This is a genomic window from Bradyrhizobium sp. CCBAU 11434, assembly GCF_028128895.1.
In the GTDB taxonomy this organism is placed as follows: Bacteria; Pseudomonadota; Alphaproteobacteria; order Rhizobiales; family Xanthobacteraceae; genus Bradyrhizobium; species Bradyrhizobium zhengyangense.
The window spans coordinates 170,214-227,884 of sequence record NZ_LBJX01000097.1 but is presented as its reverse complement, the minus strand read 5'-3'; the positions used below and the strand labels follow the sequence as shown (position 1 = coordinate 227,884).

Annotated in this window: 46 protein-coding genes (2 of these 46 cut by a window edge); 28 read left to right on the top strand and 18 right to left on the bottom strand. The window is 63.4% G+C overall.

Annotation, left to right across the window (positions count from 1 at the left end; all coding sequences use genetic code 11):
- Positions 1 to 1,123: the 5' portion of an aspartate:alanine exchanger family transporter gene (locus tag XI06_RS29035; RefSeq protein ID WP_237862367.1), read on the bottom strand. 566 nt of this gene lie to the left of the window's left edge; 1,123 of the gene's 1,689 nt are visible here — the first part of the coding sequence; it begins with the start codon at positions 1,121 to 1,123; the stop codon falls past the left edge of the window.
- Between the two features lie 134 nt (positions 1,124 to 1,257).
- Here XI06_RS29035 and XI06_RS29030 point away from each other — a divergent pair, with 134 nt between their 5' ends.
- The 5 genes from XI06_RS29030 to XI06_RS29010 all read left to right on the top strand — a co-directional run bounded on the left by XI06_RS29030 (position 1,258) and on the right by XI06_RS29010 (position 8,704).
- Positions 1,258 to 1,938 carry a YoaK family protein gene (locus tag XI06_RS29030; RefSeq protein WP_237862574.1) on the top strand — a complete coding sequence of 227 codons (681 nt, stop codon included), beginning with the start codon at positions 1,258 to 1,260 and terminating at the stop codon, positions 1,936 to 1,938.
- Entirely contained in the window at positions 1,935 to 3,638 is a 1,704-nt protein-coding gene (locus tag XI06_RS29025; RefSeq protein ID WP_237868891.1) for a SulP family inorganic anion transporter, read from the top strand. Before XI06_RS29030 ends, XI06_RS29025 begins: the two co-directional genes overlap by 4 nt.
- A gap of 138 nt (positions 3,639 to 3,776) precedes the next feature.
- Complete coding sequence (locus XI06_RS29020; protein ID WP_237868892.1) at positions 3,777 to 6,530, top strand: decarboxylase; 2,754 nt, start codon at positions 3,777 to 3,779, stop codon at positions 6,528 to 6,530.
- An 18-nt stretch (positions 6,531 to 6,548) separates the two neighbouring features.
- Positions 6,549 to 8,249: an aspartate:alanine exchanger family transporter gene (locus tag XI06_RS29015; protein WP_237868894.1), complete on the top strand. Its 1,701-nt coding sequence runs from the start codon at positions 6,549 to 6,551 to the stop codon at positions 8,247 to 8,249.
- A 20-nt stretch (positions 8,250 to 8,269) separates the two neighbouring features.
- Positions 8,270 to 8,704 (top strand): hypothetical protein, encoded by a 435-nt coding sequence (locus XI06_RS29010; protein WP_237868896.1) that lies wholly within the window; start codon positions 8,270 to 8,272, stop codon positions 8,702 to 8,704.
- Between the two features lie 70 nt (positions 8,705 to 8,774).
- Here XI06_RS29010 and ppk2 read toward each other — a convergent pair whose 3' ends face one another.
- The gene (ppk2, locus tag XI06_RS29005; RefSeq protein WP_237862372.1) at positions 8,775 to 9,575 is read right to left on the bottom strand and encodes a polyphosphate kinase 2; all 801 of its coding nucleotides are present in this window, start codon (positions 9,573 to 9,575) and stop codon (positions 8,775 to 8,777) included.
- 127 nt (positions 9,576 to 9,702) lie between these two features.
- The gene (locus XI06_RS29000) at positions 9,703 to 10,158 is read right to left on the bottom strand and encodes a hypothetical protein (protein ID WP_237862373.1); all 456 of its coding nucleotides are present in this window, start codon (positions 10,156 to 10,158) and stop codon (positions 9,703 to 9,705) included.
- 164 nt (positions 10,159 to 10,322) lie between these two features.
- Between XI06_RS29000 and XI06_RS28995 the strand changes: the two genes are divergently transcribed.
- The 7 genes from XI06_RS28995 to XI06_RS28965 all read left to right on the top strand — a co-directional run bounded on the left by XI06_RS28995 (position 10,323) and on the right by XI06_RS28965 (position 17,569).
- A complete protein-coding gene (locus tag XI06_RS28995) occupies positions 10,323 to 10,733 on the top strand; it encodes a hypothetical protein (protein ID WP_237862575.1) in 411 nt (136 codons plus the stop codon).
- Positions 10,726 to 11,961, top strand: coding sequence for an HlyD family secretion protein (locus XI06_RS28990; protein WP_237862374.1), 1,236 nt, complete (start codon positions 10,726 to 10,728; stop codon positions 11,959 to 11,961). Before XI06_RS28995 ends, XI06_RS28990 begins: the two co-directional genes overlap by 8 nt.
- A gap of 18 nt (positions 11,962 to 11,979) precedes the next feature.
- Positions 11,980 to 12,402, top strand: a complete 423-nt coding sequence (locus XI06_RS28985; protein ID WP_237868897.1) for a hypothetical protein — start codon at positions 11,980 to 11,982, stop codon at positions 12,400 to 12,402.
- An 85-nt stretch (positions 12,403 to 12,487) separates the two neighbouring features.
- The gene (locus XI06_RS28980; RefSeq protein ID WP_237890089.1) at positions 12,488 to 14,383 is read left to right on the top strand and encodes a sensor histidine kinase; all 1,896 of its coding nucleotides are present in this window, start codon (positions 12,488 to 12,490) and stop codon (positions 14,381 to 14,383) included.
- A gap of 105 nt (positions 14,384 to 14,488) precedes the next feature.
- Complete coding sequence (locus XI06_RS28975; RefSeq protein WP_237869986.1) at positions 14,489 to 16,201, top strand: DUF3300 domain-containing protein; 1,713 nt, start codon at positions 14,489 to 14,491, stop codon at positions 16,199 to 16,201.
- Entirely contained in the window at positions 16,198 to 17,115 is a 918-nt protein-coding gene (locus XI06_RS28970) for a DUF2950 domain-containing protein (protein ID WP_237862377.1), read from the top strand. The genes XI06_RS28975 and XI06_RS28970 overlap by 4 nt, the downstream gene beginning before the upstream one ends.
- Positions 17,099 to 17,569, top strand: a complete 471-nt coding sequence (locus tag XI06_RS28965; protein WP_237862378.1) for a hypothetical protein — start codon at positions 17,099 to 17,101, stop codon at positions 17,567 to 17,569. The genes XI06_RS28970 and XI06_RS28965 overlap by 17 nt, the downstream gene beginning before the upstream one ends.
- 21 nt (positions 17,570 to 17,590) lie before the next feature.
- Here the strand turns inward: XI06_RS28965 and XI06_RS28960 are convergent, their stop codons facing one another.
- The 4 genes from XI06_RS28960 to XI06_RS28945 all read right to left on the bottom strand — a co-directional run bounded on the left by XI06_RS28960 (position 17,591) and on the right by XI06_RS28945 (position 21,366).
- Positions 17,591 to 18,796 carry an MFS transporter gene (locus XI06_RS28960; protein WP_271607058.1) on the bottom strand — a complete coding sequence of 402 codons (1,206 nt, stop codon included), beginning with the start codon at positions 18,794 to 18,796 and terminating at the stop codon, positions 17,591 to 17,593.
- A gap of 106 nt (positions 18,797 to 18,902) precedes the next feature.
- Positions 18,903 to 19,385 carry a cupin domain-containing protein gene (locus XI06_RS28955; RefSeq protein WP_237868903.1) on the bottom strand — a complete coding sequence of 161 codons (483 nt, stop codon included), beginning with the start codon at positions 19,383 to 19,385 and terminating at the stop codon, positions 18,903 to 18,905.
- Positions 19,386 to 19,498: 113 nt separating this feature from the next.
- Positions 19,499 to 20,860: a dihydrolipoyl dehydrogenase family protein gene (locus tag XI06_RS28950; protein ID WP_237890088.1), complete on the bottom strand. Its 1,362-nt coding sequence runs from the start codon at positions 20,858 to 20,860 to the stop codon at positions 19,499 to 19,501.
- A gap of 11 nt (positions 20,861 to 20,871) precedes the next feature.
- Complete coding sequence (locus XI06_RS28945) at positions 20,872 to 21,366, bottom strand: DUF302 domain-containing protein (RefSeq protein ID WP_237868906.1); 495 nt, start codon at positions 21,364 to 21,366, stop codon at positions 20,872 to 20,874.
- Between the two features lie 269 nt (positions 21,367 to 21,635).
- On the opposite strand from XI06_RS28945, the gene XI06_RS28940 reads away from it, so the two are divergent.
- Positions 21,636 to 22,352 carry a peroxiredoxin-like family protein gene (locus XI06_RS28940; protein WP_237862383.1) on the top strand — a complete coding sequence of 239 codons (717 nt, stop codon included), beginning with the start codon at positions 21,636 to 21,638 and terminating at the stop codon, positions 22,350 to 22,352.
- 38 nt (positions 22,353 to 22,390) lie between these two features.
- On the opposite strand, the gene XI06_RS28935 is transcribed toward XI06_RS28940, so the two are convergent.
- On the bottom strand, positions 22,391 to 23,278 hold the full coding sequence (locus XI06_RS28935; RefSeq protein ID WP_237862384.1) for a LysR family transcriptional regulator: 888 nt from the start codon (positions 23,276 to 23,278) through the stop codon (positions 22,391 to 22,393).
- 190 nt (positions 23,279 to 23,468) lie between these two features.
- On the opposite strand from XI06_RS28935, the gene XI06_RS28930 reads away from it, so the two are divergent.
- Together XI06_RS28930 and XI06_RS28925 are read left to right on the top strand one after the other, a co-directional pair.
- Positions 23,469 to 24,293, top strand: coding sequence for a 3-hydroxybutyrate dehydrogenase (locus XI06_RS28930; protein ID WP_237868907.1), 825 nt, complete (start codon positions 23,469 to 23,471; stop codon positions 24,291 to 24,293).
- Between the two features lie 70 nt (positions 24,294 to 24,363).
- Complete coding sequence (locus XI06_RS28925) at positions 24,364 to 25,506, top strand: patatin-like phospholipase family protein (protein WP_237862386.1); 1,143 nt, start codon at positions 24,364 to 24,366, stop codon at positions 25,504 to 25,506.
- Positions 25,507 to 25,615: 109 nt separating this feature from the next.
- On the opposite strand, the gene XI06_RS28920 is transcribed toward XI06_RS28925, so the two are convergent.
- The 5 genes from XI06_RS28920 to XI06_RS28900 all read right to left on the bottom strand — a co-directional run bounded on the left by XI06_RS28920 (position 25,616) and on the right by XI06_RS28900 (position 29,277).
- Positions 25,616 to 26,674, bottom strand: coding sequence for a class I SAM-dependent methyltransferase (locus XI06_RS28920; RefSeq protein ID WP_237868908.1), 1,059 nt, complete (start codon positions 26,672 to 26,674; stop codon positions 25,616 to 25,618).
- Between the two features lie 69 nt (positions 26,675 to 26,743).
- Positions 26,744 to 27,256: a DoxX family protein gene (locus XI06_RS28915; RefSeq protein ID WP_237862388.1), complete on the bottom strand. Its 513-nt coding sequence runs from the start codon at positions 27,254 to 27,256 to the stop codon at positions 26,744 to 26,746.
- Positions 27,253 to 28,035, bottom strand: coding sequence for an HvfC/BufC N-terminal domain-containing protein (locus XI06_RS28910; RefSeq protein WP_237862389.1), 783 nt, complete (start codon positions 28,033 to 28,035; stop codon positions 27,253 to 27,255). Before XI06_RS28910 ends, XI06_RS28915 begins: the two co-directional genes overlap by 4 nt.
- Positions 28,025 to 28,930: an MNIO family bufferin maturase gene (bufB, locus tag XI06_RS28905; RefSeq protein WP_237862390.1), complete on the bottom strand. Its 906-nt coding sequence runs from the start codon at positions 28,928 to 28,930 to the stop codon at positions 28,025 to 28,027. Before bufB ends, XI06_RS28910 begins: the two co-directional genes overlap by 11 nt.
- Positions 28,931 to 28,971: 41 nt before the next feature.
- Positions 28,972 to 29,277 (bottom strand): BufA1 family periplasmic bufferin-type metallophore, encoded by a 306-nt coding sequence (locus XI06_RS28900; protein WP_237862391.1) that lies wholly within the window; start codon positions 29,275 to 29,277, stop codon positions 28,972 to 28,974.
- Between the two features lie 297 nt (positions 29,278 to 29,574).
- On the opposite strand from XI06_RS28900, the gene XI06_RS28895 reads away from it, so the two are divergent.
- Positions 29,575 to 31,668 (top strand): adenylate/guanylate cyclase domain-containing protein, encoded by a 2,094-nt coding sequence (locus tag XI06_RS28895; protein WP_237890087.1) that lies wholly within the window; start codon positions 29,575 to 29,577, stop codon positions 31,666 to 31,668.
- Between the two features lie 47 nt (positions 31,669 to 31,715).
- Here the strand turns inward: XI06_RS28895 and XI06_RS28890 are convergent, their stop codons facing one another.
- Positions 31,716 to 32,498 carry a helix-turn-helix transcriptional regulator gene (locus XI06_RS28890; RefSeq protein WP_271607057.1) on the bottom strand — a complete coding sequence of 261 codons (783 nt, stop codon included), beginning with the start codon at positions 32,496 to 32,498 and terminating at the stop codon, positions 31,716 to 31,718.
- Positions 32,499 to 32,510: 12 nt separating this feature from the next.
- On the opposite strand from XI06_RS28890, the gene XI06_RS28885 reads away from it, so the two are divergent.
- From XI06_RS28885 to XI06_RS28875, 3 genes are all read left to right on the top strand, one after another.
- Positions 32,511 to 32,711, top strand: coding sequence for a hypothetical protein (locus XI06_RS28885; RefSeq protein ID WP_237868911.1), 201 nt, complete (start codon positions 32,511 to 32,513; stop codon positions 32,709 to 32,711).
- Complete coding sequence (locus tag XI06_RS28880) at positions 32,668 to 43,890, top strand: Ig-like domain-containing protein (RefSeq protein ID WP_271607056.1); 11,223 nt, start codon at positions 32,668 to 32,670, stop codon at positions 43,888 to 43,890. The genes XI06_RS28885 and XI06_RS28880 overlap by 44 nt, the downstream gene beginning before the upstream one ends.
- A 324-nt stretch (positions 43,891 to 44,214) precedes the next feature.
- Positions 44,215 to 44,406, top strand: coding sequence for a hypothetical protein (locus XI06_RS28875; protein ID WP_237862395.1), 192 nt, complete (start codon positions 44,215 to 44,217; stop codon positions 44,404 to 44,406).
- Between the two features lie 4 nt (positions 44,407 to 44,410).
- Here XI06_RS28875 and XI06_RS28870 read toward each other — a convergent pair whose 3' ends face one another.
- Positions 44,411 to 44,638, bottom strand: a complete 228-nt coding sequence (locus XI06_RS28870; protein ID WP_237868914.1) for a hypothetical protein — start codon at positions 44,636 to 44,638, stop codon at positions 44,411 to 44,413.
- A 211-nt stretch (positions 44,639 to 44,849) separates the two neighbouring features.
- Between XI06_RS28870 and XI06_RS28865 the strand changes: the two genes are divergently transcribed.
- The gene (locus XI06_RS28865; protein ID WP_237868916.1) at positions 44,850 to 45,176 is read left to right on the top strand and encodes a DUF1476 domain-containing protein; all 327 of its coding nucleotides are present in this window, start codon (positions 44,850 to 44,852) and stop codon (positions 45,174 to 45,176) included.
- Positions 45,177 to 45,190: 14 nt separating this feature from the next.
- Here the strand turns inward: XI06_RS28865 and XI06_RS28860 are convergent, their stop codons facing one another.
- Complete coding sequence (locus XI06_RS28860) at positions 45,191 to 45,769, bottom strand: TIGR00645 family protein (protein WP_237868918.1); 579 nt, start codon at positions 45,767 to 45,769, stop codon at positions 45,191 to 45,193.
- A 148-nt stretch (positions 45,770 to 45,917) separates the two neighbouring features.
- On the opposite strand from XI06_RS28860, the gene XI06_RS28855 reads away from it, so the two are divergent.
- Positions 45,918 to 46,211: a hypothetical protein gene (locus XI06_RS28855; RefSeq protein WP_237862577.1), complete on the top strand. Its 294-nt coding sequence runs from the start codon at positions 45,918 to 45,920 to the stop codon at positions 46,209 to 46,211.
- A 30-nt stretch (positions 46,212 to 46,241) separates the two neighbouring features.
- Here the strand turns inward: XI06_RS28855 and XI06_RS28850 are convergent, their stop codons facing one another.
- A complete protein-coding gene (locus tag XI06_RS28850; protein ID WP_271597404.1) occupies positions 46,242 to 46,370 on the bottom strand; it encodes a hypothetical protein in 129 nt (42 codons plus the stop codon).
- A gap of 802 nt (positions 46,371 to 47,172) precedes the next feature.
- Between XI06_RS28850 and XI06_RS28845 the strand changes: the two genes are divergently transcribed.
- Positions 47,173 to 48,102 (top strand): septal ring lytic transglycosylase RlpA family protein, encoded by a 930-nt coding sequence (locus XI06_RS28845; protein WP_237869988.1) that lies wholly within the window; start codon positions 47,173 to 47,175, stop codon positions 48,100 to 48,102.
- A 17-nt stretch (positions 48,103 to 48,119) separates the two neighbouring features.
- On the opposite strand, the gene XI06_RS28840 is transcribed toward XI06_RS28845, so the two are convergent.
- The gene (locus XI06_RS28840; RefSeq protein WP_237868922.1) at positions 48,120 to 49,079 is read right to left on the bottom strand and encodes an alpha/beta fold hydrolase; all 960 of its coding nucleotides are present in this window, start codon (positions 49,077 to 49,079) and stop codon (positions 48,120 to 48,122) included.
- Positions 49,080 to 49,231: 152 nt separating this feature from the next.
- Between XI06_RS28840 and XI06_RS28835 the strand changes: the two genes are divergently transcribed.
- From XI06_RS28835 to XI06_RS28810, 6 genes are all read left to right on the top strand, one after another.
- The gene (locus XI06_RS28835; RefSeq protein WP_237868923.1) at positions 49,232 to 50,494 is read left to right on the top strand and encodes a D-alanyl-D-alanine carboxypeptidase family protein; all 1,263 of its coding nucleotides are present in this window, start codon (positions 49,232 to 49,234) and stop codon (positions 50,492 to 50,494) included.
- A 2-nt stretch (positions 50,495 to 50,496) separates the two neighbouring features.
- The gene (tmk, locus tag XI06_RS28830; protein WP_237868924.1) at positions 50,497 to 51,183 is read left to right on the top strand and encodes a dTMP kinase; all 687 of its coding nucleotides are present in this window, start codon (positions 50,497 to 50,499) and stop codon (positions 51,181 to 51,183) included.
- Positions 51,180 to 52,226 carry a DNA polymerase III subunit delta' gene (locus XI06_RS28825; RefSeq protein ID WP_237862403.1) on the top strand — a complete coding sequence of 349 codons (1,047 nt, stop codon included), beginning with the start codon at positions 51,180 to 51,182 and terminating at the stop codon, positions 52,224 to 52,226. The genes tmk and XI06_RS28825 overlap by 4 nt, the downstream gene beginning before the upstream one ends.
- A gap of 109 nt (positions 52,227 to 52,335) precedes the next feature.
- On the top strand, positions 52,336 to 54,288 hold the full coding sequence (gene metG / locus XI06_RS28820; RefSeq protein ID WP_237868925.1) for a methionine--tRNA ligase: 1,953 nt from the start codon (positions 52,336 to 52,338) through the stop codon (positions 54,286 to 54,288).
- 426 nt (positions 54,289 to 54,714) lie between these two features.
- Positions 54,715 to 56,772: a hybrid sensor histidine kinase/response regulator gene (locus XI06_RS28815; protein WP_237868926.1), complete on the top strand. Its 2,058-nt coding sequence runs from the start codon at positions 54,715 to 54,717 to the stop codon at positions 56,770 to 56,772.
- Positions 56,773 to 56,933: 161 nt separating this feature from the next.
- On the top strand, positions 56,934 to 57,671 hold the 5' portion of the coding sequence (locus tag XI06_RS28810) for a TatD family hydrolase (RefSeq protein ID WP_237868927.1). It continues 39 nt past the right edge of the window; only the first 738 of its 777 coding nucleotides appear in the window; it begins with the start codon at positions 56,934 to 56,936; its stop codon lies beyond the right edge, outside the window.

Genomic DNA, 57,671 nt, shown 5'->3' with positions numbered 1-57,671 from the left:
AGCCAACCTGCGCCGTCGCGCGCGCGATATTGGGGGTGCTGCCGACCAGCGTCATAACGTCCCCGACATAGACGCGTGTATCGGGCCCGAGCGGCACCTCGCGGCCCATTCGGGTCAGTGCGCGCAGGAAGACGCCGCGGGCGCTATCGCCGACGATCTCGGCGACTTCCCGGATCGAGCGGCCATGCAGCTTGCGGTTCTCCACCAGCACGTCGATGACATTGCCGGGCAGGCTGCGCAACAATTCGTCGGCGTCGATTTCCGCACCGATGACCGGCTTGGCGGCGACGATCGCCGCGGTCGGACCGGTCAGGACGATGTCGTCACCATTTTCGAGCACGACATCGCGATGCGGTCCGACGTCGGCGCCCTGGCGGACGATCCGCTCGACGACGGTGCGCCCGCCGATCTCGGCTTCAATGGCTTCGACGGTGCGGCCGGCGGCCGCCGAGACGCGATAGGCCCGAGCCTGGAATTTGCGGTAGGAGAGATTGTCCGACTTCGCGGGGACGCCGCCGGCAAGCTCGGCCTCGAGTTTCTTGGCCTCCGCCTTGAGATCGACCCGCATCAGCCGCGGCGCGACGAACGGGACGAACAGCAGCGTCAGGATGTAGCCGAGCACGTAGGTGACAGCATAGCCGGCGGCGATATTGGCTTCCTGTTGTTTCAGGATGTCCGGCGCGAGGCCGAGTTGCGCCAGCGCGCCTGATGCGGTGCCGATCACCGAGGACTGGGTCAGCGCACCGGCGGTGAGGCCCGCGGCGGTGCCGGTATCGAGCTTGAACAGGCGGGCAAAGATCAGCACGAGCACGAGGCCCGTCGCGCCGATCACCAGCGACAGCACGACCTGGGCCAGCGTCCGGATGCTCAAGGAGGCGAAGAATTCCGGGCCGGAGCGGTAGCCGATCGTGAAGACGAACAGGCTGAACAGGATGGCCCGCAGGATCGGTGGAAAGGTGAAGCTGCCGAGCTGTCCGATCAACACTGCGACGATCAAGATGCAGGCGGTGGTGCCGATCGAGAAACCGCGGACCTTGATACGGCCGAGAATGGTGCCGATCGCGATCGCCAGCAGCAGGAAGATTTCCGGTGCGGCGGCGATGATCCACCTGACGGTTTCCATGGTCGACGTTCCCCGGCGCTTTTCCCGCGATTTGATTTGCCGCGGGGGGAGATTGCTTGATCCAGATCAAGCCTCGGCGAGGACGCGGCGGCGCCTATGAACCAAATGAAGAATTTAGGCTCCGTATTGTCGACATGAGCACCTTGGACGTTGCCGCCGGCGCAATCCGCCGCGATGAGACGGTCGAGATTGTCCTGCTGCTGGCGTTCGCCGGCGGCTATATTGACGCCTATACTTGGATCATCCACGGCGTCATGGCGAATGCCCAGACGGCCAATGTGATCTTTCTCTGGGTCTACGCCATGGCGGGCAATTGGACCAAGGCATTGCATTTCGTGCCGCCCATCCTGGCCTTCACCGCCGGCATCGTCATAGCCGCCTGGCTGCGCCGTGTGGCCGGAGAGCGGGCCAGCGCGCTCAGCGTCCTGGTCGAGATTGTCTTCTTGATCGTGATCGGCATCTTGCACAACCGGATGCCGGATATTGCAGGAACGCTTGGCATTTCCATGGTCGCGGCGATGCAGTCGGCCATATTTATCAAAGTCGAGGGCGTGGCTTGCAGCACGGTCATGATCACCGGCAACATGCGTCAGACCGTCGAGAATATCTTCGCGGTCGCCTACGGAGGTGCGCCGCTTGGGACCCTGCGCAGGTCCGCCATCTTCTTCGCGCTGTGCGCGGTGTTCGGCTGCGGCGCGGCCGCTGGTGCCTTCGCCACCGAGACCATTCCCAACCTCGCGCTCGGCATTCCCGTCGTCGCGCTGCTGATTGTCCTGCTGCGCTGCGAAGCGACACCGCGTGAGGTGATCACATGAATACGCCACCCGAATCGAGCTGGACGCGGTTCTTTCCACCGGCTGGCTGGCTTGCCGCCTATCGTCGCGAATGGCTTCCTTCCGACGCCGTCGCCGGCGTCACGCTCGCCGCGTACGCCATTCCGGTTTCGCTGGCCTACGCCGCGCTCGCCGGCCTGCAGCCGCAGATCGGTGTCTATGGCTACATGCTCGGCGGCATCGGTTATGCGTTGCTTGGGGCTTCGCGGCAGTTGGCGATCGGCCCAACGTCGGCGATCTCGCTGATGATCGCCGCGACCGTCGGCGTGCTCGCCGGCGGCGATGCCGTGAAATACGCGCAGATCGCAAGTCTCGCGGCTTTCGGCGTTGCCGTGCTCTGCTTCATCGCCTGGCTGTTCAAGCTCAGCGTGCTGGTTCGGCTCGTTAGCGACAGCATCCTTGTCGGATTCAAGGCGGGGGCGGGGCTCACGATCATCATGAGCCAGTTGCCGAGCCTATTCGGCGTTGCCGGCGGCGGACACAATTTCTTTGACCGTGCCCTCAAGCTGGTCGGACAGCTCGGTCATCTCGATCTCCTGGTGCTGGCGATCGGTGCTGTAGCACTCCTGCTGCTTCTGCTCGGCGAACGGCTCTTGCCTGGCAAGCCGGTCGGCATCACGGTCGTGGCGCTTGCGATTGTAGTGGCGACGATATCAGGCTTTCCCGGCCTCGGTGTGCCCGTTACCGGGAAGATCCCGGAGGGGCTCCCGGCGCTGGGCATGCCAACCTTCGGCCTGCTTGAGTTCGACGATCTGTTTCCGCTCGCAGCCGGCTGCGTGCTGCTGGCCTATATCGAGGGTGTATCGGCGGCGCGGAGCTTTGCCGTCAAGCACGGCTATGCGCTCGACGTCCGCCAGGAGTTCTTGGGGCTGGGCGCTGCGAACCTCGCAGCCGCCTTCGGCCATGGCTATCCCGTCGCCGGCGGCTTGTCGCAATCGGCGGTCAACGACAGCGCCGGTGCGCGAACGCCTCTGGCGCTCGTCATCTGTTCGGTGACGCTAGGGCTCTGTCTCCTGTTCTTCACGGGGCTGCTGACCAACCTGCCAAAGGCGGTGCTCGCGGCTATCGTCTTTGCCGCGGTCTACAAGCTGGTCGATATCCGCGCGCTGGTGCGGATGTGGCAGGTGAGCCGGATCGACTTCTATGCTGCGTCGATCGCTCTGATTGCCGTGCTGTTGCTCGGCATCCTCCAGGGTGTCCTGCTGGCCTCGATCGCGTCGATCGTCCTGCTGCTGGCGCGCGCTTCGCGGCCGAACGTCGCATTCCTCGGCCGCTTGCCGGGCAGCGGCCGCTATTCGGACAGCGCGCGGCACGCGGACGTCGAGCCACTCGTTGGCATCATCGCGTTTCGCCCCGAAGGGTCGCTGCTCTACATCAATGCCGAAACGATTCTGGATACAGTGCTGACCGCGCTCCGAACCGCGCCGGGCGTCCATCTGGTCGCCTGCGACCTTTCGGCGTCGCCCTATATCGATCTGGCGGGCGCGCGCATGCTGCACGATCTCTACGACGAGCTCGCCTCGCGCCACGTGACCCTCTGCATCGTCGGCGCGCATGCGCAGCTTCGCGACCTCCTGCGCGCCGAGGGGCTCGGGGAGAAGACCGACAGCGGTCAGTGGCTGCGCTCGCTCGACAGCGTGCTCGGCGAAAACACCGGCGGTCCGGCTCAGCGAACGGCATGACGAGCTTGTTGCGATGCGAATGGCATCGCGCCCGGCCTGCCGAGAATGCGTGTGACCGTTGACTTGGATCAATGGAGCGACGGGCGCCCAAAGCACGATCCCGCATCACCTTTCGCCTGTAAGGATCGGGAGAGATATATGTCCAAGGACACCAAGGCCGCGCAGAAGCGCATCGACCAGTTCTTCTCCGGTCCCGGCGCGCGGGCGGACGATTGGCGTGATCTGGTCGAGGCTGCCAAGGTTTGGGCGCGCGGCGGCGATCGCGCGGCTTATGACGAGGCGCTGGCCAGTCTGTCGGTGACGGAAGAATTCCACGGCTATCCCGGCCTGCAATTGATGGCGGCCCTGCGCGAGGCAGCCTCGTCGGGCGATGCGGCCGCCTCGCGGTCGCTTGCGACGCGGATCACCCAGGCCTTGGCCACGCGATCCTTCCGCCAGCATGCCGGCGATTGGAATGCGAAGGAAGATGGCAATGGCGATGCGCCCGAACTGGTGTCGCCCACCTTCGGTGGTCATAAGGCACGCCGACCCTATTTCGAGACTTTGATCGTCACCGGCATGTCGTCCAGCCAATGGCCGGCTCTCGCGGCCGAATGGCGCAAGCTGCGCCGCCCCGAGGATGGCTTCATCTACGAACCGGTCATCGTCGGCAGCCTCGAAGACGCCTTCTGCGCGACCATGCTCAATCCGAATCTGGGCGCCGTCATCATCAACGAGGGCTTTGGCCTTCGTTCGCGGCACGATGCGCCGGTCCTCCGTTCGTTGACGGCTACGGCCGGTCTCAAGGATGAATCCGACGCGTCCGCGCTGCGGCTTGCCCAGATCATCAAGCGGGTCAGGCCCGAGCTCGACCTCTACATGATCTCGAACCGCGACGTCGAGGAACTCGCCGGTAATCCCGAGGCCAGCGTCGTTCGCCGCATCTTCTATTCGGTGGAAGAGCTGTTGGAGCTGCATCTGTCGATCCTCGAGGGCATCCAGGATCGCTACGACACGCCGTTCTTCGACAATCTCAAGAAATACGCCCAGCGTCCGATCGGCACCTTCCACGCGCTGCCGATCGCCCGCGGCAAGTCGATCTTCAAATCCGACTGGATCCGCGACATGGGCGAGTTTTACGGCCCCAACCTGTTCCTGGCCGAAAGCAGCGCGACCACTGGCGGTCTCGACAGCATGCTGGAGCCGACCGGGAACATCAAGAAGGCCCAGGAAAAGGCGGCGAGGGCGCTTGGTGCCGACCGCGTCTTCTTTGTCACCAACGGCACCTCGACCTCGAACAAGATGGCGGTGCAGGCGCTGCTTGCCCCGGGCGACATCGCGATCGTCGATCGCAACTGCCACAAGTCGCACCATTACGGCATGGTGCTCGCCGGTGCGCAGCCGCTCTATGTCGAAGCGTTCCCGATGACGGAATATTCGATGTATGGCGCAGTGCCGCTCAAGACGATCAAGCAGGCGCTGCTGAGCGCCAAGGCCGAGGGCCGGCTCGACCGCGTCAAGATGCTGGACCTGACCAACTGCACCTTCGACGGCCACATCTACAACACCCGCAGGGTGATGGAGGAATGTCTCGCCATCAAGCCGAACCTGATTTTCCTGTGGGACGAAGCCTGGTTCGGCTTCGCGCGCTTCTCGCCGTTCCTGCGCCGCCGCACAGGCCTCGGCGCCGCCAACGACATCGAGGCGTGGATGCGTGATCCCAAATCGGTCGACGCCTATGAGAAGCAGCAGGCACAGCTTGGCAAGAACCCGACGGATGAGGTTCTGCTCAGCACAAGGCTGATCCCCGATCCCAGGCAGATCCGCTTGCGGGTCTATCAGACCAACTCGACCCACAAGTCGATGTCGGCGATCCGGCAGGGGTCGATGCTGTCGGTCAAGGACGTCGAATTCCACACGGTCGAGCAGCAGTTCAAGGAGGCCGTGTTCACGCATGCCTCCACCAGCCCGAACCAGCAGCTCATCGCCAGCCTCGACATCTCGCGGCGGCAGATGGAGCTGGAGGGATATGGTCTCGTCGCCAATGCGATCGAGATCGCGTTCGCGATCCGTCAGGCCGTCAACAACAATCCGCTGCTCTCGAAATACTTCCGCATCCTTGGTGCCGACGCCATGGTGCCGGCGCAGTACCGCCAGAGCGGCTTCACGGATTATCTCTCGGCTGGCGTGAACTGGGCGACGACGCTGAAAAGCCTCGACGAGGACGAGTTCTGCCTCGATCCAACCCGCATGACCCTCGTGTGCGGCATGGCCGGCTTCGACGGCACCCAGTTCAAGGGCATTCTCGCCAACGAGTACAACATCCAGGTCAACAAGACCTCGCGCAACTCGGTGCTGGTCCAGTCCAACATCAACAACACCCGCAGCGACGTCGCGCATCTCATTCGGGTCCTCGCCGAGATCGCAGGCGAGGTCGACCGCGGGCTGGTGCAAGGCGGCGAAAATGCGCGCAAGACCTTCGAGGCGCGCGTCAAGAGCCTGATGAAGGACGTGCCCGACCTGCCGAACTTCTCGCACTTCCATCCGAGCTTCCGCGGCGATTCCGGCGCCAAGACCAACGAGGGCGACATCCGCACCGGCTTCTACGCCGCCTATGACGTCGCGGGCTGCGAGCATATCCGCCTCCACGATCCCGAGATCGACCGCCGGCTGAAGGCCGGCCCCGAACTGGTCTCGGCGAACTTCGTGATCCCGTATCCACCGGGCTTCCCGATCATGGTGCCGGGCCAGGTGATCACCCAGGAGACGATCGACTTCATGCGCAAGCTCGATGTGAAGGAGATCCATGGCTACGACGCCAAGGAAGGGCTGAAGCTCGTGCGCACGGAGGCTTTGGCGAAACTTGGCCGGCCGAAGCCCGGTGCGCAGCCGAAGCTCAAGGCCGCGTCATAAGTATCGGAGGGGACCGACATGCAGGGTTTTTTCACGTTCCTTCAGCAGAACCCGTATCTGCTGCTGTTCTTCGTCGTCGGCCTCGCCGTCTATATTGGCCGGGCCAGCATCAAGGGATATGGCCTCGGCATGGTCGCCGGCGCCATCGTGGTGGGCGCCGGCCTGTCGGTGTGGTCGTCGACCTACGGCGTCAAGCTCGAGCTGAACAACTTTGCCAAGAGCCTGTTCTACTATCTCTTCATGTACGGGGTGGGCCTGCGTGTCGGGCCATCCTTCATCAACAGCCTGAAAGGTGACGGGCTGAAGTTCTGCATATTGGCGCTGGTGTCGAGCGTGCTCGGCCTCGCGCTGGTCGTTCTTGGTGCCAAGATCTTCGACCTTCCTGTCGGTGCTGCCGGCGGCATGCTGGCGGGCTCGCAGACGATGTCCGCGGCGATCGGCTCGGCGGAGCAGGCGATTACCTCAGGCGTCGTCAAGTTGCCCGAGGGTATGAAGCCCGAGCAGGCTTCCGGCATGATCGCGCTGTCCTACGGCATCACCTACATCTGGGGCACCGTCGGCATCATCCTGATCTGCAAATATCTGCCGCGCTGGTGGGGTGTCGACGCCAGGGCTGCCGCGAGGCAGTATGAGCAGGAATTCGGGGTCAAGGATCTCGAAGGCGGCGGCCTCACCGGCTATCGTCAGTTCGGCCTGCGTGCCTATCGGTTGGAAAATCCCGCGACCGCCGGAATCAGCATCGCCAAGTTCCGCGCGATGAATCCGGAATACCGGATCGTCAATGTCGGGCGCAACGGCGAGCCGCAGGGGGCCGATGCCGATCTCGTGCTGCAAAAGGGCGACATTGTCGCCCTTGGCGGCTCGACCGAGCATCTCACCGACAAGATGGGCCTGATCGGCCCGGAGGTCGCAGATGCCAAGACACTCGGCATTCCCATGGACCAGGCAGACATCCTCATCACCAACAAGGAGATGGTGGGCCGCACCTTCGAATCCTTCCGCGATACGGCGATTGCTGGCCAGTTGCAGGTCACCAAGGTCGAGCGCGGCGGCGTGCAGATCCCGGCCGGTCTCAAGACCAAGCTGGAGCGGATGGACATCGTCTCGGTGGTCGGCCTCAAGTCTGCGGTCAGCGAGCTCGGCGACATGTGGGGCCGCATTGCGCGCACCAACACGTCGACCGACCTGCTGACGCTGGCGGTCGGCATGATCCTCGGCTTCCTGATCGGCATGGTGGACTTCCCGGCGTTCGGCGCCAGGGTTGGCCTCGGCAATGCCGGCGGCCTCCTGCTGTCGGGTGTGATCGTGTCCTCGATCGTGTCGCGGCTGCGCTTCTTCGGCAACACGCCGAACGCGGCCCGCAACGTGCTCGAGGATCTCGGCCTCGTCGTGTTCGTTGCCATCGTCGGCGTCAATGCGGGCGCCGGGCTGCTGTCGCAGCTAACGGGTGCGATTGCCCTCAAGATATTCATCGTCGGGTTCATTGCCTGCACGATCCCGCCGTTCATCGTCTGGGCGATCGGCTTCCACGTCTTCAAGATCAACCCGGCGGTGCTGATGGGCGGCGTCGCCGGCGCGCGGTCGCATTCCGGTCCGTGCCGGGAGGCTGCGGTCGAGATCCAGAGCTCCGTGCCCTGGATCGGATTCCCGGTCGGCTATGCCGTCTCGGGTATCCTGCTGACGATCTTCGGCTACTTCGCAATGCTGCTGGCGCAGTAAACAAAAGGGGAAAGAACGCTATGAGAAAATTGACCGTCGGAGCTGCGCTGGCCGCTTCGCTTGCGATCGTTGCAGGTTTCAGCACGCCCACGCGCGCCGACACCGGCCAGGTCGCCGTCGTCTTCACCAAGGGCGGCTTCATCGTCGGCGTCGGTGGCGGGGAGGGCGTGCTGCTCTACAGGGGCCACAAATATCCCTTCACGGTATCAGGGATGAGCGTCGGCTTCACGATTGGCGCCTCGACGACCAAGTTCGTAGGCCATGCCTATCACTTGAAGGGGCCGGCCTCGATCGAAGGTTCCTATGCAGCGGGCGGAGCCGGCGGTGCGGTCGCCGCCGGCGCCGGCGCCGTGCAGTTGCAGAACGGCAATGGTGTGATCCTTCAGCTCACAGGACCGAAGGTCGGCGCGGAGGTGTCGGCTGCGGTTGGTGGCGTGACCATCAAGCTGAAATAGGCGTGAACGAGGCTTGCAATAAAGCGGGCTGCGTCACCGCAGCCCGTTTTTCATGTTGGGATCATGCGTCTCAATATCGCTCTTCGACGAATTTCAGCCCGCGCAGGCTGGCCTGATCGTTGTAGCGGCCCTTGTGGGAGCGCTGCGGCAGCTTGACCTTCTCGCGCTTGATCTTCTTGTAAGGGATCGCCTGCAAAATATGCGAGATGATGTTGAGGCGGGCGCGCCGCTTGTCGTCGGAGCGGATCAGTCGCCATGGCGCATGCTTGGTGTCGGTCGCCTCGAACATCATGTCTCGCGCGCGGGAATAATCGTACCATCGGCCAAACGACTCGGTGTCCATCGGGCTCAGCTTCCACTGCCGCAACGGATCCTCGATCCGCGCCCTGAAGCGGAGCTCCTGCTCCTCCATCCCGACCTCGAGCCACAGCTTGATCAGGATGATGCCGGCGTCCACGGCGAATTTCTCGACCAGCGGGCACAATTCCAGGAAGCGCTTGTGCTCGGCCGGCGAGCAGAAGCCCATAACATATTCGACGCCGGCGCGGTTGTACCAGCTGCGGTCGAAGATCACGATCTCGCCGCCGGCGGGATACTGCTCGATATAGCGTTGCAGGAAGAGTTGGGATTTTTGACGATCGGAAGGCGCGGGCAGGGCGCAGACGCGGAACACGCGCGGGCTGACCTTTTCGGTCAAGGCCTTGATGGTCCCGCCCTTGCCGGCGGCATCGCGCCCTTCGAAGATGATAATCACCTTCAGCTTTTGGGCCCTGACCCATTCCTGCAGGTGGCAGAGCTCGACCTGGAGCTTTTCCAGCTCCTTCTCATAAGCCTTGCGCTTCATTTTTTCCGCGGGCTCGTTCTTGGCCATGCCTGTCCTTTCGGCTGCTAGAGCATGATCCGGAAATGTGTGAAGCGGTTTTCCGAAAAGATCATGCTCAAACAAAGAGCTAAAGCGCGATGACGATTCAACCCAATCTCATCGCGCTTCAACGTCGTTACTCGTCGTCCCATGAAATGGTCACGCCGATGTCGCCCGGCATGCCGCCCGGAAAATCGATGACCTGATAAGCGATGCGATAGCCGCGCGGCTTCAGATAGTCGGTCCAGAGCTGGAAGATTTCCTTGGGGATCCCGGTCAGCGTGGTCTCCCAGCCCTTTTCCATCTGGTTGATGGCGCGCCCCTTGTCGGTGCAGAGCGAATTGGGGAAACGATAGACCAGCACCTCGGTGAGGCCGTTGCGCACGGCACGCTGGATGATCGTCGCGGCGAGCTTGATCTTCTCTTCCTCGCTCTTGCCGGAGGGCTTGCTCAAGCGCTCGATCAGCGCACGCTTCTCGGCTTCGGCGGCGGCGGCAAGTCGGACATACTCTTCCGCCTTCTCGGCCTCTTTCAGTGCGGCCTCTTTGCGGATCTGGGTGGCGTTGGGAATGAGATCGTCAAGCCCGGGCATGGCTGCGGCTCCCTGTGATTATTCGAACGGCATTTGCAGAAACGCTATGTCCGGCGTGGGACATTTCCCTTGATTCAAATCAAGCAAATTGCGGGCCGAGCTGGACACAGTGCAGCAAGTGCACGTTTGGCCGGGAGAGACCTTTGAGCGATCAGCTAAATCCGATGGCACCGCACCATCTGCCGTTCTATCTCGCGCCGGGGAGCGGGGCCGACACGCTGATGGTGGTGATGGGGATATTCCTGATCGGCACCGTGCTCTGGATCGGCACGCTTTATTGGAAGCTGCACAGCCTTCCCGAGCGGATGGCACACAAATCGCAGAAGCTCCAATTCGAGTTCGTGGCCGTGCTGGGCCTGATCTCGCTGTTCACCCATATGCACATCTTCTGGATCGCAGGCCTGCTGCTCGCACTGATCGACATCCCCGACTTCGGAACGCCGCTGCGCAGCATCGCTGACTCTGTCGAGAAGATTGCCGATGCGACGCCGGGAGAGGCGGGCGAACCTGCTGAAGCGCCACCACCGGCCGAGACGCCGGCTACCCCCAAGGAGAAGGAGCACAGCCATGTTTGAGCTTATGTTCTGCTCGCTCCTCACGATTGTGCCTGATTATCTCTATCGCCGCTATGGCCAGGGCAAGCGCTTTGGCAAGGAGATCACGTTCTTCTCGGTCTGGTATGAGCTGCGCTGGGGCATCACCGGCTGTTTGATGCTGACGATTTCGCTGATCACGATGATCTTCTATTTCCATCCGGCGACGGATTCGGCGACGCTCTACTATCGAACCGTACCAATCGCGCCTGTAGGCGTGGCTGGCCGGGTAGCCGAGGTGAATGTCGGCTTCAGCGCGCCGGTGAAGAAGGGTGACGTGCTGTTCAGGCTTGACAGTGCGAAGCAGGAAGCCGCGCTCGAAACCGCCAAGCGCAAGGTTGCCGAGATCGACGCCACCTTGCAGACAGCGCAGGCAGAAGTCGTCAAGGCCGAGGCCCAGATCGGCGAAGCCAAGGCGAACTATCAGCAAGCCAAGGATGAGCTGGACGTCAAGAGAGAGCTCCAGAGCCGCAATCCCGGTATCGTGCCGCAACGTGACATCGACAAGCTTAAGGTGCTGGTCGATCAGCGTCAGTCCGGCATCGATGCTGCGACCGCTGCAAGACAGGCGGCGTCATTGCAGGTCTCGACCTCGCTGCCGGCGCAGAAGGCAAGCGCCGAAGCTGCCGTGGCGGAGGCGCAGGTGCTTCTGGACCAGACGGTCATCCGCGCCGGCGTCGACGGCCGGGTCGAACAGTTCCTGCTCCGCACCGGTGATGTCGTCAATCAAATGCTGCGGCCTGCGGGGGTGCTCATCCCGGACGGCGCCGGCAGAAAGGCTCTGCAGGCTGGCTTCGGCCAGATCGAAGCTGGCGTGCTGAAGGAAGGAATGGTGGCGGAAGCGGCCTGCATCTCAAAACCTTGGGTAATCATTCCCATGGTCATCACGACTGTGCAGGACTACATCGCGGCCGGACAGTTCCAGGGTGGCCAGCAACTGGTCGAGGCGCAGAACGCGGCCGCGCCCGGCACGATCCTGGTGTTCCTCGAACCGCTCTACAAGAACGGGCTCGACGGCGTGACGCCGGGCAGCAGCTGCGTCGTCAACGCCTATACCAGCAATCATGAGGAAATTTCGGCGGAGCATACCAGCACCGGCCGGGCCATCGCGCTTCACGTCGTCGATGGCGTCGGCCTCGTGCATGCGATGCTGCTGCGCATTCAGGCCTTGCTGATGCCCATCAAGACGCTCGTGTTGAGCGGTCATTGATTGCTCGAAGGAATAGAAATGGATCCAGGAAAATCGATTGCGCTGGGCGGGCTGATCTCGGTTTCGCTGCTCGCCAACATCAGCCAGGCGGAGGCCATCGATCTCAACGGCCCCTGGGCGACCGACGCAAACAACTGTCAAAAGGTCTTCGAGCGCAAGGGCAACCAGGTCGGCTTCACCGACATGTCTGAAGTTTTCGGCGGCGGCTTCATCGTCGATGGCGACCAGATCATCGGCAAGTTCGCACGCTGCCGGATCAAGGCGCGGAAGGACGACGGGCCAAATGTCAATCTGATCGCGGCCTGCGCGACCGACATCATGCTTTCCAGCGTCCAGTTCAGCCTGAAGGAGCTGGATGCCGACAGTCTCGTCCGCCTGTTCCCGGGCATGGAGGACATGGAGATCCGCTATCACCGCTGCCCGGCGAAGCCTGGGCAATAGTGCCCGCTCTGTGGCCTGTTGGAGCCACGCAATTCCCGCTAGAATTATGGCTAGAAGCGGCTGGAAAGGCCGCCGGCGGAGCGAGATGAGCGGGCGCAAATCCAGGGTGTCGGTCAAGCTGAGGCCGGTTTGGGCTGTTTGGCTCGGCCTCGGCCTGTTGCTGGGCGCCTGCGTTCTCTCCGGCAGCGCCGATGCCGCCCAGCGCAGCGCGCGCGGCGAACTCAAGCGCGTGCTCATCCTGCATTCCTTCGGCCGCGAATTCCGCCCCTGGAGCGAGTATGCGCGGAGCATCAAGGCCGGGCTCGAGCAACGATCGTCCTGGCCGCTCGACATCCAGGAACACGCGCTGCTCAGCGCGCGTTTCAACAATCCTGGCCCGGAAGCGCCCTTCGTCGAGTATCTCGCCTCGCTCTATCAGGGCGCACCGCCCGACATCGTGTTGAGCATCGGTGCTCCGGCGGCGCGGTTCGTGCAGCGGTATCGCGCGAAGCTTTTCCCCGATACGCCGATGGTGCTGACCGTGGTCGAGGAGCGGCTGGTGAACCGCCTTGATCTTACCGACAACGACGTCGTTGTGTCGGCACGTCTCGATTTCATGGCGGTGTTTGACAATATTTTGCGCGTCCTGCCGGACACCAAAACGGTCGGCATCGTGATCGGAGCATCGCCACTCGAGAACTTCTGGATCGACCAGTTGAAGCAGGATCTCAAACCGCTCGGAAATCGTGTCGACCTCGTCTGGTATTCCGACCTGCCATTCGAGGAGATCCTCCATCGCGCGGCCAAGCTTCCGCCCCATACTGTGCTGTTCTGGGGGCTGATGTCGGTCGACGCTGCAGGCGTCGTCTACGAGGGGGACATAGCCTTGCGTAGCCTGCGCGCGGTCGCCAACGCGCCGATTTTCTCGTACCAGGACCCCTTCTTCGGCGACGGCACCGTCGGCGGCCCGATGCAGCTCACGGCGGAGATCAGCCGCGAGACGGTCGATACGGTGATGCGTGTTCTCGGAGGCGAGAAACCGTCTGCCATCAAGTACGCGCCGATCGAATTCGGGCGGCCGAAATATGATTGGCGCGAATTGCAGCGCTGGGGCATCAGCGAAAGCAATCTGCCTCCCGGCAGCGAAGTTCTGTTTCGCGAGCCCACCATCTGGGAGCGCTATCGCAAGCAGATATTGCTGATCGCCGCCATCATTCTGGTGCAGGCTGGCTTGATCAGCGGATTGCTGCATGAGCGCCAGCGCCGCCGGGTTGCAGAGGTCGAGTCGCGCCAGCGCTTCGCAGAGCTTGCCCACGCAAACCGCTATTCGGCCGTCGGTGAGTTGACGACCTCGATCGCGCATGAACTCAATCAGCCGCTGGGCTCGATCCTGACCAACACCGAGGCGGCCGAGCTCATGCTTAAGGGCAATTCACCCGACCTCAACGAGATCCGCCTGATCCTCGCCGATATCAGGCGCGACGATCAGCGGGCGAGCGAGGTGATCCGCCGGCTGCGCAGTGTCCTGAAGAAGACGCCGTTCGAGGTCAAGGATATCGAACTCAACGAAACGGTCCGGGAAGCGGTCGGCCTCGTCAGGGCCGTTGCCGACGGACGCCGGATCACGCTGATCTACACGCCGGTGTTGGTCGATCTGCACGTCAAGGGCGATCCCATCCAGCTTCAGCAGGTCGTTCTCAACCTGATCATCAACGCGATGGACGCGATCTCCGATGCGAGCACCGGCAGACGCGAGGTCAGCGTCTGGACCGTGCGCATCAGTGGCGAGGCCGAGGTCAATGTCGTCGATACCGGACCGGGTGTGCCGGCCTCCGATCTCGCCCATGTGTTCGATCCCTTCTTTTCCACCAAGCCTCAAGGCATGGGCATGGGACTTGCGATCGCGAAAACCATCGTCGAGGCCCACCAGGGCACGATCAGCGCTACCAACCAACAGGCGGGCGGGGCACGGTTCGCCATCCGGCTGCCGCTCCTCGGCTGATCTCTCGCGCCGCAACAGCTCGGTGGCCCGATTCCGTTGATCTCGATCAACGAAAGCCGGTCCCCCGGCCCGATGGTCGTGGATGGAAAGTTGGCGGAGGTCGTGATGTTTCGCTGCGGCAATATCCTGATGGCGCTTGCGCTGATGGTGGCGGTTCCCGCCGTCGCAATGGCTCAGGCCACCACGCCGGCAACGCCGGCCGCCGCTCCAGCTGCGCAGACGCAGCCGGCAGCGCCACCAGCAACTGCCGCCGAGCTCTTGAAGCCCGAGCAGCTCGAGGCGCTGGTCGCGCCGATCGCGCTCTATCCCGATGAATTGCTGGCCAACGTGCTGGCGGCCTCGACCTATCCGCTCGAAGTGGTGCAGGCCGATCGCTGGCTGAAGGACAACAAGAGCCTCAAGGGCGACGCGCTGAAGACGCAGGTCGACAAGCAGAGCTGGGACGACAGTGTCAAGGCGCTCGCCAGCACGGCGGACGTTCTCGCCATGATGAGCGACAAGCTCGAATGGACCCAGAAGCTCGGCGACGCCTTTCTGGCCCAGCAGCCCGACGTGATGGATGCGATCCAGCGTCTGCGCAACAAGGCTTACGACAATAAGAAGCTGGTCACCACCAAGCAACAGAAGGTCAGCGTCCAGTCCCAGGAAGGCAAGCAGGTCGTCGTCATCCAGCAGGCCAACCCTGCGGAGATGTACGTTCCGTATTACGATCCGGCGACGGTCTACGGCACCTGGCCCTATGCGGAATATCCGCCCTATTACTGGGGCTATCCCTCCTATATCGGCGCGGGCGTAGTCGCAGCCGGCATCGCCTTCGGTACCGCCTGGGCGATCGGGCGCTGGGGCAATTACTGGGGCGGCGGCTGCAACTGGGGTAACCGCAACGTCTACGTCAATCATCGCACCACCAACATCAACGGCGGGGGGTGGCAGCACAATCCGGCGCATCGCGGCGGAGTGCGTTACAACAACACCAACGTCCAGCAGCGCTTCGGCAACACCAACGTCAGGGCGGGCGCGTCGGACCGGATGGATTTCCGCGGCCGCGACGGCAATCAGGTGCTGCGTCCCAACCAGGGCGGCCCAGGAGATCGTGCAGGAGACCGTGCTGGCGATCGTGCAGGCGATCGTGCCGGTGACCGTGCAGGTGATCGTGGCGGTCCGGGCGATCGGGCCGGAGATCGGGCTGGTGATCGCGCGGGCAATCGCGGCGATCGAGCGGGCGCTGGCGACCGCGCCGGTGCCGGTGATCGTACCAAGGGCGGCGGCGACCGCGCCAAAGCTGGCAACAAGGGCGGGGGAGATCGTACGAAGGCTGCGAACCGCGGCGGCGCCGCTGCCAATCGCGGCGGCGCCATGAACGTCTCTTCCAGCCGGTCGGCAGCGGCAGCATCGGCACGCGGAAGCGCGAGCATGGCGAGCATGCCGCGCGGGGGCGGTGGCGGACCGAGCATGGCCGGGCGCGGCGGCGGTGGTGGAATGGCCGCGCGTGGCGGAGGCGGTGGTTTCGGAGGTGGAGGCGGCCGTGGCGGCGGCGGCGGTGGCCGGCGCTCCGATATCGCGCTGAAGCACGACATCGTCCTGCTCGGCCATCTCTCCAACGGGCTCGGCTATTATCGCTTCAGCTACATCGGCAGCGACAAGACCTATGTCGGCGTGATGGCGCAGGAGGTCGAGCAGGTGATGCCTGACGCGGTGACCCGTGGCAGCGACGGTTATCTGAGGGTCTATTACGACAAGCTCGGGCTGACATTCCGCACGTACCGCGACTGGCTCGCCGGCGGCGCGAAGATCCCGGCGGCGGAGGTGACGCCATGAACGGCAGGAAATCGTTCCATCGTGCGATCGTGCCCGGCGTGATCGCGCTGGTACTGTTCGCCTCGCCGTCGCGGGCGCAGCAATCCTACAAGTCCCCGGAGGACGCCGCAGCCGCGCTAGCCGACGCGGTCAAGGCGGGCCCGAAAGACATCCTGAAAGTGCTGGGCAGGGCGGCCGAGGACATCGTCTCGTCAGGTGACGAGGTCGCCGACAAGGACATCCGCGCGCGGTTCTCGTCAATGTACGACACCAAGCATGGCATCAAGGCGGAGGGCAACAAGACCGCGACGTTGTTGCTGGGGCCCGACGACTTCCCTTTCCCGATTCCGCTGGCGAACACCAAGGCCGGCTGGGAGTTCAATACGGACGAAGGCCGCATCGAGGTGCTTCGCCGGCGCATCGGCCGCAACGAGCTCGACGCGATCCAGACCGCGCTCGCCTATGTCGACGCGCAGAACGAATACGCCGACAGGGACCGCGGCGAAGGCGCCGGTGTCTATGCCCAGCGCTTCGTCTCGTCGCCTGGCAAGAAGGACGGCCTGTTCTGGCGTGACGACAGCGATCCGAGCCCGCTCGGCCCACTGGCGGCTGAGGCCTCGAAGGAGGGCTATCGCGCCGGCGACGTCGGACCCGCGCCCTATCACGGTTACTACTTCCACATCCTCAAGGGGCAGGGGCGCGATGCGCCGGGCGGCACGCTCAACTATGTCGTCAAAGGCAAGATGATCGGCGGCTTCGGGCTGATCGCCTGGCCCGCCGAATACGGCAATTCCGGCGTGATGACCTTCCTGGTCAACCATGCCGGCACCGTCTACCAGAAGGATCTCGGCAAGCGCACCGAGTTCATCGCCGAGCGCACCACGCTGTTCGATCCTGACGAGACCTGGAAGAAGGTCGATGCCGCAAAACCCTGAATGGCGCATCGACATTCGCCGTCACGCGTTCCGTCTGATGGCGGTCTTTCTGCTCGCGATCGGGTTAGCGGCGCCGCCGAAGCCGTCCTTTGCGCAGGCTGCCGGCCATGTCCGGGCCAAGATCGTCAAGGCCGGCCTGCTGGTCGGCGGCGGCGTCGGCCGCGGCGTGCTCACCTATCGCGGTAAGACCTATCCATTCAAGATCACTGGCCTGAGCCTTGGCATCACGGCCGGCGCCACGGTCGGTCGCTTCGATGGCTGGGCCTCTGATATCCGCGACGTCGGCGACTTCGCCGGCACCTATAGCTCCGTCGGCGGCGGCTTTGCGCTGGTCGGCGGCGTCAACGGTGTTCATCTTCGCAACGAGAAGGGCGTCACCATCATTCTGCAAGGCCCCAAAGCTGGGCTCGAGCTTGCGGCCAATATCAGCGAGATAACGATCTCGCTGAAGTGAGCCACGTCGCACGCGCCGTCTTCAGGCGATCTTCAACTTGAGCGTCAACAGCGCCGCTGAGCTGAGCGCAACTGCGACGCCGATCGCGCACGCCGTCCATCCCATCGAATCAAAGAGTTGTCCAAGCACTGCCGTACCTGTCAAACCTCCGAGGAAATAGCAGGCCAGATAGGTGCCGCTGGCGACGCCGCGGTTGTCGGTCGCGGCCTGCCCGACGAAGCCCGTCGCGACCGCTTGAGCGAAGAACGTCCCCACGCCGACCAGGACCATGCCTGTCAACACCTCGGCAAGATGCGGGCGCAGCATCAAAAGCACGCCAAGCGCGGCAAGGCCGAGCGCGCCCCAGATGGCCGGTCGTGTCCCGATGCGCGTGGCGACCTTGCCGGCAAAAAGGGTGGTGACGATCGAGGGCAGGAAGACAAAATAGACGAAGCCAAGGTCCATCATCCCAAGCGAGAGTGGCGGCCGCACCAGCACGAAATTCACGAACGTGAAGGTCCCGATGAAGGCGAACAGGATGCAAAAGCCGATGCCGAAAGCTGCGCGCAGCCGTGGATTGCGCCAATGCGCGAACATGGCGGCAAGTGGCGAGGCGGCTGGAGTCATCGCATGCATCGGCTGGACGCGATTGATGGTGAAATAGACCAGCACAGCGCCCGTCAGATTGAGCGCGGCAAAGAAGTAGAAATTCCCGGACAGTCCAAGGCTGTCAGCGACGGCGGCCGAGATCAGCCGCCCGATCAGATTGCTCGCGACGTTTCCGGTGATGTAGGCGGCAAACGCCCCGCCGGCATCCGTCGCGCTGCATTGTTCGCCGAGGTGAGCGAGCGTCAGCGCAAACGCCGACGCCATGCACAGGCCTTGCGCGACCCGAAGACCCGTGAAGACAGCAAGGTTGGGCGCCACCGCAAGCAGACTGGTCGGGATCGCGAGCAGCGTGAGGCTGAGAAGAATGCCAAGCCGCCGGTCGATATGCGGGCTGAGGAAGCCGACGACGAGGCTTGAGATCGCCATGCCAAAGGTGGAGGCGTTGACAGCAAAGCCCATGGCGGCCGGCGTCACGCCGTAATGGCGCGTCAGGGACGGCAGAATGGCCTGGGTCGCAAAGAGATCGACGACCGTCAGGAACGCGGTCAACCCGATGACGAGCGAGCGGAAGGCGACGCCGGGCGAGCGTCCGTGCATCGCCATGTTCGCGGGTCTCACGTGCGCGGACAGATCCGTCATGACACGGCATCTCCTGGCGAGAAGGAGGATGTGACGCCCGGCATGTGGGGCGACATGGGGGGCGGGCGTCACATCCAGTAGCGAGGGCAGGGGCTTGGTGTACTCGCTACATGTTGTGGTCGTGCTGATCCTTGCGGACGTCGCCGACATAGAGAATGACGGTTTCCTTGCCGAGATTCTTCCACCAATGCGAGGTGCCGGAAACTTCGGGCCTGATATCGCCGGCCTTGTGCACGATCGGATCGACGCAATTGGAGGCGTATTCGACGATCTCGCCCTGCTGCACGAAGATCAGTGCCGGACGGTCGTCATGGCTATGCCAGGGCACGATGCCGCCGGGTTCGATCGTCAACTTGCGGAATCGCAGCTCGCGATCTTTGATGTTGGCCGGCTGCTTCTCGAGGTCGATCGAACCGAGCGTGACGTCGGTGACGCCGACCGGCTTGTAGTCGACCATCTGCCGTGCATTCGGCTTCATCTTGTCGGCCGGGCATTCGCCCGCGAAGGCCGGTTGCGCGGTGAGTGCGAAGGCGCAGGCGAGGGCGAGGGCAGGCCAGATGGTGTACGAGAGCTTGAGGTTCGTGGTCATTTCATGTGTCTCCTCTGTTGGCCGCGACCTTCGGTCACCGGCTATGGCATCAGCATCGTCGAAGTGGTGCGCTTGATGAAATACCGTCTGTCTCTTGAGACGATAGCGTGCCGCTATGCGCGCCCGAGCATGTGCTTGATGTCGGCCGAGAACGTCGGATAGGCGTAGACATTGTCTCGGAGTTGGCTGGCCGTGATGCTGAACTTGATCGCGAGCCCGAAAATGTTGATGAGCTCCTGGCTGCCGTGGCCGACGAAATGCGCTCCGAGGATACAGTCCGAGACGCGGTCCACGATCACCTTCGACCAGGCGACGGTTTCGGCATAGGATCGAGCTGAGAACCAGTCGCGCATGTCGTTGACGTGAACGTCGATGGTGGCACCGGTCTGCCACGCCGTGGTTTCGGTAATGCCCACGGCGGCCAGCGCCGGCACGGTGTAAACAGATGTCGCCATACCCGCATAATCGGGCCTATGTTTCGCTCCGGCGACGATATTGCGTCCGACGATGTCGCCTTCATAGGTCGCGATTGGCGACAGTTGCGGTGAGATCGGGACCGCGTCGCCGCAGACATAGACCAGCGGGTTTGATCTCGAGCGCAGATACTGATCGATCGCGATGCGGCCATTGGCATGCTCGACGCCACCTGCGGCGAGATCGAGACCGTCGATATTTGCCACGCGGCCGGCACCATTGACGACGCGATCGGCCACAGCGGCATGTTCGACGCCGTCATGGGTGAATATCACGCGAAGCTGCCCGCCGGCGGCCTCTATGCGCCGGACGTCGACACCGGTGTTGATCTTGATTCCGAGCCGCTCGCTCTCGGCCCGCAATTGGGCGACCGCGTCGGCGTCCATGGTGGGCAGAAGCTGCGGAAGCGCTTCCAGAATGGTCACGGCCGCGCCGGCCCGCGCATAAACATGGCCGAATTCCAGTGCAATCACGCCGCCGCCCACGAAGATCATCGAGGTCGGCAGCACCCGGTCGCGCAGCATGTCGTCCGAGGTTATCATGTGCTCGGCACCGGGAATCGGCAGAGGCCGCGGCCTTGATCCCGTTGCGATCACGATATGGCGGCCTTCCAGCAGACGGTCGCCGACGCGAATGGTATTGGACGAGACAAAGGTACCAAAGCCCTTGATCACCTCGACCTCGCGGCGCGTCATCGCGCGGGTAAGATTGGCCGGAATGTCCTTGATCATGTCCTTTTCGCGGTCGATCAGTGCGGCCCAGTCGAGCCGCGGCCTGCCGACCGCGATGTGGTGCGCCTCGGCGCGCTCGATGTCGTGCAGCGCCTGACCTGCGGCGACCAGGACTTTTTTCGGCGTGCAGCCCCGGTTGGGGCAGGTGCCGCCGAGATCGGATGCTTCGATCATGGCGACGGACTGGCCGGCCCGCCGGACCGGGCCGGTCACGCCGATCCCGGCATTACCGCCACCCATGATCACCACATCAAATGTCTCGCGTGCCATGGAAGCAGCACCTATTTGCCGGAGATCGTGGACGTGATCGATCTGACGACTGTCGTGGCCATCTTGAACTGCGCTTCGCGGTTTGTGATGTTGTGGCGCTTGGCGATCCAGTCGAAATCGGTCCACACTGCCCAAACATCGCCATTGTCGTCCTGCGTTAGCAACAGGCGCACCGGCCAGTCGAGTCCGGCATTGGGATTGGCGGTGATGAACTGGGTGCCGAGTGGCGGATTACCGAAGATGAGCAGCGTCGAGGGACGCAGCTTGATGCCGGCATCAGCAGCAAGCTTCGATTGGTCGACCTCGAGGAAGAACTTGATGCCCTTGGCGGCGATGTCGGCCTTGATGCGACTGATTGCCTCCGCCATCGGCACGGCACTTTTTACGCGAACGACGCCGTCATCGCTGTCGGCGCGGGCCGCCGGGGCGGCGCCCGACAGCAGGAGAAATATCAGTGCCAGCGAGGCGGCGAAATGGGAGAGAGGCGAGGCGATTTGGCGATTCATGATCGGCTCCTGACGGCTGCAGCTTGGACTGCGCTCAGGATGGACGCCGCACTGAACGAGGTGAAATGCGATCTTGCTCTCGATGCGATAGCCCCGTGCTATCGGGCTTCGATAGGCGACGGCTATCGAACCGATTGGGGATCGGCATTTCCGCCTTCAGGAAATCCGGCGTTCGATGCCAGGGTGCCCAGTCGGCGTTGACGGTGACCCTTGCAGGGGGGACCAGAACGCAAAATAATGTCCCTCGCACCATGTGCCGGAGCGGAAGAATGACGTCCCTGACCCCAGCCGATGCTGAGCAGTTGAAACTCGCCTTTCAGCGCTGCCGCGACATGGAGGGCACGCTGAACGAGCAGCTTCGCGCCTATGCGGATGCCGGCCGCGAGATATTCCCGGCTTACGGGGATGCGGTCGATCGCCTGGTCGAGCGACTGAGCCAGAACGGGGGCGGCGAGAACGCGCCGCGTCCGGGCGAGGTGATGCCGCCCTTCCTGCTGCCCGACGATCGGGGGCAACTCGTCGGGCTGCCATCATTGCTTGCACGCGGGCCTGTGGCCGTCATGTTCTTTCGCGGGCACTGGTGTCCCTACTGCCGGTTGAACGTCCGCGCGGTGATCCAGGCCCAGGATCGGATCCGCGCGGTAGGCGCACAGATCGTCGCGATCATGCCGGAGACGCAGGAGTTTACCGGGAAGTTCATCGCCGATTCGGGCGCGCCGTTCCCGGTGCTCACCGACCTCGACAACGGCTATGCGCTGTCGCTCAACCTGGCGATCTGGCTTGGCACCGAGATCCAGCGGTTATTGTCATACCAGGACATGGCAAAATTCCACGGGAATGACGGCTGGATGTTGCCGATCCCGGCTGTGTTCGTTGTCGGTCGGGACGGCCTCGTCAAAGCCCGCTTCGTCGACCCCGATTTTCGCAAGCGCATGGAGATCGACGATTTGCTCGCGGCGCTGGAGAGCGCGGGCCGGGAGAATTAGTTTTGCCGTCGCCGACTCCTCTCCGACAGGAGGGGATATCACCCCGCAATCGCCCGCCAATCCGCGCCGCGCAGCATCCGCATCACCGTGTTCGCGACGGCTGTCCGCTGACGGCCAGCGATGCCGTAGAGGCTAACGGTGCGGCGCGCGTCGAGGCCGCTCACGGCGGCGCGCTTGAGGTTCTCGGGCACCGGTGAGGAGTGCGGCATCAGCGCGATGCCGATGTCGGCCTCGACAAGCTCGATCAGGTCGCGCTCGCTGGAGATCTCATGGCCATGATCGACATCGATGCCGTGCTCGCGCAAGCTCGACGAGATCCGGCCGGCATGCTCGCAATAGTTTCGGCTCAGCAATTGCTCTGCGCGCAGATCGTCGAATTCGATCGTGCCCTGGCTCGCAAGCCGGTGACCTTTTCCGATCACGAGGTCGAAATTCTCGGTGAATAGCGGCCAGACGTCGAGCCGCTCCCAGGCCCCGTCAATCTCGGCGGCAATGCCGAGCTCGGCTTCACCCTTCTTGAGATAGTCGGCGACTTCGCGGCTTGAACCACGCAAGAAGCGGAACTCGAGCCGGTTGAACTGCCGCCTGATCTGATTGAGGTGGGGGATGAGCAGTGAAAGATCGATTGCATGGGTCAGTGCGACACGCAGCGCGCCGACCTCACCGCTTTTGAAGGAGGAGGCGAGTGAGCGTGCGCCGGCGGCGGCCTCATAGCACTGCTTCAACAGCGGATGCATCCGTTGGCCAAGCTCGGTCAGTTGTGCGGCCGGCCGCTCGCGGCGAAACAAGTCGCCGCCAAGCTCGGCCTCGAGTTGCTTGATGGCGCGCGTCAGCGAAGGCTGCGTCACGTTGCATTCCTCGGCGGCGCGCGTGAAGTTCAGGAGTTGCGCTACCGCGAGGAAATAGCGGACCTGGTGCATTTCCATGGATGGCTCCCAGCAGGATCGGGACGGAACTTAACCGATCGGGACGGGGAATGACATCCCGCGCCCGATAGCGCGCGCGTATCATTTCGGAAGCCATCAGGCATTTCCGCTTCTTGAGGCCATCGCTCACAATTCGCATCAGTCAGGGGTCCGGTCACGAGGCCGACCCGTCGTCATAGGAGGATTGGCCATGAATATTCCCGTCAAGCCACAGACATCTCAGACCACAAGGGCGCTCGCCGGCAAAGTCGCGCTCGTCACGGGCTCGACCAGCGGCATCGGGCTCGGCATCGCCAGGGCGCTCGCCGCTGAAGGTGCCGACGTCGTCCTGAACGGGCTCGGCATCGCGGCCGAGATCGGCAAGATCCGTGAGCAGATTGCGGCCGAGTTCGGCGTCAAGGCAAGCTTCTCGCCCGCCGATATGACCCGGCCGAAATCGATTGCCGAGATGATCGCCGCGACCATCGCGGAGTCCGGCCGGCTCGACATCCTCGTCAACAACGCCGGCATCCAGCACGTCGCGCCGCTTGATCAATTCCCGGTCGAAAAATGGGACCAGATCCTTGCGATCAATCTGACCTCGGCCTTTCACACCACGCGGCTTGCACTTCCCGCGATGCGCCAGAACGGCTTCGGCCGTATTATCAATATCGCCTCGACGCACGGCCTTGTGGCTTCGCCTTTCAAAGCGGCCTATATCACCGCCAAGCACGGAATCGTTGGCCTGACCAAGGTGACGGCGCTGGAGACTGCGGAGGAGGCGATCACCTGCAACGCGATCTGTCCCGGCTATGTCTACACGCCGCTGGTCGAAGCGCAGATCGACGATCAGGCCAAGGCTCACGGCATTTCCCGCGACCAGGTGATCCGCGACGTCCTGCTCGCGCAGCAGCCCAACAAGCGCTTCACCACGGTGGAAGAACTCGGCGCTCTCACGGTGTTTCTCTCGACGGAAGCTGCAGGCTCGATCACCGGCATTGCGCTGCCGGTCGATGGCGGCTGGACCGCGCATTGACATGAGCCGGCGTAACAAACCGCGACGATTCCCGGATATTCAACCAGTGCAAGCTCACAGGGAGCGCGACATGAACGGCAATACAGAGAGTATCGGGTCACGTGACCTGCCGGGCCAGGTCGTGCTGGTGCTGCAAGGCGGCGGCGCGCTCGGCTCCTACCAGGCCGGCGTCTACCAGGCCTTGCATGAGGCCGGGATCGAGCCGGACTGGATCATCGGCACCTCGATCGGTGCGATCAATGCCAGCCTGATCGCTGGCAATGAGCCGGAGCATCGGCTCGAGCGGCTGAAAGTGTTTTGGAAGCGGATGGAGCAGAGCCCGGCCTGGAGCTTCCGCACCGCATTCCCCGGCTTCAACGAGAAGCTCACCTATTGGTCGACCGTCACCAGCGGCATTCCCGGCTTCTTCCGGCCCAATCCGCTGGCGCATGCCGGTGATTCCTATCCGCTCGGCGCCGATCACGCAGGCTTCTATTCCACCGCGCCGCTCGAGAAGACGCTGAACGAGCTTGTCGACTTCAGCCTGGTCAATCGCTGCACGCCGCGGCTCACGGTGGGCGCGGCCCATGTGCGCTCGAGTCGTATGCGCTATTTCGACAGCCGCGACGGCGAGCTGACAGTGAAGCATGTGATGGCGTCAGGCGCGCTGCCGCCGGCGTTTCCGGCCGTGCGTATCGACGGCGAGCTCTACTGGGACGGGGGGATCCTGTCCAACACGCCGACGGAAGCGGTGTTCGACGACAATCCGCGCAAGAACTCGCTGATCTTCGCGGTGCATCTCTGGAATCCCGTAGGTGGTGAGCCAACCACGATGGCCGAGGTCCTGAACCGCCATAAGGACGTTCAATACTCCAGTCGGATCGCAAGCCAAGTTACGCGCCAGCAGCAGGCGCATCGTTTGCGTCACGTCATCAACCAGCTGGCCGCAAGGCTCCCCGAGCACGAACGCGGTAATCCGGCAGTCCGTGAACTGATGAGCTATGGCTGTCCGACACGAATGCATGTGGTGCGGCTGCTTGCCCCGCAACTCGATCATGAGACGCACACCAAGGATATCGACTTCAGCCCGACCGGGATCATGCGGCGCTGGGAGGCTGGCTATGCACACACCCGGGCGGCATTGGCAAGCAAGCCATGGGAAGGCGAGTTCGACCCGCTGGCGGGCGTGATCCTGCATGATCAGCACGAGATGATGCCGATGGCAGCCGAATGAGACGTGCCATCGGGATCATTGTCGCTTGCCTTGGCCGTGATGAGCTCGCCGCGTGGGATTTAACGAGAGGATGTCCGTGGGGACATGACCACGGACATCCTGCTATGTCTTACGGGCGCGCCTCGAGGATCAGGTTGAACGGCGTCTCCGCGGCACGGCGGAAACGCGTGAAGCCGCCCTGGCGGACCACATCGCGCAGTCGCGCTTCGCCAGCCTGCGCTCCCAGGGCCAGGCCGACTTCCTGGTCCAACGATGCCGGCGTGCAGACCATCGTCGAGGCCGCGTAGTAGACGCGCCCGACCGGGTTCAGATTCTCCTCGAGACGGTCCTTGGCGAACGGCTCGATCAAGAGGCAGGTGCCGTCATCGGCAAGCGTGGAGCGGGTATGCCGTAGCGCGCCGACGGGATCGCCCATGTCGTGCAGGCAATCGAAGAAGCAAACGAGGTCGTAGGCCTGCGCCGGGAACGTCTTGGCCGAACAGGTGGCGAAGTGGACGCGACCGGAGAGCCCTGCCTCGCTTGCGGCCTTGCGAGCCGCCTCGATCGAGCCGTCGTGGTAGTCGAAGCCGTAGAACGTCGAATTGGGAAACGCCTCGGCCATTAATCGCGTCGAAACGCCGTGCCCGCAGCCGACGTCGGCGACCTTGGCGCCGCGCTTGAGCTTGTCGACCACTCCCTCGAGTGCAGGGAGCCAATCCTGGACCAGATAATGCTTATAGCTGGTACGGAAGAAGCGCGCCGTTCCGCAGAACAGGCACTCGCTGCGCTTGTTCCAACCGACGCCCTTGCCGGTTCTGAAGGCGTCCTCGATCTTGGGTTCGTCGAGGAAAGTCGCTGAGACGAGGCTGCCGACCGCGCCGAGGAAGACAGGGCTGTCCTCGTCTGCCAGCGCAAGAATCTGCTCCGGCAGCATCGAGAATGTGCCTGTAGCACTGTCGTACTCGACGTAGCCAGAAGCGGCCTGTGCCGCGAGCCACTCGCGGATGTAGCGCTCGGCGGTGCCGGTCGCCTTGGCCAGGGCGGCGGCATCCATCGGACCGTCTTGTGCAAGAGCCTTGTAGAGGCCGAGCTTGTCGCCGAGCAGCATAAGCGAAGCGCTCATCGCTGCGCCGACGTCGCCGATCATCTTGCCCATGAAAGAATTGAGGCGGTCTTCGTTGACTTCCATGACGTTCCTCCATTGCGTTCGAGTTGAACTTGAGGGCTTCGCGCACGGACGGTCACAACTATCCGGGCGTTATCGGTCGGGACGCATCACAAACCTGCAAAACAAATGATCGAGCGAGACCCGCCCCGGTCCATAGGCCATGATCGCCAGCGCCATCGCGGCCCAGGTGATGTGGACCGGCCAGCCGTCCGGCACGGTGAGCTCGACGATGACGGTCATGAACAGCAGCCCAAGTGCGGCAAAGCGCGTGCCGAGGCCGAGCACCAGCAGGACTGGAAACATAATCTCGCCGCAGCCGGACAGGAAGGCCATCGTCGCGGGGATCGGGTAGTGATAGGGGCCGCCGGGCAGATGCAGCATGAACTCGTCGGTAAACAGCGTCACCGCAACGTCGCTGAGCTTGAGAAAGCCAGTCCATTTGAGGATCCCGGAACGCCAGAATGGGACCGCCAATGCCAGGCGCAGCGCGAGCTGCACCATGGATGGAGTTGCGATCGTCTGGACGAGACCATTGGCTCGGTCGATGAGCGCTCCGAAAGAAGGCATGGCTGTTGCGGGCGCGATGCGTTGTTCTGAGATCATCTTGCGTCTCCAGACGTCAGCGAGGCGAAGGCGCCCGCCTCGAACAGGCCGGCGATGTTGGTGGCGAGATCGAATTCGGGTTCGTCTTCCAGCGCCGCTGCAGCGGCTTCTGCCAGCATGCATCCCGACATCAGGCAGGCCAGGAACGCCGCGCCGCCGGGCGGTAACAGTTGCACAACGACATCGGCGTCCGGCCGCGTGATCAGCGCGTCTTCTGGTACAGATGCGTCGATGGTGCTCGCAGCCGCTGTGCCGCGGTTGGCGGCAAAGATGGTCACCGCCGCGTAAGACGACCGCACCACACGGGTCGCCGGATGCACAGTGAAGACAAGACTGGCTAGGCGATCCGGCGCGACAGTTGCGAGTGCAGACGGCGAAAGCGTCGTGCTGTCGGCGGCGTGATAGGCGTCAAGCCATGCCCGCTCGATCCGCGCGACATCGGCGAGCCAGGGCAGCGACTGCGCGTGTTCATAACCTTCGATGAAGGCCGGAAAATTGCGACCGTAGTCGAACAGCAGGGGGGACGTCGGCGGGATTTCCCGGATATGGAAACGCGCCATGGCACGGAAAAAATCTTCTCCCGTCAGGCGCTGCACGGCCGGGTAAATCGACGCGAGCGCGTCGATCAGGCTGACCGTGACGTTGTTGCGATAGACGTTGTAGCACGTGACGGCCGATTTGCCGCATGGCCCGGTCACGATGCTCGGTACCTCGCTGCCAGGATCGAGCAAGGCAGGCGCGAACGCGGCCGCGTAGGAGGCGTGCGGTTCAGGCTGCATGACGAACCGTCCTGATATGGCGATCCAGGATCGCCTGTGCGGCCGCGGCTTCGGCCTGCAGGACGGGCCAATCCGGAATATTGCTGTCCCATTCGATCAGCGTCGGAACAGGGCCGCAGCGCGCGATCACGATCTCGAACAGCTTCCACACTGCGTCCGCGACCGGACCGTCATGGCTGTCGATCAGCAACAGCTTGCCTTCGCCGTCGCTCTGCTCGGCGTGGCCGGCAAGGTGAATTTCGCCGACACGTGCCAAGGGGAAGTCGGCAAGATATTGCAGCGCCGAGAAGCAGTGGTTGGCTGCGGAGACGAAGACGTTGTTGATGTCGAGCAACAGGCCGCAGCCGGTCCGCTCGGACACGGTGCGGATGAAATCTGTTTCGCACATTGTTGAGGTTCGAAACGCGACGTAGGTCGAGGGGTTTTCCAGCAGGATCGGCCGCCGGATCGCCTCCTGAACCTCTTCGATGTGGTCGCAGACGTGGGCGAGTGTCGTCTTGTTGTAAGGCAACGGCAGGAGATCGTTGAAAAAGCTGGTCTCGTGTGTCGACCATGCCAGATGCTCGGAGACGAGGGCGGGCTGGTAGCGCGCGACGAGGCCGCGAAAGCGCGCCAGGTGCGCACGGTCGAGCGGCGCGGGCCCACCGATCGACATGCAGACGCCGTGCAGCGAGAGCTGATGATCGCGGCGCAGCCGTTCCAGCATCCGATGGGGCGGTCCGCCCGCGCCCATGTAATTCTCGGCGTGAACCTCAAAGAAGCCGCGCTGCGGGCCCTCGTCGAGAATTGCGGTGATGTGCTCGGGCTTGAAGCTCGTCCCCGCGACGCCGTCGACGGGAAGCGAAAAGCGGAGGGGGACGGCCGCAGACTTCCGTAGCCTGATCGTTGCGTCCATGTCGCTCCTCCGCGCTTGTTTGCCTTGATGTGGCGTGTGCCTCAGACCGGCTTGAGCGAGCCCTTCTTGCCGCCAGGCAGATCGATGCTGGCGCAGGTGCCGCCCTGGACGAATTTCCATGCGTTGCCCTGGAAATCGACGGTCGAGGTGCCCTGGCAGGTCGTGCCCGGGCCGGCGGCGCAGTCATTCTGGCCCTTCAGCGCCACGCCGAAGCACTTTTCCTTCTTGGCTGCGATGGCGGCATCGGCCTCGGCCTTGGTCAGCGGAGCGGCCGAGGCGAGGGTTGCGAGTGCGGTTGAGACGGCGCCGGCGAGTACGAGCGAGCTGATGGTGGTCCTGGCAGACATGAAATATCTCCTCTGGAGTAGGGCGATGGGCCCACTGTCTCGTTCGTCCTCGCCGCAGCCGCCGTTACAGGAGAAACCGCTCACGAGTTGGTGAGACCATTGGGTGACGCGCACGACGCCGTGCGCTTGGGGGCGGATTAGCGCAGGGCACGCGGGATAATTCCAATGCCTTGTCTCTATGGAGACCTTAGCCCGTGGGCATTGGCCGGGACTGCCAGCATCTGCCAGAGGTAACGAACAGCTGCGGGCCTGCGAAGAAGGTTAGCAGTCGACCTCGCCAACCCGTCGGATCACGCCATGAACGCCCATCCCGGACGCGTGACATCAAGCCAGACGCTACGGCGGCTGACGTTCAGCATCCGTCTGGCGGTGTCGGCTCTGGTCCTGACCGCGATCCTTTTGACCGCGGCCTTGTCCAGCCTCCTGTGGTGGCGCACGGCGGAGGCAACCAGCCGGCAACTTGCCTCGACCATCAATGAGCAGATCGTCGCCGCCGTCCGCAAGGAAGTCGGTGCGATCGTCGACGAGGCGCGCGCGGCGCACACCGCGATCCGTACCCTATTCCTGCAGAACGTCCTCGATACCCGCGAGGCCGACAAGCGTGAATTCGTGTTCCTGTCCCAACTGCAATCGCAGGCGACGATCTCCTGGGTTGCGTTCGGCTGGCCCGACGGCGCGTTCTTCGCGGCTCACAAGCTCGGCGACGGCCGGCTCGAGATGATGGAGATCTCGCTGACCGATCATGTCGGCCAGCGCCGCGTTGACGAATACGATGTCGTGCCGGGCGACATCGAGTTCGCCAACCGACGTTTCGAGCCGACCGATTTCCGCGTTGCCGATCGCACCTGGTTCAAGACCGGACTCACGGGCGAAGAGCCCGAATGGTTCAAGGTCACGGACCATCCGATCGGACAACGTCCGTCGATCGCCTTCGCGGGTCCGATCGACGTCTATCAAGAACGCCAGGGCGTTCTCGCAATCATGATCGAATACACGCGCCTTGCGCGCTTCCTCGCCCAGCTCGAGGTTGGCCGCACCGGAACGGCCTTCATCTTCGACGGCAACGGCGAACTCGTCGCCGCGCCCGATAAGGATGCCGACGAATTGCACCCCGCGCGCGGTGGCCAGAAGTTGCTGCCGCTGGCGCAGAAGGCCCTGGCCCAGGCCGGCACTGCCAAGGACGGCTGGCGTAGCCGGCTCACCTCAGACGGCGCCGCCTACGAGTTTGCACTCACGCCGCTGCCGTTTCCCGGCTGGCGGCTCGCAACCATCATTCCAGAGGCCGAATTTCTCGGCCCTGTCGAGACAACGCTACGGCACTTGATCCTCGGCCTCGCCGTCGGCGCGGTGCTTGCGGCGCTCGCGTCCGCCTTGCTCGCCCGCACGGTGATCGCGGCACCGCTCTCCCGTGTCGTCGGCGAGATCCGCCACGTCGAGACCTTTGCACTGGAGCTGGTGCGCCGCCATCCCTCGCGATTGAAGGAAATCGCGAGCTTGTCGGGAGCCATCGCAGAGATGGCCGCCGGCCTTTCGGCGTTCCGAAAGTTCATTCCCGCCGACCTCGTCCGCGCGCTGTTGCGCCAGGGCGTCGAGGCAAAACCCGGTGGCGCGATCCAGGAATTGAGCGTGATGTTCGTGGATGTGGCCGGCTTTACCGGCCTTTCGGAGCGCATGGGCGACCGCGTCGTACCGTTGCTGTCGCGCTATCTCGACCTTGCCTCGGAAGTCGTCGTCGCCAATGGCGGGACGATCGACAAGTTCATCGGCGACGCCGTGATGGCGTTCTGGGGCGCGCCGCAGCCGCAAGCCGATCACGCGGAGCGCTGCTGCCGCGCCGCGCTGGACATCCGCCGCGCGATCGCGGAGTCCGGCCTCACCGACGATCTCGGCCATCCCTTGCAGATCCGCATCGGCATCAATTCCGGCCGCATGCTGGTCGGCAATATCGGCTCCGAGTTGCGGCTGAACTACACGGTGATCGGCGACGCCGTGAACGTGGCGAGTCGCCTCGAAAGCGCGAACAAGAGCTATGGCACGCAAGTCTTGATCGGCGAGGCAACCGAGCGCCTTGCCCGCGGTGCCATTGTCACACGCGAGATCGACAGTATCGCAGTCTACGGCCGCGAGGAGGGGATCGCTGTCCATGAACTGATCGGCTTGGCAGGGAAGGCCGACGCAGAACGCCACGCCGTAACGTGGGTCGCGCGCTACGAGCTGGGCCTTGCGAAATATCGTAGCCGCGAGCTCGAGGACGCGATCGTTGATTTCGAGAAGGTGCTGTCGGATCAACCGCAGGATATTCCGGCGAAGGCAATGCTCGCCCGGTGCAGGGAGCTGCTGGAGGATAAACAGGGATTTTGGCGACCGGTCACCACCTTGAACTCGAAATAGGCATTGAGGCGACTGCTGAGCAGCTTAGAATAGCCTGCGCTTTTGTTCTAGCGCGGGGTTCCCATCGGAATCCGCGACAGCAGCAGCGCCAGTTCGGACTGCCGTGACGTCGCGGTCTTGCCAAAGATGGATTTAAGACGGCTGCGCAGCGTTTCCCTGGAGACGCCGCTCTGGGCCGCAATCTCGAGCAGCGTCTTGCCGAGTGCAATGTCGGCGGCAAGCTTGGCTTCAGCGGGGCTGAGGCCGAAGGCCTGTTGCAAGGCGACGACGTTCGGGCGAGGGGCCTCCGCATTGAGATCGACGACCGAGATCACGGCGGCGACCATGTGGAACAGGTCCCGCGCGTGGCCGACGACCGGGACGACGGTCGCGATCAGCGGGCGCGCCGAATTCCGTTTTGGCAGAACGATCGGCTTGCAGGGCGCTGCGTGATCCGTGTCCCGCCTGGTTGCGGATCCGACCGCCTGTCCCAGCTTCTGGTTCGCGTCAGGATGCCAGGACGCCATGCGACGATCTTTGATGGCGAGCGCGCCGCGGATCGCTTGTTCGAAACTGGGGCTCGCATGCATGATCGTGCCCTCGTAGCCAAGCAGAGCGATCGGTTGGCCGTTGAGCGCGAGCGCGTCCGCCAATCTTTGCGAGGAGACCAGCCCGACCCGGACCATGAGTCGGCCGATGTTCTGCAGCTGGCCGGCGAGCGCGTTGATGTCCTCGATCTCCTCGCGGCTATAGGGCTCCTGGTCGGCGCGGCGGATGATGGAGGTCGACAATCGCGAGACGCCTTCCTTGGCGAGGATGACGCCGGCGAACGATGAAAAAACCGTGCGCATGAAGAATTCCTGATGAAAAAGATCGCGCCGGAGCTCGTCCGGCGTAAAGCAGTTCTGTTCGGTCAGTACGCCCTTCCATCCCCTGAAGATCAGGTCCAGTCCGCGGGCCCGGTGCGAGTTCAGCTCCGGTGCTCGCCATTTCCGCCTGAAACCATCGTGCAGCTCATCGATGCCTTCCGAGCCGATGGTGCCCAGGGTCAGGAGACCTTCTGAAAGGTGCAGTGCAGCACCCCTTGCGGATGGCAATTACAACCAGCTTTCCGTCACGGCGACGGATATTGCAGGCATCAAGGCGAGCGCCGGCACCAGCCAATACGTGCTGATCGACACGACGGCCCCGACGGTAAACTCACAGTCGGAGTCTAATCCCGGACTGACTCAGTCCACCACCGAGGTGATCACCGTCAATGCCAGCGACGCCCATGGCGTCCAGTCTGTTGCGATCTATAACGACGTAACGCATCAGAAGGTCGGCGACGCAACGCTCAGCAACGGCGTCTGGACCTATCCGGCTTCGGGTCTCGCCGACGGCACCTACAAATTCTATGCTGTTGTCACCGATGCCGCCGGCAACCAGACCAAGACAGCTGATCTCACCACCGTAACGGTCGACACCACGGCCCCGACGGTCGTCTCGGAGTCGGAATCCGTCTCGGGCCCGACGCAGCTCACGTCCGATATCATCAAGGTCAATGCGACCGATCTGAACGACGTTGCCTCGGTGGCGATCTACGACCATGCGACGAACCAGAAGGTCGGCGACGCAGCGCTCGGCAGCGACGGTGCCTGGGCCTATACGGCCTCCAATCTGACGGGCGGTGCGCACACTTTCTACGCGGTCGTCACTGACGTCGCCGGCAATCACACCACGGCATCAGACCTCGCCACCGTAACGGTCGACAACACACCTCCGGTCATCAGCTTCGGCCAGGTCAAGCTGGACAATCCTGACACGACGGGAACGATGTCGAACGACGGCGGCGCGACGTTGTCTGGCACGGTCTCGGACAACATCGCCGTCGCCCAGGTTCAGGTCTTCAACGGCGCGACGCTGCTTGGCACGGCCAGCGTTGCGAACGGCACGTGGAGCCTTCATACGGTCCTGAGCGTGGGGTCGTACGACCAGCTGCACGCGATTGCGACCGACACTGCCGGCAACAGCACGGATATTGCCAGCCATAGCGTGGTGACCATCACTCAGGTTTCGGGCCTCGCCACCGACGGCTACATCTCGGGTGCTACGGTGTTTGCCGACACCAACGGCAACGGCAAGCTCGACGCCGGGGAGGCGTCCGGCATCACCGACGCGGGCGGCCATTTCGTGTTGGGGGCGGGCACGACGTCAGGGCCTCTGGTTCTGACCGGCGGTACCGACACCGCGACCGGGCAGCAGTTCACGGGCGTGCTGACCGCGCCCACGGGATCGACCCAGGTCACCGCGCTCACGACGCTCGTCCAGTCGGTCGCGGCCGCCAATGGTGGTGACGTGGCGGCCGCTTCCCAGGCCGTCGCCGCAGCGCTTGGCATCGACCCGACCATCGATCTCACCAAGACCGACATCTTGACGAACGCCTACACCGGCGACGCCCAGCCCTTCGTGGCGGCGGCCAAGGTGCTCAATACCGTGTCGATGGTGGCATCGGCCGTCTCGGGCACCGGTGCGTCGACCTTCACGTCGGCAGCGACCGGCGCGTTTTCGGCGCTCGCCGCCCAGATCGTGTCGACAGGTGGTCTCGACCTCACCAGTTCAAGCGTTGTCAGCGCCGTGGTCTCGAGCACGCTGACCAGCGCGGGCGCCACGCTGACTGGTACGCAAACGAGTGAAATCGCCAACGTCGTCACGTCAGTGAACACGGCGACCGATCAAGCCGTGCAGGCGTCGACCGGTGGCACCACCGCGGATCTCCTCGCCAATGTCAGCGCGACCTCGATCGTGGCGCAGGGCAGTGCGTCCGCGGATCTGAAAACGGGCACCCAAAGCGGCGATCTGTCGAGTGCTGTCGCCAACAACACCAGCACAGCCCTTTCAACCGCCGTTCAAAGCGCCGTCAGCCAGGTATCGACTGCAAGCCTCGCACCCGCGGCACCAGACTTCGTCAGCCTGACGCCGACCGACGCTTCGCCAACCGCCTCGAGCGCGGTCCATTACCTGCTGACTTTCTCCAACTCGGTCCAGGGGGTGACCGCAAGCGACTTTAGCCTCGCTACAAGCGGTCTCACCGGCGCGAGCATCACGAGCGTTACGGCCGTGGCGGGGAGCGCCGGCGCGCAATATCTGGTCGAGATCAATCCGGGTTCCGGCAATGGCGCACTGTCGCTCAGTTTCGCCGGCACCACCGTGCAGGATCTGAGCGGCGTAGCGCTGCAGGACCAGAGCACACACACGTCGGCAAGCTATACGGTCGATCATTCCGCCGGCGAGCAAGCCGCCCTGGCGCTGGCCGTCACCAACACGCAAGTCAATGCCGCAGGTTCGGCGCTGCTGAATTTCACGATCAGCGGGCTTCAGCCGACCGATACGGGTGTTGTCACCTTTACCGACGGTCAGAACTCGGTCTCCGTCAACGTGAACGGCGGGCAGAGCGGCTATAGCGCGAACCTCAGTGCGCTGAGCGACGGGTCGATCTCGTCCCAGCTCGCCGTCAACACCAATGCCGCCGGCCATTCCTTCACGCCGGTTGCCGGTTCCAGCGCGGTGACACTGACCGGCTTCAGCACGCCCTCGAGCGGCATCAGCGTCGTCCAGAACGCTATCGGTGACATTGCCGTCGTCTCGGCGGTCGCCGTCACCAATCAGTCGGGCATCGGGCTGCTGGCCCAGGAAAGCGCTGGCGGTGTCGGCAACATCGTCGTCAACACGACCGGCAGCGTGACCGGCACGGGCAGCGGAGCGGTCGGTCTCGAAGCACAGAACCTTGACGCCTCCAACGGGGGCAACGTGTCGGTCACGGCGACCGGAGGCGTCACTGGTAACCAGCACGCCATCGTCGCCTCGACGGCGGGGAGCGGCAATGTGTCAGTCGAAGCCGGCGGCGCGATTGCCTCGACCGTGCAATTCGGAATCCGTGCCGCGGCTTCCGGAACCGGCGACGTTTCCGTCCTCACCGACGCCGGCAGCACGATCAATTCGGGTGGTGCGGGCATCAGCGCCATCAATTTCGACACCGTGCTTGCGGCAAGCGCCAACAGCTCGGTGACAGTCACCAACAATGCCGTGATCAACTCCGGCACGACGCTCAATCCGAGCGGCTCGGTGCCGCAGGGCATCGCCGCCGGCTTCTACGGTGCCAATGGCACATCGAACACCGCCATCAACGGCACGGTTCTCGTCAACAATAACGCCAATATCACCGCCGCAGCCGGTTACGGCGTCGACGCCTATAACTGGGGCAACGGCGACGTGACCGTGAACGAAGCGGCCAACACATCAGTGTCGGGCGCCCAGTACGGTCTTGCCGCCTATGCCCTGAGCAAGGGCTCGGGCAATGTTGCGGTCAATGTCGGCGCGAATGTCGCAGTCAACGCGACCACGTTGTTCGGCATCCAGGCTTATGTCAGCGGCGTCGGCAATGTCAGCGTCCAGACCGGCGACGGCGATACGATTTATGGCGGCAGCATCGGCGTCAACGCCCAGAGCCAGGCAATCTCGGAGCCCGCGACCGGCAACATCAATGTGGTGCTGGGTAAGGACACCATCCATTCGGGCACGCTGAACACGCCGAACGGCTCGGCAACCCCCGGAGCCGTCTCGGTCGGCTACCTGCCGAACGGAACCCAGGCGGCCTCGAACGCAGTTCTCGGCAATGTCATGGTGCAGAGCGACGCCCAGATCACCGCTGACAAGGCGAACGGCATCAATGCCTATAACTGGGGTAAGGGCAACGTGACGGTGTCCACTGGCCCCGACTCCACGATCCACGCGGCGGGCAACGGCATCCAGGCCAATGCCCTGAACGGCGGCAATGTCAGCGTCACCAATGGCGGTTCAATCAATTCCGGTGCGACCGGCATCTCCGCCAATTCGAACATGGGCCTCGGCACTGTCGGCGGCACAGTCACCGTCTTCAACAACGGGACGATCACCGCCGCGGGGACCGGCATCGGCTCCGGCGGCAACCATGTCGGCGCCATCTCGATCACCAACAACGGTACGGTGACGGCCACCCAGTTTGCCGGAATCGGCATCACTGCCGTCAGCGGCGACGCCACGATTACCAATACCGGAGCGACGTCAGGAACGAACGGAATCTTCGCTTCGGACAATGGGTCCGCGAACGTCTTCATCACCAACCAGGGGACTGCGACCGGCACGACCTTCTCGGGCATCGGTGCCAACCTGACAGCCGCCGGCGCAACGGGCTCGATCAGCATCACCAACGCCGGCACCGTGACGAGTCTCGGGAGTGGTTCGGCGATCGGACTCACCGAGAACAATGTCGGCAGCGTCACCATCAACAACACCGGCATCATCGGCTCTAACGCCACGGGGCAAGCAATTTTCGCGGGCGGCGGCGATATCACGCTGACCAACAGCGGCACGATCACCGGCAACATCAATGTCGGCAACGGCACGTTCAACAACCAGGCCAGCGGGGTCTGGGCGGTCGGCGCCTGGAGCGGGTTCGGCACGGCTTCGACCACCGGCGTCGTTGAAAGCAACACCGTCAACAATGCAGGCACCATCAACCTGTCGGCCGGCGCCAGTATCAATGGCGCCAACGGCCTCGTCGTGAACAACAGCGGACACCTCGACAACCTGTCCGGGACCAACATGATCAACGGGTCCGTGAACAACACGGGCACGCTTGAGGTTGCGTCCGGCTCCCTCGAGATCGGCGGTGGGCTCAGCGGGACGGGGTCCGTTCTGGTCGATACCGGCGCGACCCTGGTTCTCGATGGGGCAACCGCGCAGACGGTCACCTTCACGGGCAGCGGCGGCACGCTCAATCTCAACTTTGGTGCCGTCAGCGGCACCATCGCGGCGGTCTCCTCGACCGGCGGAATATTCAACGCCACGGGGGCGGGCAACATCACCACCGCAAGTGGCGATGCGCTGGACTTCACGGCCTCTGGCGGAAATGCCGGCAACCCGGCCAGTGTGGTTTTGACGCCATCCGGTACGCTGACGGGAGCGGCCGCCGGTCTTGTGGCGAGCCAGAACGGGGTCGGCGATGTCACGATCATTGCCTCAGGTGCTGTCTCCGGCCTGGACGGGGATGGTATCGTCGCCCAGGACAGCGCCAGCGGCGCGGGCAACATCAGCGTCACGGCGACGGGTGGGGTGAGTGCCAGCGGCACTACGCCGGTCCTGACCGGCAGCCCCCTAGTTCAGACCACACAGGGCTATGCAGCCATTCGCGCGCAGAACCTCGACACGGCCAACAATGGCAACGTGACGGTTACGACATCGGGCGCGCTCACCGGATCGCAGTTTGGCGTCCGAGCGCAGACCAGCGGCAGCGGCAATGTCAGCGTCACCACCGATGCAACCAGTGTCATCAACTCAGGCGGCTCGGGCATCAGCGTGGTCAACTTCGATACGTCGATGCTGGCCTCGGCCAACAGCACGATCATGGTCACGGCTCACGGCAGCATCAACGCCGGATCCATGGTGAACCCCAATGGTTCGACACCTGCGGCCATCAACGCTTCCTATTATGCCAATCCTGTCGGCACGATCACTCCTGTTCACAACGACAACGTCAATGGCACCGTCCTCGTCACGAGCGATGCCATCATTAACTCGGCCGGCTACGGTATTCAGGCCAACAATTTCGGCAACGGCAATGTGACCGTGAACGAAACCGGAGGCAGCATTACGTCCACGGGTTTTGGCATCAACGCCTACAGTCGCGATATCGGCAGCGTCAGCGTTTCGACCTCCTCGGGAGTCAGCATCAACTCCACCGGTACCGGTATCAATGCGGCCAACCAGGCCATTTTCGATGCCTCGAACAATGCAACCGTCACAGTCATCAATTACGCAACGATCCAATCCGGAGCCGTGGCCAATGGCTCGACGCTTGCCGGCATCATTGCCGGCTTTAGCGGAACTTATGGATTGGTCGCGCCTGGTCCCAACTCCGGCGTGAACGGGACCGTTCTCGTAGACAATTACGGCAACGTCTCCGCCGCCAAGGGCTATGGGATCGATGCGTACAACTGGGGCAATGGTGACGTCACGGTGAATGACGGCGCAGGCACCACGGTCACGGGCAATCTCATCGGTGTCGCGGCGTTCGGCTTGGAGGGTGTCGCTGGACAACCAGGTGGAACTGGCAACGTCAGTATCACTGTCGGTGCCAACGCGACGGTCAACAGCGGCGCCGGCAACGACGGCATCCAGGCCTACTCCCTCGATAACGGTAATGTTAGCGTCACCACCGCCGACAACCTCACCGTCAACGCCGGCCGCTACGGCATCGGGGCGTTTGATCAATCTTCGACGGTCTCGGCCGGTAGCACCCTTTCTGTCGTTGCGGGGACCGGGACGATCGATGCCATCAGTGGCGGCATCAACGCCGGCTATTCCCCTGGAAGCAACGCGATCGAGCCGGGCGTGGCTGGCAACGTCTCCGTTGTCAGCAATGCAACCATCGTCGTCACGGGAAGCAATGGCTTCGGCATCGGCGCCTTCAACTGGGGCACCGGCGACGCCACGGTGACGACTGGCGCGGCCTCGAACGTCACCGCGACCAACGGGACGGGTAACGCCATCAACGCCAGCACCAATGATGGCGGCAATGTCACCATCAGCAACGCCGGCGTGGCGACCGGTGGCGGGACAGGCATCAGCGCCTTTGTCGCCGGCAATGCGGTGCACGCCGGTACCATTTCCGTGACCAACACGGGAACGGCGACCGGAAACAGCTTCTCGGGCATCAACGCCAATGATTCCGCGGGCGGCAACGTCTCGGTCACCAACAGCGGATCGGCGACCGGCAAGACCGGCATCAGCGCGTTCAGCAATGGTGCCGGCAGCATCAGCATCACGAACGGTGGTGCCGCAACCGGCACGAGCTTCTCTGGCATCGGCGCCAACCTGACAGCTGCCGGCGCAACGGGCTCGATCAGCATCACCAATTCGGGCACGGTGACAAGCCTCGGCAATGGCGCGGCGATTGGACTCAATGAGAACAATACCGGTACCGTCACCATCAACAACACCGGCATCATCGGCTCTAACGCCACGGGGCAAGCAATTTTCGCGGGCGGCGGCGATATTACGCTGACCAACAGCGGCACGATCACCGGCAACATCAATGTCGGCAACGGCACGTTCAACAACCAGGCCAGCGGCATCTGGGCCGTCGGCACCTGGAGCGGGTTCGGCACGGCTTCGACCACCGGCGTCATCGAGAGCAACACCGTCAACAACGCCGGCACCATCAACCTGTCAGCCGGTGCCAGCATCAACGGCGCCAACGGCCTCGTCGTCAATAATAGCGGACACCTCGACAACCTGTCCGGAACCAACATGATCAACGGGGCCGTGAACAACACGGGCACACTTGAGGTTGCGTCCGGCTCACTCGAGATCGGCGGCGGCCTGAGCGGGACGGGGGCGGTCCTGGTCGACACCGGCGCAACCCTGGTTCTTGACAGTGCGACTGCGCAGACGGTGACCTTCACCGGTAACGGCGGCACGCTCGCTCTCAACTTTGGCGCCGTCAGCGGGACCATCGCGGCGGTGTCCTCGACCGGCGGCAATTTTGCGATCAACGGTTGGGGATCTGTCGCCACTGCGGTTGGCGACGGCATTGACTTCACGGCCACCGGCGGAACCTCCGGCAACGTGGCCGCGATCTCGGTCGCACCCGGCGGCGCCATCACCGGCGCGGCCAACGGCATCGTGGTGACCCAGAACGGCACCGGCGACATCTTCGTCTCCACGTCAGGTCCGATCGTCGGTCAGACGGGGACGGGCATCCTCGCGCAGGACAGCGCAAGCGGCGTCGGCAATATCCAGGTGGTGTCGACGGGCAGCGTCACCGGCTCGGGCGCCGCATTGTTCGGCATCGAGGCGCAGAACCTGAACGCGGCCAATGGCGGCAACGTCTCGGTGACGGCGACGGGCGGGGTCAGCGGCAACCAGCACGCTATCATCGCCACGACCGCGGGTAGCGGCAATGTGTCGGTCGAAGCGGGTGGGGCGATTGCCTCGACAGTGCAGTTCGGAATCCGGGCCGCGGCTCTCGGCACCGGCAACGTTTCGGTCCTCACCGATGCCGGCAGCACGATCAATTCCGGAGGTGCGGGCATCAGTGCCCTTAATCAGGATACGGTCATTGCCGCGGGCGTCGGCAGCTCGGTGACGGTCACCAACAACGCCGTCATCAACTCAGGCACCACGCTCAACCCCAGCGGCTCGGTGCCGCAGGGCATCGCCGCCGGCTACTATGGCGCCAATGGTACGGCCAACACCAACATCAACGGTACCGTCGTCATCAACAATAACGCCAACATCACGGCTGCAGCAGGCTATGGCCTCAACGGTTACAATTACGGCAACGGCAATGTGACGCTGAACGAGGGGGCCAACACCTCGGTGACAGCCGACCAATATGGGCTCGGGGCTTTTGCCAACAGCAAGGGGAGCGGCAGTGTCGCGATCAATGTTGGCGCAAATGTCGCGATCCATGCGACCAACTTGATCGGCATCCAGGCCTCGACCACCGGTGTTGGAGACATCAACATCCAGACCGGCGACGGAGATACGATTTACGGCGGCAGCATTGGCGTCAATGCCCAGAGCCAGGCCGCGTCGGAGCCTGCCACCGGGAACGTCATGGTGGTGCTAGGCAACGACGTCATTCATTCGGGCACGCACGTGACCGGGAACGGCGGAGCGACACCGGGTGCGGTCTCGGTCGGCTACGCGCCCAACGGCGTTGGAACGGCAACGAATGCTGTGCTTGGCAACGTCACCGTCCAGAGCAACGCGCAGATAACGGCGGACGCGGCCGCTGGTATCAACGCCTACAATTGGGGCAAGGGCAACACCACGGTGTCAACAGGCTCTGCGTCGTCGATCACAGCGCCCGGTAACGGTATCCAGGCCAGCGCCCAGAACGGCGGCAATGTCAGCATCACCAATGGCGGTTCGATCCATTCTGGTGCGACCGGCATCTCTGCGAACGTGAATGCCGGTCTCTCCGCGACTGGCGGCACCATTACCATCACCAACAATGGTACGATCAGCGCCGGCACCACCGGTATCTTCGCTGGCGGCAGTCACGTCGGGGATGTCTCGATCACCAACACCGGCACAGTCAACGGCACCAGTTCCAACGGTATCGCCGTGAACCTGACGGCAAGCGGTTCGACGGGATCGACCACCATCACCAACAGCGGTACCGTCACCACCGCGAGCACGATCTCCGCAATCAGCGTCAATGAAAACGCGGTCGGCACGGTGACGCTCAACAATTCCGGAACCATCGGATCTTCCGCTTCGGCCGGCGCGATCTTCGAGGCCGGCGGCAGCCAGATCACCATTAACAACAGCGGGACCATCCTTGGTGGTGTCAACACCGGGGGCGGGGGCATTGGCGCCACGACCACGTTCAACAACAACGCCGGAGGCGTCTGGCAGACCGTCTATGTCGATGACGAGGGCACGATCAATGCGGCGGGTCCGGGCTCGCAGATCACGCTCACCAACGCGTCCATTGGCTTTTCCGGCACCGGCAGCTTGAATCTGTCGGCCGGGGCGACGTTCACCAGCGATTCTCTCTCGATCGGAAACCAGGTCGGCAGTCATGGAACGGTCGTCGTGACCGGGGCTGGCACGAGTCTCAACGCAACGGCGGGTCCGTTTCAGAACATCCAGGTGGGCAGCTCCGGCTCGGCTTCGCTGAGCATCGCCGACCATGCCGCTGTCCTGACCGGAAACATGGATGTCGGCGTCATCTATGCGGCGGGCATTATCGACACGCTCGATATCAATAACGCCACCCTGACCCTTGTTCAGGGCCTCACGATCGGCGATTCCGGAACGGCCCATGCCACGGTGGAAAACGGCGGTAGCATCAGCGCGGGCTACGTCGGTCTCGGCCAACAGGTCGGCGGGGACGGCAGCCTCACCATCGATGGTGCGGGATCACATCTGGCGATCCTGGGCGATACAGACGGCATCAATGTGGGCTTCGGTGGCGCTGGGCATCTGACGTTGTCAAACGGTGCCACGATCACCGCGGACTTTGTCAACATCGGCTCGCTTGCAGGAAGCTCGGGTAGCTTGATCATTTCGGGCGCCGGCACCAGCCTCGACACCACCTCGGGCACCTATCAGAACATCCAGGTTGGTAGCGACGGTGCCGCCACCATGACGATCTCAGACCACGCGATTGTCACGACCACCAACATGACGCTTGCCGTCAACCATGACGCCGGTGTGACCGACACGCTGACCGTGGACGATGCCAGCCTGCATGTCGGCGGGACGATGACGATCGGCAACGGCGGCGCAGCCACCGCTCTCGTGGAGAACGGAGGCAGCCTGACCGCCGGCTCGCTGATCCTGGCGGAACTGTCAGGAAGCTCCGGCAGTCTCACCGTTGATGGCGCGGGCTCCGTGGTCACCGCTTCCTATATCTCGATGGGCGGGCCGTCGGCCGTGCTGACGCTGAGCAATGGCGGTCGGATCGAGCGCCACGACGATCGCGAACACCATCCATATCGGCGGCGATGGAGCTCTGGTCGGCACTGGCGAGATCACATCGGCGATCGTCAACGACGGGACCATCACGGCGGCCGGTGGCGCGCTTCAGATCGATCAGCAACTGACCGGCTCAGGATTTGCGCAAATCAACGTCGGCGCCACTCTCGACCTGTCGAATGGCGCGGTGTCCTCGCAGACCATCCTGTTCACGGCGCCGAGCGGCTCTACCGCTTCCCTGGTTGTCGATCATGCGGCGAGCCTGCAGGCGTTCATCTCAGGGTTCACCGGCGATGGCACGCTTGGCGGCTCCGATCAGATCGATCTGAAGGACATCAACTACATCTCGCTTTCGGAAAATTACGATGCCGTCAACAACGTGCTCAACATCTCCGATGGCACGAACTCGGCCGCAATTCACTTCATCGGATCGTACCAGCAAGCGAACTTCAGCTTTGTCAGCGACGGCCAGAACGGAACGATCGTCTACGATCCGCCCGTCGCCGGCAGTGCGGCGGCCGGATCGACTGGCACGTCTGCGGTCGCCGCAGGGGATGGCTTCAAGTTCGCCGCGGCCAGCATCGCGCCGAACACAGATGCGGGCGATGCGCATGGCAACAGCAGCGCGTCCCTGGGCCAGATCCTCAACATGCATGTCGATGCATCGGCAACGCCGTCAGGCCAGATGCTCGATCTCGCCTTGGCCGACAACAAGTTCTTGCCGGGGCATGATTACCACGTGCTCTAGCCGCGCGGCCTGAACGCGCCAACCGGCCGTGGACCGAATGACAGAACTGCCGGAGTGATCGCAGCGATCGCTTCGGCAGTTGACGCCGATCGATGGGTTCAATTTCGGAATAATCGCATTTTGCCACTGTTTTGCCCGACGCGTCAATTGGTTTTCTCGGGACGGGCAGGATGACGCGCGCAAGGCTTGATTCGACGGGGCCACGCTACTGTGCATGGGGTTGTTTTGGGCTTTCTTTCGGCAGCATGCGACCGGGCTGGCTGGCGGCGGGAGCTGGAACCTTTCGGTCACCGGCGCATTATCTCGCCATGACTGAAGACCTTTCCTTCCGACGCAAACCCCTGACACCCGAACAGCGCCAGGCGCGTGATGCGGCTCGCCGGATCGAGGCCGAGAAGGCCATGCGCGACCATGAGGAGGCGCAGAAGGCGTTTTACGCCAACCGCGAGCGGCTCAGGGCCGAGCGGCTCGCCCGCGAGGCGGCCGCGGCAAAAACCTGACGGTTCAATGCCGGCTGGACGGGCGCGTGGCGGTGAGGGAAAGCTTGAGTGCCCGGACAGCGACCGCAACGACCCCGCGAGGCGCGTGGAGCGCCTCGATGGCCTCGGCCGCGATGCGGCAATCATCGGCGACCTTGAGGAAGCCTGATCGGGCGAGGTCCATGGTCGATAGCGCGGCCTGCTCGATGCACACCCGCTCAAGCCGTCGAAATTCCCTGACCTCTCTGTTCATGCGTCGCTTCTCGATGTCCCCCAGGCGATACGGCCGCGTGTCTGCCTGACAAATGGCAAGTATGATCGTTTAGCCGGCCAAGCTGGTCCGGGCCTGACGGCTTGACGGCGTTCGCCTTCGGCCGGAAGATTTCAGATCTGATCCGCAGCTGACCAGAACCACGGAGAATTTCGCTCCCAGTCCAGATCCCACCAGCACAATGGAGCTGACCATGACCACGTTCGACAAGCGCGAGCAGGGCTTTGAGGCCAAATTCGCCCATGACGAGGAGCTCATGTTCAAGGCCGCGGCCCGGTCGAACAAGCTGCTCGGGCTGTGGGCTGCAGGCGAGCTCGGGCTCAGCGGCGATGCCGCCGCTGCTTACGCAACGAAGCTGGTGACCGATAGTCTGGCGAATCGGGCGATGGACGAGACCTTGAACAAGGTCTCGAGCGACCTTGCCGCGACGGGCATTTCGCGCGAGCAGGTTGCGCAGAAGATGCAGGAGTGCCTGCACCAGGCGCTGGCGCAGCTCGAAGCCGCATCGCGCCAGGCTTGACGTCGGTCAGCACCTCACTCCTGTTGCTTGCGCGTGGTCGTATCGCTGAACCTGTCGACAAAGGCGATCCCGATCGCCGAGGCGACGAAAGTGATGTGGATCAGCACCTGCCACATCACGCCGCTCTCGGTGAGGCTGGCGCGGCTCGAGCCGAGATTGCCGGCCTCGATGAAGGTGCGCAGCAGGGCGATCGAGGAGATGCCGATGATCGCCATCGCAAGCTTGATCTTGAGCACGCTGGCATTGACGTGGCCGAGCCATTCCGGCTCGTCGGGATGGCCCTGGAGGTCGAGGCGGGAGACGAAGGTCTCGTAGCCGCCGACGATCACCATCACCAAGAGGTTGGAGATCATCACGACGTCGATCAGCGCCAGCACGCTCATCATGATCTCCTGCTCGGTGAGCTCGATCGCATGCGATGCGAGGTGCCAGAGCTCCTTCAGGAACAGCACGATGTAGACGCATTGCGCCACGATCAGTCCGAGATAGAGCGGCAGCTGCAGCCAGCGCGACCCGAAGATGATCATCGGCAACAGGCCGAGGCGCGGCGAGGGCGGGCGGGGGCCGGTCGTGGTTTCGGGCTCTACCGACATGCAAGATCCGATGATGGAGGTGACGCTGGTCTCGTGTACCCCGCCCCGACGGCCGGAGGAAGACGTCACGCCCGGTCGGCTTCTGGAGCTCGCGTCGTCTCATGCTATCGTGCCGAATGGGCGGCCGGCGATCCCAGGGAGGCAGACAGTGCTAGGCAGCGGCTTCGGCCAACGGCTCGGACGGATCGCGCTTGCAAGCTCGGTGGTCTTTGGCGCCGGCAAGGCCGCGGAGGTGGCGGCGACACCGCTGACGCCGTTTCGCTATGAGGACCAGGCCCAGCGCCATTGCCCCAGCGACAAGGTGGTGTGGCTGGATTTCAGGAAGGGTGTCTACTACCGCAAGGGACAGAGGCTGTATGGCCAGGGGTTTGACGGCAGCTTCGTCTGCGCGAGTGAAGCCCGCGACGGCCTCTATCGCAGCTCTCCGTTGGGCCTGCGCTGAGCGGGGCGAGGGCGCGTGGCGGAAGCGCAGCTATTTCTGCTTCGGCAGCGTCACCGGGACATGCGCAGAGGTGCTGATGACCCGGGGGCTTCCATCGGGATAAGTCCGGCCGCCGCGGATCAGCGATTCCAGAACCAGGATGAATTTCTCGGCTAGCATGTTCGACACCTTAGCTGGTGGTGGCCTCTTGAAATTACGTCGAGGCGCCGAACACGAGAATTCAATCAACTAAACGGGAGCGGAGTTGTCGCGCATGTTGCGCTGCGATGCGCAGCGATCCGAAAATGCGAAGGGTGGTTGGAGGATCAGCCGAAGGCTAACGCCACAAGGCTCGAGCAGAGCAAGACCAGACCGCCTGCGGTCAATGCCAGAAAGCCATCGGATACGAGGTCATGTTTGCGCATGGGACACCTGCTGCTCTCGTCCTCGATGCTCGATCGGATTGATTAAAATTGTCCGAACGTGCCGCTGTGAAGAGGTGATGCAATGTCGCCCGCGAGAGTGCCTTCAGGCCCTCGTGCGGTAGCCTTCGAACGCATGGGCCAGGAATATCCCCGCGCTTACCAGACCCATCAGTGCCGAAACCGTCTCGATCATCGTTAAATTCCAATCCCGCCCCTGCACGCGAGAGAACGCGGGCGGCCTTGCACAGTCAAAAGAATTCCGGTGAAGCCAGCGATATCGGGGGTGGAGTGAGCTTTTAGCGCAACAGCTTGTGCGGGACTGGCACAGACGAGCCGATGCCACGGCCTTCACGCCCCGTAGATCAACGGAGAATTGCGAACGTCCTGTTTACCATCCCGGTGCGTTCGCTGTGGGCTCCCCATTTCCGCCGTGTTCGGGTTGCGTTATCGTTACCGTCTCTGGGACGGTGGTGGGCCGCCCGGAGCGTTGAGGTCCGGAGGTGCTCCCGCAGGAAAGCGGGTTGGGTACGTCTCCGGCGAAATGGTATTTGGGGCGAATGGGGATCCGACGGTCAGATTCGGTGGTGCGGGCTGCGCGGTGCGTTGCGGCGGTCGCCACCTGCCTAGCGCTCGCCAATTGCGCCTCGTCCAACAAGTTCGCCAACCGGGTCGATCCCAAATACGGCGTGTCATCGAGCCCGCGAGTCGTGGCCTGGGGCGAGCCCGTCCCCAAAGGCGGCGGCACCTATCGCGTCGGCAAGCCTTATGTCGTGGCCGGCCGGACCTACGTGCCGGAGGAGGACGCCAACTACCGGGCCGAGGGCATGGCGTCCTGGTACGGCGATGATTTCCACGGCCGTCTGACCGCCAATGGCGAGGTCTTCGACATGGGCTCGCTGACGGCGGCCCATCCGACCCTGCCGATGCCGTGCTATGCACGGGTGACCAACCTCTCCAACGGCAAGTCGCTGATCGTCCGCGTCAATGATCGCGGTCCCTATCACGGCAACCGCCTCATCGACGTCTCGAACAAAGCCGCCGAACTGCTTGAATTCAAAGGAAATGGCGTCGCCAAGGTCCGCGTCGAATATGTCGGCCGGGCGCCGCTGGAAGGCTCGGATGACCGCCAGCTGATGGCGACTCTGCGCACCGGCGTGCCGGCGCCGTCGCCCTCGATGGTCCGGGTCGCCTCGGCGCGGCCGTTCGTGCCCGAGTTGCCTTCGTCGAACCGCGGTGCGATCCGGGGCGAGGTCCCGATGCCGGAAGGGCGGCCTTACAGCCTCGGCAACACCTCGGCCGATGTCGCCTCGATCAATGCGACCTCGGAGATGTCGGCCTCGAGCCGCAGCCGGGGCCGGTCGCTCCAGAATGTTCGCCAGGTGTCCTATGACCAGGACGGCCGCTATTCCTCCGATAGCGGTCCTGCGGCCTCTGATGACGGCGCAGCCGAGGCCCGCAGCATCCTGACCGGCCGCGGCCTGTACTGATTCCTCGATTGCGCCGCCTAGTGCGACGACGCTTCGCGCAGGAATCTGACCAGCGCGGCGTTGACCTCGTCGGGCCGCTCTTGCTGCACCCAATGGCCCGCGCCCTCGATGATCAGCTTTCGCGTGAGATTGGGCAGCACGCGCTCAAGTTCGTTGGCGCGCTTGGCGCCGATCAGGCCGGTGATGACGGCGTCTTGTGCGCCGGCGATGAAGAGGGAGGGCTGGTGGATCTGCGCGTCCTGCCAGGGCGCGGTCAGCTCCCAATTGTGGTCGATATTGCGGTACCAGTTCAGTCCGCCGCGGAAGCCGGACTTGCGGAAGTTTTCGGTAAAATGAGCAAGATCGTCCTCGCTCAACCACGCCGGTAGCGGCGCGTCGGCAGTCGCATGACCGAGAAAGCCCTTGCCCTCCTGCACGAACATCGCGGCATTCGGGTCGGCAAGCCCGCGGCCGCCAAGTACCATGCGCATGGTGCGGGCGACGTCCTGCTCGAACTCGGCCTCGGCGACACCGGGCGCCTGGAAATACTGCCAGTAGAAATTGGTAATGCCGCCCTGGCGCAGCAGCTCGAGCGGCCGACCGCGTCCGCGGAACGGCGGCGGCACGCTCAGGCCCGCGACCGCCGTGAAGATGTCGGGACGGAACAGGGCCGCATGCCAGGCGACCGGGGCGCCCCAGTCGTGGCCGACCACCATTGCCTTGGTCTTGCCGAGCGCCTTGACCAGGCCGACGACGTCGCCCACCAGGTCAAAGATCGAATAGGCTGATACGTCCGGCGGCGCCGTGCTCTGGCCAAAGCCGCGCATGTCGGGGGCCACAACGTGAAAGCCCGCGGCCGCCAACGCCGGGATCTGATGTCGCCACGAATGCGACAGTTCCGGCCAGCCATGGCACAGCACCACGAGCGGTCCCTGGCCGGCGGCTTCGCGGATGAAGAGGTCGATTCCGTTGGCCTTGATCACGCGAGTCGTGGACATCGCTTTTTCGCCTTGTTTCAGGGGTTTGGTCAGGAAACATGAGGTGTCACGATAGAGATGCGACGAGAATCGTGCAATCTCGGGGCAAGCGCCGATCCTCGTGTTGTTCGCACCGGTTCCGTTTGTTAGAACGCGGCTCTCAGGGCTTCGCCATGGCATTTCATCTCATCCTGCTCAGCCATCCCCGGTTTACAGCCGGAGCGTGGGCGCGCGGGCTGGTCGCGGCGGCGCTTGCCGTGAGCCTCAGCTGGGGCGGGGTGCTCTATGCCGCCAATCAAAGCGTCCAGGGCGCCAAGAAAACCGAAGATGCCGGCTTCGACGGCGACGCCCCCACGGCGATCCTGATCGAGGCCTCCAGCGGCAGCGTGCTGTTCGAAAAGAATGCCGACGAGCTGCGCGCGCCCTCCAGCATGATGAAGCTCGTGACCGCGGAGGTCGTGTTCAACGCGATCAAGAAGGGCGACATTAAGCTGACCGACGAATATCGGATCAGCGAGAATGCCTGGCGCAGGGGCGGGGCGCCCTCCGGCGGCTCGACCATGTTCGCAGCCATCAACAGCAAGGTCTCGGTCGACGACCTCCTGCACGGTGCGATCATCCAGAGCGGCAACGATGCCTGCATCGCGCTCGCCGAAGGCATTGCCGGCAACGAGAAGATCTTCGCCTCCGACTTCATGACCAAGCGCGCCCGCGAGCTCGGCATGACCAAGTCGACCTTTGCCAATTCTAACGGCTTGCCCGACCCCGGCAACAAGATGACGGTGCGCGAGCTCGGTATGCTCGCGCGGCACATCATCCTGGACTTCCCGGAGTTCTACAAACTGTTCGGCGAGAAGGAGTTCACCTGGAATAAGATCCGTCAGCCCAACCGCAATCCGCTGCTCAATTCGATGGAAGGGGCCGACGGCCTCAAGACCGGTTACACTAAGGAGGGCGGCTATGGCATGGTCGGCTCGGCGGTGCAGAACGGTACGCGGTTGATCGTCGTCGTCAACGGGCTTGAGGATATCGAGGATCGTGCCACCGAAGCCAAGAAGATGCTGGAATGGGGTTTTCGCAATTTCGAGACCCGGACGCTGATTGCAGCTGACCAGCCCGTCGGTTACGCCAAGGTGTTTGGCGGCGAGAGCCGCTCGGTGAAGCTGGTTGCGAAAGAGCCGGTGAAGGTGATGGTGCACAAGAGCGGCGGCGATAAGCTGATCGCACGCATTGTCTATAGCGGTCCCGTGCGTGCACCGATTCAGGAGGGCCAGCGGGTCGGCGTGGTCAAGGTCTGGCGCAGCGGCAATATCGCGGTGGAAACGCCGGTCTACGCGGCAGAATCGATCGGCACCGGCTCGACCATGCGGCGCGCGATCGACGGCGCCAGCGAGCTCGTGATCGGCATGTTCCGCGCGGGCGCCGAGAAGCTTTGACGATGAGTGAGAGCACGGGACAGCGGCCGTCCGGGCGCGGACGCTTCATCACCTTTGAAGGCGGCGAGGGGACCGGCAAGTCGACCCAGATCAAGAAACTCGCCGAGCGTCTCAGCGCGACCAGATTGCGGACCCTGGTCACGCGCGAGCCCGGCGGCTCGCCCGGCGCCGAGATCATGCGCCATCTGGTGCTGTCGGGGATGGGCAAGCTACTCGGGCCCGAAGCCGAGACGCTGCTATTCGCGGCCGCGCGCGACGACCACGTCCGCACCGTGATCGAGCCCGCGCTCAAACAAGGCGTCTGGGTGCTGTGCGACCGCTTCGCCGACTCGACACGAGCCTATCAGGGCAGCCTCGGCAGCGTGCCTGCCGGGCTGATCAACGCGATGCAGCGGGTCACCATCGGCGATCTCAAGCCTGATCTCACCATCATCCTCGATCTGCCAGTCGAGATCGGCCTGGCACGCGCGGCGGCACGGCGCGGCAGCGGCACGCCTGACCGGTTCGAGGGCGAGAAGCTTGCATTCCACCAGGGCCTGCGCGAGGCCTATCGCAAGATCGGCGCGGATGATCCCGCGCGCTGCGTGCTGATCGACGCCAATTCCGATCCTGATACGGTCGCCGGCCGCGTCTGGGCCGCGCTGCGCGAACGCCTCCTGCCGACGCCAGCATCGGTGATTTCGGCATGAGCCCGCGTCAGGCCGAGCGCGAGAGCGCTATCCCGCATCCCCGCGAGACCAGCCTCCTATTCGGCCATCGCGAGGCCGAGACGGCACTGCTGACCGCCTATCGCAGCGGGCGCATCCCGCATGCCTGGTTGATCGGCGGCCCACAGGGGATCGGCAAGGCAACGCTGGCCTATCGTATGGCGCGCTTCGTGCTCGCCCACGGCCAGCCGCTGGCGGCGGCCGTGCAGACCGCCGAAGACCTCGCCATTGATCCTGATGACGCCGTGGCGCGACAGGTCGCAGCCGGCTCGCATGGCGGCCTGCTGACGTTGGAGCGCACCGCCAACGACCGCGGGGTGATGCGCACGGTCATCACGGTCGACGAGACCCGCGAGACGATCGCGTTCTTCGGCTCGACGGCAGCAGCGGAGGGTTGGCGCGTCTGCATCGTCGACACCGTCGACGAGCTCAATCCCAATGCGGCGAATGCGCTGCTCAAGATCCTCGAGGAGCCGCCGCAGCGATCGCTGTTCCTTTTGGTGAGCCAGGCACCGGCTCGCGTGCTCGCCACCATCCAGTCGCGTTGCCGCAAGCTGCGCTTGCGATCACTGACTACCGACGAGGTCATTGGCGCGGCCGCTGCGGCTGCCGACATCCCGCCGACCGATTTGGCGCTGCGCGAGGCAGCGGAGGCCTCCGAGGGCAGCGTCTCGCGCGCGCTGACGCTGCTCGGCGGCGACGCGTTGAAGCTCCAGCAGCGCACGGCGGCGCTGCTGGCACGGTTGCCGGAGGTCGATCCGCGTGATCTGCACACGCTTGGTGAGTCCCTCGGCACCAGCGACCGCGTAGCGCTTGCCGCCTTCGTCGACGGCATCGATCGCTGGATTGCGGACCGCCTGCATGCAGATGATGCCAATGCCAACCAGAACCTGCCGCGCCTTGCGCGCTTGAGCGAGGTATGGGAAAAGATCGTCCGCGCCGCGCGCGACACCGAAACCTACAATCTGGAGCGAAAGCCCCTGGTTTTCTCGGTGTTCGGCTGGCTGGCGGACGCAACGCGCTAGAGCATGATTCGGAAAAGTGCGTAGCGGTTTTCCAAGAGGATCATGCTCGAAATAACAACCTAACGCAGGTTCGTTTCCAAATTTCGGGAAGCCGGTAAAGGAATTTGTCGTGGCAACACGAGCTAAGAAAGCCGCCAAGGGCAAGAGCAGCAAGAAGGCTGCAAAGAAGGTCGCCAAGAAGGCCGTGAAGGCACTGGCGCGCAAGGCTGCCAAGAAGGTCAAGAAAACCAAGAAGGCTGTCGCCAAGAGGGGCGTGAAGAACAGCGCTGCGAAGACGGCAACGAAGGCCAGCAAGAAGGCTGCGAAGAAGCAGGTCGTCGCCAAGAAAGCGGCGAAGAAACCAGCTAAAGCTCCTGCAAAGAATGCGGTCAAGAAGGCAAGAGTGGCTGAGCCCGCCGTGATCGCCGCACCGGCTCCGATCGCCGCGCCGCCAAAAGCCGCGAAGCCCAAAGTGTCAAAACCCAAGGCGCCGAAGCTGATGGCCGCACCGAAAGCGGATAAGCCCGCGGCCGCGCCCGCTCGCGACAACGTCTTCTACATCTCGACCGCCATCGCCTATCCCAACGGCAGCCCGCATATCGGGCACGCCTATGAGGCAATCTCGGCCGACGTGCTGGCGCGCTTCGCCCGGCTCGACGGCAAGGACGTGTTCTTCCTGACCGGCACGGACGAGCACGGCCAGAAGATGGTTCAGACCGCGCAGAACGAGGGCCTGTCCCCGTCCGCACTTGCGACCCGCAATGCCAACCGCTTCAAGGAGATGGATCAGCGCCTGAACGTCTCGTTCGACCGCTTCATTCGCACCACCGAAGAGCAGCATCATCGCTCGAGCCAGGAGATCTGGCGGCGCATGGAAGCGAATGGCGACATCTACGCCGACACCTATTCGGGCTGGTACTCGGTGCGTGATGAGGCCTATTACGCCGAGGATGAAACACGCCTGAATGACGATGGCGTACGCCTCGGACCGCAGGGCACGCCGGTCGAATGGGTCGAGGAGAAGAGCTATTTCTTCCGCCTGTCGGCCTATCAGGACAAGCTGCTGAAGCTTTATGCGGACCATCCTGAATTTGTCGGCCCGGATGCGCGCCGCAACGAGGTGGTAAGTTTCGTCAAGGGAGGCCTGCGCGATCTCTCGATCTCGCGCACCACCTTCGATTGGGGCGTGAAGGTGCCAGGCAACGAAGAGCATGTGATGTATGTCTGGGTCGACGCGCTGACCAACTACATCACCGGCGTCGGCTTCCCCGACGAAAGCGACAAGAACTGGCGTTACTGGCCGGCGGACGTGCATATCATCGGCAAGGACATCATCCGTTTCCACGCCGTATACTGGCCGGCGTTCCTGCTGTCGGCCGGCCTTGCGCTGCCGAAGCGGGTCTATGCCCACGGGTTCCTCTTCAACAGGGGCGAGAAGATGTCGAAGTCGGTCGGCAACGTCGTCGATCCCTTCAATCTCGCCGACCAGTACGGCGTCGACCAGATGCGCTATTTCTTCCTGCGCGAGGTGTCCTACGGCCAGGACGGCAACTACAACCATGAGGCCATCGTCGCGCGCATCAATGCCGATCTCGCCAACGATCTCGGCAACCTCGCGCAACGCTCTTTGTCGATGATCGCAAAACAGCTTGGCGGCGTGCTGCCGGAGCCCGGCGCGTTCAGCGACAACGATCAGGCGATCCTGGCGATGGCAGACGGCATGATTGCCGCGTCGCGCGAAGCCATGGCGACGCAGCAGATCCATCACTGGCTCAATGCCGTGTGGGCCGTGGTCGCGGAAGCCAATCGCTATTTCGCGGGCGAGGCGCCATGGGCGCTCGCCAAGACTGATCCTGTCAGGCAGAAGACGGTGCTCTATGTCACCGCCGAAGTTGTGCGCCAGATCGCGATCCTGGCCCAGCCCGCGATGCCGACCGCATCAGGGCTGCTGCTCGATAGCCTCGGCATCCCGGCAGCCGAGCGCAATTTCGCGATGCTCGGCGGCGAGAAGCGTATCGCTCCCGGCACGACACTGCCAGCACCGACGCCAGCGTTCCCGCGCTACATCGAGCCCGCGGCCTAGCCTTACGCAACCTTGTGGTGATGCGATTCGGAAACCGGGTCGTCTCACCACGAAGCGATTGCAGGTGTATCAGGACCTGCCAGCCATCGCCGTTGGCCGAAAATCGGTATCGAGATAGGCGGCATCGCTCTGCGACCGGTGTCAAACGCGAGATTCGATTCGCGTCATTGATTCAGATCATTGCAAACGAAACGCAGGTCTCTGCTTCTCATACGGGAAGCAGCAGGGCCAGGTTGCCTCGCGGCGTTCGATTGGGGGACGCATCCATTGCAACGATAAGGTGACGCATGCCAATGAGAGGTCCGAGGCTTTAGCGGCGCCGGTTTGCAGTCGCCGCAGGGACTGCAACGTGCCAAGGGAAATGGTTAGCTCGATATTGCGTCGTTCGCCTGGAAGCGACCTTGAGAGCCGCATGGTAGGTGGGATTTGAGCTATCCGGATACCCGAGACGCTGGCGAGGCTTCCGGAGAATTGAAAACCTCGCTATGGCTCAAACTGCAACAGCGGCTACGCGCGCTGAAATTCGGCAAGGAGTTCGCGCATCGGACCAAGGCAGCAGCCGATTTGCGCGCGAGCGAAGCGAGATTCAGAGGGGTCCTCGCGGCGAGTCCGGACGCGGTGCTCATGGTCAACAACGCCGGTGTGATCGAGTTCGCCAGCGACCGCGTCCAGGATATTTTTGGGTACGCGCCTGAAGATCTCGTGGACAAGCCCGTCAGCATACTGATCCCGGAGCGATTTCGTAGCGGACATTTGCCCCATCTGAGTGCCTACTTCACGCAACCGAAGACCCGCATGATGGGCGGTGGTCTGTTGCTGTGGGGACGCCGCAAAGATTCGACGGAATTTCCGGCCGAGATCAGTCTCAGTCCAATTGCGATGGCCGATCGGTCCGCCGCGATCGCTGCGGTAAGGGACATTTCGGAGCGCAGGGCTCTTGAGGCTCTCCAGCAAAAGGCGGCAGAAGCCTTGCGCGAGAGCGAAAGACGCCTGAGGTATTTCATCAAGTATGCCCCCGCCGCGATTGCGATACTTGATAGAGAGCTGCGCTACCTCGTCTACAGCGACCGGTGGCTTGCGGACTATGGCCTTGGCGGGCAGGACCTGCGCGGGCTGTCACACTATGAGGTCTTTCCTGAGATCCCGGATCGCTGGCGCGACATTCATCGCCGCGCGCTTGCGGGCGAGACTCTTCGTGCCGATGAAGATTCTTTCACGAGGGTCGACGGGCGCGTGCAATGGCTACGTTGGGAGGTGCGCCCCTGGTTTGATACCCTCGGCAACATTGGCGGTGTTGCCTTCTTGACCGAGGACATTACGGATCGCAAGCGGATGGAAGCGCAGCTGTTGCAGGCGCAGAAGATGCAGGCAATCGGGCAGCTGACAGGCGGGGTCGCCCACGACTTCAACAATCTGTTGACGGTCATTCTCGGCAATGCAGAGGTCTTGCTTGACGAGATGAAGAGCGACGATGCGCATCGCAAGCTGGTCGAGCCAATTGTTGCAGCCGCTGAACGTGGCGCAAGTTTGACACAGCTGATGCTTGCCTTCGCCCGACGCCAGGCTCTCGAGCCGAGCACTTTTGATCTGAACGAGGTCGTGACGCGCATGAACGCGCTGCTACGGCGTACGATCGGCGAGAACGTCGAGGTCGATCTTCGTTTGATGAAGTCATTGTGGGCAGTAACCGCAGATATCCGTCAAATGGAGACTGCGATCCTCAACGTCGTTCTGAATGCGCGCGATGCAATGCCGCAGGGAGGCAAGCTGACGATCGAGACCAGCAATGTCGAACTGTCGGACGACTATGCCGCGCATAGCGTGGAGGTCAATCCAGGCCAATACGTCATGATGGCTTTGTCCGATACGGGAAGCGGCATAGCGCCCGAAGTCCTTGACCGGATTTTCGAGCCGTTTTTCACAACCAAGCCGGTCGGCAAGGGGACGGGACTTGGGCTGAGCATGGTGCACGGCTTCGTCAAGCAGACGGGCGGACACATCCAGATTTACAGCGAGGTCGGACACGGCACCTGCGTGAAGATCTTTTTGCCGCGTGCCAAAGCCGATGCGATCACTGCCGCTCAGCCAGCCCGTGCTCCTGCAACCCTTGCGACGGGCACTGAATCGATCCTCGTCGTGGAGGACGATCCTCACGTGCGGATGTTCGCGGTCCAGCAATTGCGCCGCCTGGGCTATACAGTGACCGAGGCCAGCGATGGGCCGTCTGCGCTGCAGGAGGTGTCGCGTTCCGGTTCTCCCGATCTCTTGTTTACAGACGTCGTAATGCCTGGCGGCATGACCGGAAGGCAACTCGCAGAGCGGGTGGGGCAGATGGCCCCCGGCATCAAGATTTTGTACACATCGGGTTACACCGAGAACTCGATCTCCCATCATGGCCGCCTCGATCCTGGGATTCATCTGCTGCAAAAGCCTTACAAGAGCGACAAGCTCGCGCGTAAGGTGCGCGAAGTGCTGGACCTCTGATCGCGCTGCCTTCACTTGGCCTCCGCGTTAGATTGCACGTGCTTCGGAACCGGCCCGGATGAGCGGTTGTCGGTCCCGTTGACGTCCCCTGACGCTTCCCCTACCTGTGAACGGCTGGTCCCGGCTGGCCTCAGGATTTGTTTGGAAAGCGATACTCGGAGATGTTGGTCGACAGTCACTGCCATCTGGATTTCCCGGACTTTGCGGAGGATCTCGACGGGATCGTGTCGCGTGCCCGCGCGGCCGGGATTGGCCGCATGGTCACGATCTCGACACGGGTGCGAAAGCTCGGTCAGCTTCTCGCCATCGCCGAGCGCTATGATGACGTCTATTGCTCGGTCGGCACCCATCCGCACAATGCGGATGAGGAAGACGGCATCTCGCCGGACGAGTTGATCGCGCTGACACGGCATCCCAAGGTGATCGCGCTCGGCGAAGCCGGGCTCGACTATTTCTACGATGATAGCTCACCGGAGGCGCAGGCGAGGGGCTTTCGTGCCCATATCGCCGCCGCGCGCGCCACCGGCCTGCCGCTGGTGATCCACACCCGCGAGGCGGATGAGGATTGCGCCCGCATCCTGGAGGAGGAGGCGGCAACGGGATCGTTTCGCGCCGTGCTGCATTGTTACACCGGCGGGCGTGAGCTGGCGCTCAAGGCGGTGTCGCTCGGGCTCTATGTGGGATTCACGGGCATCTTGACCTTCAAGAAGTCGGATACTCTGCGCGCGCTCGCGGCCGAACTACCTGCTGACCGTATTCTGGTTGAAACAGACTCGCCTTACCTTGCGCCGGGCAAGTTCCGGGGCAAGCGCAACGAGCCGGCCTATGTGGTCGAGGTCGCCAAGGTGCTGGCCGAAACGCGTGGCGTGTCGCTCGATGAGATTTCACGTCAGACGACT

Excerpts from the sequence above, each read along its gene's own strand:
- XI06_RS29030 (WP_237862574.1), top strand. The coding sequence starts at position 1,258 with ATGAGCACCTTGGACGTTGCCGCCGGCGCAATCCGCCGCGATGAGACG.
- XI06_RS29025 (WP_237868891.1), top strand. The coding sequence starts at position 1,935 with ATGAATACGCCACCCGAATCGAGCTGGACGCGGTTCTTTCCACCGGCT.
- XI06_RS29020 (WP_237868892.1), top strand. The coding sequence starts at position 3,777 with ATGTCCAAGGACACCAAGGCCGCGCAGAAGCGCATCGACCAGTTCTTC.
- XI06_RS29015 (WP_237868894.1), top strand. The coding sequence starts at position 6,549 with ATGCAGGGTTTTTTCACGTTCCTTCAGCAGAACCCGTATCTGCTGCTG.
- XI06_RS29010 (WP_237868896.1), top strand. The coding sequence starts at position 8,270 with ATGAGAAAATTGACCGTCGGAGCTGCGCTGGCCGCTTCGCTTGCGATC.
- ppk2 (WP_237862372.1), bottom strand. The coding sequence starts at position 9,575 with ATGGCCAAGAACGAGCCCGCGGAAAAAATGAAGCGCAAGGCTTATGAG.
- XI06_RS29000 (WP_237862373.1), bottom strand. The coding sequence starts at position 10,158 with ATGCCCGGGCTTGACGATCTCATTCCCAACGCCACCCAGATCCGCAAA.
- XI06_RS28995 (WP_237862575.1), top strand. The coding sequence starts at position 10,323 with ATGGCACCGCACCATCTGCCGTTCTATCTCGCGCCGGGGAGCGGGGCC.
- XI06_RS28990 (WP_237862374.1), top strand. The coding sequence starts at position 10,726 with ATGTTTGAGCTTATGTTCTGCTCGCTCCTCACGATTGTGCCTGATTAT.
- XI06_RS28985 (WP_237868897.1), top strand. The coding sequence starts at position 11,980 with ATGGATCCAGGAAAATCGATTGCGCTGGGCGGGCTGATCTCGGTTTCG.
- XI06_RS28980 (WP_237890089.1), top strand. The coding sequence starts at position 12,488 with ATGAGCGGGCGCAAATCCAGGGTGTCGGTCAAGCTGAGGCCGGTTTGG.
- XI06_RS28975 (WP_237869986.1), top strand. The coding sequence starts at position 14,489 with ATGTTTCGCTGCGGCAATATCCTGATGGCGCTTGCGCTGATGGTGGCG.
- XI06_RS28970 (WP_237862377.1), top strand. The coding sequence starts at position 16,198 with ATGAACGGCAGGAAATCGTTCCATCGTGCGATCGTGCCCGGCGTGATC.
- XI06_RS28965 (WP_237862378.1), top strand. The coding sequence starts at position 17,099 with ATGCCGCAAAACCCTGAATGGCGCATCGACATTCGCCGTCACGCGTTC.
- XI06_RS28960 (WP_271607058.1), bottom strand. The coding sequence starts at position 18,796 with ATGACGGATCTGTCCGCGCACGTGAGACCCGCGAACATGGCGATGCAC.
- XI06_RS28955 (WP_237868903.1), bottom strand. The coding sequence starts at position 19,385 with ATGACCACGAACCTCAAGCTCTCGTACACCATCTGGCCTGCCCTCGCC.
- XI06_RS28950 (WP_237890088.1), bottom strand. The coding sequence starts at position 20,860 with ATGGCACGCGAGACATTTGATGTGGTGATCATGGGTGGCGGTAATGCC.
- XI06_RS28945 (WP_237868906.1), bottom strand. The coding sequence starts at position 21,366 with ATGAATCGCCAAATCGCCTCGCCTCTCTCCCATTTCGCCGCCTCGCTG.
- XI06_RS28940 (WP_237862383.1), top strand. The coding sequence starts at position 21,636 with ATGACGTCCCTGACCCCAGCCGATGCTGAGCAGTTGAAACTCGCCTTT.
- XI06_RS28935 (WP_237862384.1), bottom strand. The coding sequence starts at position 23,278 with ATGGAAATGCACCAGGTCCGCTATTTCCTCGCGGTAGCGCAACTCCTG.
- XI06_RS28930 (WP_237868907.1), top strand. The coding sequence starts at position 23,469 with ATGAATATTCCCGTCAAGCCACAGACATCTCAGACCACAAGGGCGCTC.
- XI06_RS28925 (WP_237862386.1), top strand. The coding sequence starts at position 24,364 with ATGAACGGCAATACAGAGAGTATCGGGTCACGTGACCTGCCGGGCCAG.
- XI06_RS28920 (WP_237868908.1), bottom strand. The coding sequence starts at position 26,674 with ATGGAAGTCAACGAAGACCGCCTCAATTCTTTCATGGGCAAGATGATC.
- XI06_RS28915 (WP_237862388.1), bottom strand. The coding sequence starts at position 27,256 with ATGATCTCAGAACAACGCATCGCGCCCGCAACAGCCATGCCTTCTTTC.
- XI06_RS28910 (WP_237862389.1), bottom strand. The coding sequence starts at position 28,035 with ATGCAGCCTGAACCGCACGCCTCCTACGCGGCCGCGTTCGCGCCTGCC.
- bufB (WP_237862390.1), bottom strand. The coding sequence starts at position 28,930 with ATGGACGCAACGATCAGGCTACGGAAGTCTGCGGCCGTCCCCCTCCGC.
- XI06_RS28900 (WP_237862391.1), bottom strand. The coding sequence starts at position 29,277 with ATGTCTGCCAGGACCACCATCAGCTCGCTCGTACTCGCCGGCGCCGTC.
- XI06_RS28895 (WP_237890087.1), top strand. The coding sequence starts at position 29,575 with ATGAACGCCCATCCCGGACGCGTGACATCAAGCCAGACGCTACGGCGG.
- XI06_RS28890 (WP_271607057.1), bottom strand. The coding sequence starts at position 32,498 with ATGCGCACGGTTTTTTCATCGTTCGCCGGCGTCATCCTCGCCAAGGAA.
- XI06_RS28885 (WP_237868911.1), top strand. The coding sequence starts at position 32,511 with ATGAAAAAGATCGCGCCGGAGCTCGTCCGGCGTAAAGCAGTTCTGTTC.
- XI06_RS28880 (WP_271607056.1), top strand. The coding sequence starts at position 32,668 with ATGCCTTCCGAGCCGATGGTGCCCAGGGTCAGGAGACCTTCTGAAAGG.
- XI06_RS28875 (WP_237862395.1), top strand. The coding sequence starts at position 44,215 with ATGACTGAAGACCTTTCCTTCCGACGCAAACCCCTGACACCCGAACAG.
- XI06_RS28870 (WP_237868914.1), bottom strand. The coding sequence starts at position 44,638 with ATGAACAGAGAGGTCAGGGAATTTCGACGGCTTGAGCGGGTGTGCATC.
- XI06_RS28865 (WP_237868916.1), top strand. The coding sequence starts at position 44,850 with ATGACCACGTTCGACAAGCGCGAGCAGGGCTTTGAGGCCAAATTCGCC.
- XI06_RS28860 (WP_237868918.1), bottom strand. The coding sequence starts at position 45,769 with ATGTCGGTAGAGCCCGAAACCACGACCGGCCCCCGCCCGCCCTCGCCG.
- XI06_RS28850 (WP_271597404.1), bottom strand. The coding sequence starts at position 46,370 with ATGCTAGCCGAGAAATTCATCCTGGTTCTGGAATCGCTGATCCGCGGC.
- XI06_RS28845 (WP_237869988.1), top strand. The coding sequence starts at position 47,173 with ATGGGGATCCGACGGTCAGATTCGGTGGTGCGGGCTGCGCGGTGCGTT.
- XI06_RS28840 (WP_237868922.1), bottom strand. The coding sequence starts at position 49,079 with ATGTCCACGACTCGCGTGATCAAGGCCAACGGAATCGACCTCTTCATC.
- XI06_RS28835 (WP_237868923.1), top strand. The coding sequence starts at position 49,232 with ATGGCATTTCATCTCATCCTGCTCAGCCATCCCCGGTTTACAGCCGGA.
- tmk (WP_237868924.1), top strand. The coding sequence starts at position 50,497 with ATGAGTGAGAGCACGGGACAGCGGCCGTCCGGGCGCGGACGCTTCATC.
- XI06_RS28825 (WP_237862403.1), top strand. The coding sequence starts at position 51,180 with ATGAGCCCGCGTCAGGCCGAGCGCGAGAGCGCTATCCCGCATCCCCGC.